This is a genomic window from Nocardioides jensenii JCM 1364 = NBRC 14755 (genome assembly GCF_001552535.1).
GTDB lineage: Bacteria > Actinomycetota > Actinomycetes > Propionibacteriales > Nocardioidaceae > Nocardioides > Nocardioides jensenii.
The window spans coordinates 1-56848 of the sequence record NZ_BCRJ01000085.1; the positions used below are offsets into that span (position 1 = coordinate 1).

Consider the following 56848-nt stretch of genomic DNA (forward strand, 5'->3'; position numbering starts at 1 on the left):
GCCCAGGCTCGCCTGCGAAACTGACCGCTCCCAGAAGACGTTCAGTGCACGCGCTGGGTGACCGCGGCCGACAGATCGCGCAGGGCGGTCTTCGCCTCGTCGCGCAGGGGAGCGGCGTCGAGGGCGTCCAGAGACAGCCGGGAGAGCTCGTCGATCATCGCCTCGACCTGACGGTCGGCACCGGAGTCGACGATCAGCGCACGCAGGTCCTGGACCTGCCCCGGTGAGAGGGCCGTGCCCAGGGCGCGGTCGAGTACGTCGGCCCGCTGCGAAGGTGAGCCGTCGAGGGCGAGGGCCACGAGCACGGTGCGTTTGCCCTCGACCAGATCGTCGCCCGCGGGCTTGCCGGTGACCGCGGGATCGCCGAAGACACCGAGCTGGTCGTCGCGCAGCTGGAAGGCCTCGCCCAGCGGCAGTCCGAAGCCGGTGAGTGCGGAGAGCGTCGCGGCATCGCCACCGGCCAGGGCGGCACCGACATGGAGCGGGCGCTCGATGGAGTACTTGGCCGACTTGTAGCGCAGAACGGTCATCGCGGTGTCGACGTCGGCCCGGCCCCGGGCCTGCACGGACACGTCGAGGAACTGGCCGGCCACGACCTCGGAACGGCAGATGTCGAAGACGTCCATCGCCGGGGAGACCCGCTCGAGGGGGAGTCCGCACCGGCGCAGCAGCTCGTCGGACCAGGTCAGCAGCAGGTCGCCGAGCAGGATCGCCGCCGCCGCGCCGTACTGCACGGGGTCACCGGCCCACGCGGCCTTGCGGTGCTCGGCCTCGAAGGCGCGGTGCGTGGCGGGCCGTCCGCGACGGGTGTCCGAGGCATCCATGAAGTCGTCATGCACCAACGCGCTTGCGTGGAGCAGCTCGAGGCTGGCGCAGGCACGCAAGAGGGCCTGTTCCTCGGCCGGATCGGGGCTGCTGACCGCGTGGAATCCCCAGTAGCAGAACGCGGCGCGGAAGCGCTTGCCGCCGGCGACCGCGAGGCGGGCCTCGGCGATCAACCGGGCTGCGTCGTCTCCCAGGGGTGCCAGCCGAATCGCCTGCTCGTCGAGGAAGTCGTCGATCACGGACTGGAGGCTGGCCCGGAAGGCCGCTTGGTCGGTCACGACGTCGAGCCTAGTCACCCGGTTCTGCAGGGTGGACATCACCCGTCGGGCCGACGGGCATCACTAGACTCCCGGTATGGAACAGGAGACCCCGCGCGGCATTGGGCAGATCATCCGTGAGGGTGAGCGCTCGTTCTCATTCGAGTTCTTCCCGCCCAAGGACGAGGCGGGCGAGGCGCAGCTGTGGCAGGCGATCCGCGAGCTCGAGCCCTATCGGCCGACGTTCGTGTCCGTGACCTACGGCGCCGGTGGGACGACCCGCGACACCACCGTGGCGATCACTGCCCGCATTGCGCGCGAGACCACGATGGTGCCGATGGCCCACCTCACCTGCGTCGGCCACACCGTCGACGACCTCCGCAGCGTGCTCACGTCGTTGACCGAGTCCGGCGTACGCAACGTCCTCGCGCTGCGCGGTGACCCGCCGGGTGGGCCCGGCACACCGTGGGAGCCGACCGAGGGCGGGGTCAACTACGCCTCCGAGCTGATCACCGTGATCAAGCAGAACGCCGATGTCAGCGTCGGCGTCGCGGCCTTCCCGGAGGGCCACGTCGACGCGGCCAGTCTCGACGACGACGTCGCGGTGCTGCGTGCCAAGCAGGACGCGGGCGCCGAGTTCGCGGTGACCGAGATGGTGCTTCGTGCCTCGGACTACTTCGGTCTGGTCGAACGCGCCCGGGCCAACGGCGTCGACATCCCGATCATCCCGGGCATCATGCCGATCCTGAACATCAACTCGATGCGCCGCATGGTCGAGCTCTCCCGCCGTGAGCTGCCCACCGAGGTCGTCGATCGGCTGCGTCCCCTCGAGGACGACAAGGCCGGCCTGCGCGCCGAGGGCATTCGCATCGCCACGGAGCTGTGCGACGCGATGCTGGACGGCGGCGCGCCGGGGCTGCACTTCTACACGCTCAACCGTTCGAAGGCGACCCGCGAGATCTTCGAAGGCCTGCGGATCACGGTCTGAGGCACTCACGGCTCCGGGTCCCTGGGAGGCCGAGGCTGTCGAGACCACTAACCTCATCCCCATGGATCGCACAGTCAGCGTCACCGGACAGGGCACGGCAGCGGCGGTGCCGGACAGTGCCGTCGTACGCGTTGCCGTCGTGCAGCGTGCCGACACGGTGTCCGAGGCCTTTGCCGGCGTCGCGTCGGGCGTCGATGACCTGTTCGGCAGTGCCGTCGAGTTCACCCACGAGCGCCGGATCGCCTCCCGCGACCTGAACGTCTGGCCGGCTCACGACAACCAGGGTGAGCGGTCCGGGTTCGAGGCGCGGCACGCCCTGGAGATCGGCTGCGCCGACCCGGACGCGGCCAGCGCCCTGCTCGAGGCCCTCGTGGAGGCCGTCGGCGATCGGCTCCAGGTCGAGAGCGTCTCCTTGGAGGTCTCCGACCAGACGGAGGCGGTGGTGGCTGCCCGCGCGGCGGCCTACGACGACGCGGTGGCGCGGGCCACCCACCTCGCCGGGCTGGCCGGTGCCCACCTCGGCCCGGTGGTGTCGGTGACCGAGGGCGGTGCCGGTGGTGCCCGTCCGACGGCGCTTCGAGCGGCCAAGGCCGACATGTCGTTCGCGCCGGGGGAGTCCACCACGCACGTGGCGCTGCAGGTCACCTGGCTGCTTGCGCCCTGATTCGGGCGCAACGCCCTGCGAACCGGTCAGGCCGGGCCGATCTCCTGGGCGACCAGTGCGGCCGACAGTCCGACGTACGGGATGCCCGCACCGGGATTGGTGTGCGCGCCCGCGGAGTAGACCCCCGGTACGGGGGTGGTGGAGGAGAGTCGCTCCTTGAGGGTGCTCCGGCCCTGCCACAGCACGCCCATCGGTGAGCCACCCCACTGCTCGACCTGGGTGCGCGGTGACCTGTCGACCCGGACCTCCACGAAGGGGCGCAGGTTGATGCCCTTGCGGACGAGCCCGAGCACGATGTCCTCGGCCAGCAGGCCGCGGCCGAAGATGGTCACCGCCTTGCCGCCGTCGGGAGCCGTGCCCCCGGTGCGTACGACGATCAGCGGATCGCCGTGGAAGACCGACTCCGCGGGCAGGTCGGGGACGTCACCGGTCAGCCCGAGGTGGCACACCACGGGTGGAATGGCCGGCATGGTGCGGCGTACGAACGGCGCCAGCGTCGGGATGCGACGCGGGTCGCCGGCACACACGACCACGTCGGCGTCGAGCTCGCCCGCACTCGTCGCGACGGCCGCGGCCCGCCCCGAGCGCACCACGATGTCGGAGACCGTCGTGTCGGTGAGCACGTTCACCTTGCGGGTGGCGAGTCGCTGCGCGAGTACGCCGGACAACCGCCCGAACCCACCCTCGATCGTCCAGGCGCCGAACCGCTGCTCGACGTAGGAGGCCATGCCCATCCAGGCCGGGACGTCGCGGGTGTCGTGACCCTCGAAGACGAAGGGGTGGGCGGCGAGCAGGCGCAGTCGGTCGTCCTTGAACGACTTCTTCACCCGCTTGGCCATCATCTCGCGGGTGAAGATGCGTGCCGAGGTCTCCTTGCTCGCGATCTCCGGGACCCACGGCCGCTCGAGATAGTCGCGTCGGATCGCCTCCCAGTCGTCGGCGAACCCCTCGACGTACGCCGCCCACTGGTCACCGAGGCCGGCACCGAGGCCGTCGAGGGCATCGATCTGCGCTGCCCGCGAGCCGCCGGGCAGGGCGACGGAGGTGTCGTCCTGGAAGTGGTGGGTGCGCATGATCGGCTGTTGCACCAGGTCGATCTCGCGTTCGAGCGGGCGACCGGTCTTGCGGAACAGGTCGCGCACGACGGCGGGGAGCAGAGTCGTCGACGGGCCGGCGTCCCAGGTGAACCCGTCCTGCTCGACGGTGCCCATCGCGCCACCGAGCTGGGGCATCTGCTCGACCAGGGTGACCTCGTGTCCCAACTTGGCCAACCGAGCGGCCGAGGCCATGCCTGCGAAGCCTCCACCGATCACCACGACGCGCCCCATGCGCTGAACCCTAGTGGTGTGCCCTGCAGGCCGACTCAGGCAGTCGGCCCCTGGGTGCGCACGTCGGCGACCTTGGCCATCGCGCCGCGAAGCTCGTCGAGCCAGTCCTGCTCGTGCTGTCCGACCAGGCGCACGCACCAGGCCAACGCATCGGCACGGGAGCGGGCCACGCCGGAGTCGACGAGGGTGTCGAGGACCAGCCGCTGTGGCTGCCTCAGTCGCGTCATCACCGGGACCGCGATGTGGGTCCACAGCTCGTCGTGCTCGCCGATCCGGACGCCCCACGCGACCTTGCGTTCGAAGCGGTGCTCGGCCTCGCGGGCGATCTTCATCCGTTGTTCGCGGGTCTCCTCGCGGAAAGCTGCGGCCCGGCCGGCGCGCGCCTCGGCGGTCTCGGCCTCCGACGGTGCGCCGTCGCCGAAGGCGGTCTCGATGTCGGGGATCGTGAGAACGACCGTGATCTCCTCGCGGTCGATCGTGGTGCTGGCGGGCTCGGCCTGCCACTCCTCGGGGAGACGCCCGGCGAACCAGCCGCGGACTCGCTCCCTGCTCTCGTCTGTAATCATGTAATCAAGATTACAGCCGCCCCCAAGAAGTCAGGCGTACGCCGGAGGTCGGGGTTCTCGACCCTTCCAACGCCGCCAGAACTTCCGGATCAGCCGGGCCGCGAAGTAGAGCACCACGAGGCCGAGCACGAGGAACACCGCGGCAATGGAGGCGGCCGCGACCGGATGCTCGATCGCGAACCACACCACGCCGAGCACGGCGAAGTCCTCGGCCACGCTGGCGGTGATGTTGGTGACCGGCTCGGGTGAGGAGTTGATCGCCATCCGTCCCCCCATCTTCACCGCGTGTGAGGCCAAGGCGCTGCCGCCGCCGACGACGCCGGCCAGGGCGCCGTTGAGCGAGTCGGCCTCGCCGGCGACGAGGACGCCGAGCACTGCCCCGACCGTCGGCCGGATCGCGGTGGAGATCGCGTCCCAGGTCGAGTCGATCAGCGGGATCTTGTCGGCCACGAACTCCATCGCATACATGAACCCGGCGATGCCGAGGACTTCCCAGCGACCCAGCACGTGCGGGATGCCGTCGGCGCCCAGGCGCTCACCGAGGCCCAGCACGAGCACCACCAGATAGCTGTTGATGCCACTGGCCCAGCCGTTCGAGAACACCAGCGCGAGTGATTCCACGGAGTGGACTCTAGTGCCCACGGCGCCAGGACGACGGCACCTCGTCGTCCGCTCGTGCAGTCACTGCGTCATGCGGAGCCGGTTCGGTTCGCACGACGCCGTGGCAAGCCTCAGGACCCGAGGACCCTGGACAGCGTCTCGTCGTCGCGGGCGACCACGGCGGTGCCGTCGTCGAGGGTGATGATCGGACGCTGGATCAGCTTGGGGTGCGCGGCCAGTGCGGCCACCCAGTCGCCGCGGTGGGCATCGTCCTTCGGCACGTCCTTGAGTTCGAGCTCCTTGGCGATCGGCTCGTTCATGCGGGCGATGTGCCACGGCTCGAGGCCCAGCCTGGCCAGCACGTCCTCGATCTCGTCGACGGTCGGCGGGTCGTCGAGGTAGCGACGCTGGGTGTAGTCGCCGCCGGCCTCGTCGAGCGCGCCCACCGCCGTACGACACTTCGAGCAGGCCGGGTTGATCCAGATCTCCATGTGGGACACGGTCTCACTCCACCTCGAGCTCGGTCGCGCCGGTCATCGTGACCAACTCGTCGTAGGTCGTGCTGAACACCGCCGCCGGGTGACCCGCCGCGGCCCACACGACGTCGTGCTTGCGCAGCCACGGGTCGATGTACGTCGGCACCGGTGCCGGGTGGGCGATGGGGGAGACCCCGCCGATCACCTGCCCGGTGTGGTGTCTGACGAAGTCGGGCTCGGCGCGCTTGAGCGGACCGGTCGTCGCCTCGACCTTGACTGTGTCGACCCGGTGGGCACCGCTGGTCAGGATCAGCACCGGGCTGCCCGCGGAGTCGAAGAGCAGGCTGTTCGCGATCGCGCCGACCTCGCAGCCGAGCGCCTCGGCGGCCAGTGCTGCGGTGTGCACCGAGTCGGGGAGCACGACGATCTCGCCGGTGCCGCCCTGCTCGGTCAGGACCGCACGGAACTTCTCGATCGAGGGGTGTTCTGCCATGGCGCAGACTCTAGCCATGGTCGTCGACACCCGTGGGACGAGTTGGCTCGAGGTGTGCGGCCCCCGAGCGTGGGAATGTTCTCAGCGGTGATCGGTCAGGAAGGGGGCGTCGTGAAGGGTGCGTTGGGGTGCCTCGGGGTGGTGGCTGTGTTGTTCGCTCTCCTGTTCGGTCTGCTCTGGTTCGTCGTGTCCGAGACCGATGACCAGAGTGACCTGGATCTCGAATGCTGGCTGGATGCCGGGTGAGCACGTGAGTGCGTGCGTCGATCCTGACCGGCCCGAACGGCACGTGCTTCGCACCGTGGGCACCGAGACCTGCGGTGACGAATTCATCGGATCCTCCGTCGAGACGGCGGAACCTGCCGACTGAGAGGGAGCGCTCTCGCCCGTTTCGAAGTCCGTCCGGCTTTCTCCGGACAGGGGTTGAGTCCTGTCCTTGCGGCGGTGTACCTTTGACTCGTTCGAACAAATGTTCGATCACCTCCCGGTGGAGGCGACCTCGACCCCCGCCTCCACCGGGATCACGCCTTCGCACACGACGGACGTGAGCACCGCAGCACCAGGGGCCGAAGGGGTCGAGGAGCAGGGGTCGAGAACAACACATCAGCAGGGGTCGAACCGTCACGAAGCTCTGGGGAAGGAGCAGGACATGCGTCGGTACGACGATCCCGTGGAAGTCCGTAGGGGAATGGTGGGTGAGCCCGGCCGTCAGGTCGAGGCCCCCGAGCAGTTCCTCTGGCGAGGCACGTTGTGGAAGGTGCGTGACGTCGTCGCGCACTGGGTGGAGACCGGGCCCTGGTGGCAGTCGGCCGATGCCCGGGCCCTGGTCGGAACCGACGGGGAGGAGACGCCCGGCAGGTCCGGAAGGCTCGGTGGCAGGGGACTGTCGGTGGCCAGTGCTGGACTGCTCTCGGAACGCGAGATGTGGCGGGTCGAGGCCGGCAACGGCATGACCAGCACAGGGGTCTTCGACCTCTCCTTCTCCTGGACCGACGGCAACTGGCAGCTTCTCGGCTGCGCGGACTGAACGGAGCGACGACGATGAACCCCTACTGCCTTCCCGCCACCACCCACTCCTACCTCGAGCGGGCGGCCGAGTCCCTGCGCGAGGCGATCACCGCGACCGAGGTGCCCACCCGCTACGCCTGCGCGCACGTCGCGGCGTTGCGGGCGGCCGCCGCGCTGATCGCGGCCAAGGCCGTGCCGACTCCCGTGACCGCACGCCGCCGGGCCCAGAAGAACGCCTGGGTGCTGCTCACCGAGGTGGCTCCCGAGCTCGGTGAGTGGGCGGCGTTCTTCGCCGCCGGTGCGTCCAAGCGGGCCGCGGCCGAGGCCGGGTCGACCCGGGCGGTCACCGAACGCGAGGCCGACGACCTGGTCCGTGAGTCCGACCGGTTCCTGGCCGTGATCGAGCAGTCGTTGGGCCTCTCGCCCCACGTGTCCTACGAGCGTCAGCTGCCCCTACGCGCCGGAGGCGCGCACTGGGGCGAGGGCAGGGGCGTCCTGAACGAGCGAGCTGGGAGAAGTGCCTGACCCCTTTGTCCATCTTCACGTGGCCTCCGGCTACTCGCTCCAGTACGGCGCAAGCCATCCCCACGTGCTGGTCGAGCGCGCCGTCGAACAGGAGATGGACACGCTCGCGTTGACCGATCGTGACGGCACCTACGGTGCGGTCCGGTTCGTCAGGGCCTGCCAGAGTGCGGGTGTCCGGCCGGTGTTGGGAGTGGACCTGGCGTATGCGGTCACGAACCCGACAACGTCATCCGGTGGGGTTGCCCGAGCGGCCGGCACGTATGACGTCCGTGCGGGGGCACGGCGCAATCCGGTGCGGGGCGGGGCGTTCCGCGAGCAGGGGCAGCGCCGGGCGGTGTTCCTGGCCTCCGGGAAGGCGGGGTGGGCGGCGATCTGCCGGCTCGTCTCGGCCACTCACCTGGCAGGCGTTCGGGGCCGACCGGTGACCACGCCCGAGCTGATCGCCGAGCACCTCGGCGACGACGTGCTCGTGCTGCTCGGCCCGTCCTCGACGCTGGGTGATGCGGCCACCGCGCGCCGTGACGACCACGCCCACGACGTTCTCGCCCGCTGGCGCGAGATCGTCCCGGCCGGCAACCTCCTCGTCGAGGTCACCTCCCACCGGCTTCCCGGCTCCGCCAACGGTTGGGGCCCGGGCACCTCGGCCCATGCCGCCCGCATGGCCGGGGTGGCCGGACAGGCCGGGCTGCCGGTGGTGCTCACCAACGCGGTTCGCTACGCCGACCGGCTCGACGCTCCCACCGTCGACGTCCTCGATGCCGCCCGCACCCTGGTGCCCCTCGGCTCGGCCGGGCTCGCCCGCATCGGGCCGGATGGGTTCCGTGGCAACGCCGAGGGCTTCCTCAAGTCCGGCAAGCAGATGCACGACGTGGCCGAGGAGATCTGCCGGTACGCCGGGCTGGGTGATCGTGAAGCGCGCGACCTGCTGGCCCGCACCCGCCAGGTTGCCGACCGGTGCGCACTCGATCCGAGGCGGGACCTCGGGTTGGGCGAGGTGCACTTCCCGGAGTTCGAGCTCGCGCGAGGCACGAGCCTGCTCGGGACGGATGACGCGTGTCGAGACCCGGACGCCGACGGGATGCTGCGGGCGCGGTGCGAGGCGGCGATCGGGCGCCGTTACGGGAACGCGCCACGGCAGCGCATCTGGAAGCGGCTCGACGACGAGCTCGAGGTGATCCGCGGGCTCGGCTATGCCTCCTACTTCCTCACCGTCGGCGACGTGGTCGACCTGATCCGCGAGATGGAGGTGCGGGTGGCGGCGCGGGGCTCGGGCGCCGGCAGCCTGGTCAACTACCTGCTCGGTGTCTCGGGGGTCGACCCGATCCGGCACGGCCTGCTGATGGAGCGGTTCCTCTCACCACTGCGCGAGGACCTGCCCGACATCGACGTCGACGTGGAGTCCGCACGCCGGCTCGAGGTCTACGACGCGATCCTCGACACCTACGGCGGCGAGCGGTGCGTGGCGGTCTCGATGATGGACACCTACCGGGTGCGTCATGCGGTGCGCGATGTCGGGGCGGCACTCGGCATGCCGCCCGGCGAGACCGACGCGATCGCCAAGGCCTTCCCGCACATCCGGGCCAGGGATGCCCGGATGGCGTTGAAGGACCTGCCCGAGCTGCGGGCCAGTGGGTTGGGCGAAGAACGCCTCGACCTGATGTTTCGTCTGGTCGAACGCCTCGACGGCCTGCCCCGCCACATCGCGATGCACCCGTGCGGTGTGCTGCTCTCCGACGCGACCCTGCTCGACCGCACCCCGGTGGAGGCCAGCTACGCCGGCTACCCGATGAGCCAGTTCGACAAGGACGACGTCGAGGAGCTCGGCCTGCTCAAGCTCGACGTGCTCGGCATCCGCATGCAGTCCGCGATGGCGCACGCGCTCACCGAGATCAAGCGGGTCGACGACGTCGAGATCGACCTCGACAGCGAGGCGGAGGTGCCCTTCGACGACGACCAGACCTTCGAGATGATCAGCGAGTCCAAGACGCTGGGAGTCTTCCAGATCGAGTCGCCCGGCCAACGCGAGCTGGTCGGCAAGTCCGGCATCGAGAGCTTCTCCGACATCATCACCGACATCTCCCTGTTCCGGCCCGGGCCGGTCAAGAGCGACATGATCACGCCCTACCTCAACGCCAAGCAGGGCTGGAAGATGCCGTCGTACCTCCACGACGACCTCAAGCCGATCCTGTCCCAGACCCACGGCGTGGTGGTCTTCCACGAGCAGGTCATCGAGATCATCGCCCAGTTCGCCGGGGTGACCCGGGCCGAGGCCGACGAGAAGCGCCGAGCGCTGGGCGACACCGAGGGCATGGCCGACACCAGACTCTGGTTCTTCCCGCGGTGCCTGGCCCTGGGCTACACCACCCGGGTCGCCGAGCAGATCTGGAAGATCCTCGAGGCCTTCGCGTCCTTCGGCTTCTGCAAGGCCCACGCGGCCGCGTTCGCGTTGCCGACCTACCAGTCGGCCTGGCTCAAGGCGCACTGGCCGGCGCACTTCCTCTCCGGCGTGCTCACCCACGACCCCGGCATGTATCCCAAGCGGCTGATCCTCGACGACGCCCGCCAGTTCGGCATCACCGTGCTCGGCCTCGACGTCAACCGCAGTGCGAAGGCGTACGTCGTGGAGAAGGTCGACGACGGCTACGGCATCCGGCTCGCGCTCGCGGAGGTGAAGGGGATCAGCGAGAGCGAGGTCGAGCGCATCATCACCGCCCGTGGCGGCCAGGGAGGCGAGTCGTCGGTGGCCTACCAGTCGTTGACCGACTTCTGGCACCGTGCCCACGTGTCCCGACCGGTGGTCGAACGGTTGGTGCTGGCCGGTGGCTTCGACGACCTCTACGGCATCGGGTCGCCCCACGACGTACGCCGTCGCGGCACGGTGACCCGTCGTGACCTGTTGCTCCAGGTCGCCGAGCTCGACCGGATCGCCCGGTCGGTGGCCCGGTCCTCGACCCGCGGGCGGGGCCTGTCCTCGAAGGGGCTGAGCCCCGCGGCGCGCACACCCGCGCAGGAGCGGGCCGACCAGGCCGCCGAACGCAGCAGCAGTGACCCACTGACCAGGGAGGAGGCCCCGGTCGCCGAACGGCATCCGCTGGCCTCGGCGGGAGTGTGGGCCAAGGCGGCCGCCCAGTCGCAGGCGACCCGGGCCCCACGCTCGGTCACCAGCGTCCAGCTCACCCTCGAGCTGGGCGACGAGCCGGGCGAGGAGGGCAGCGGTCTGCCCGAGATGAACGTCGAGGAGCGCATGAAGGCCGAGCTCGAGATCCTCGGCCTCGACGTCAGTGCCCATGTCGTCGACGACTACGCCGCCTTCCTCGACGAGCTCGGCGTGGTGCGCAGCAAGGCCCTCCTCTCACAGCGCAGCAGGTCCGACTTGCTGGTGGCCGGGGTCAAGGTGGCCACCCAGACCCCGCCGATCCGTTCCGGTCGCCGGGTCATCTTCCTGACCCTCGATGACTCCACCGGCCCGGTCGACGCCACCTTCTTCGAAGATGCGCAGGGCCCCTACGCCGCCACGGTGTTCCACTCCTGGCTGCTGGTGGTGCGGGGCGAGCTGCGCCGTACCGGCCGGCGAGGGGTCTCGGTGCGGGCCACCGGCTGCTGGGCGCTGCCCGAGCTGCACGCCGTGTGGCGGGCCGGGGGAGTCGAGGCGGTGCGCGAGGAGATGGCCCGGGTGCCCGGCGGATTCGAGAGCTCCGGCCCCAAGCGAGTGCTGGTGCACACCAGCGGGTTCCGGATGTCGCCCTACTCCGACATCAAGCCCGCCGGCGAGCAGACCCGCGAGGTGGCCCGCAAGCTGTGGCACCGCAGCCCCGGGAGCGCCGGATGATGACCTCCGCCGCCACGACACGCCAACCAGTGCAGCGCCCCCGGCCCCGACCACTAGTCTGGGAGCCATGTCTGCCAGTGAACGCCGAGGCGCCACCCGCACCGCTGTCGTCTGGGACTCCCTGCGCGACGTGCTCGCCACTCCCGGCGACGTGCTCGACATCGGAGGCGGCACGGGCGGGTTCGCGGTGCGCGTCGCCGAGCTCGGTCACCGGGTCTCCGTGGTCGACCCCAGCCCCGACGCCCTCGCCGCGCTCGGCAGGCGTGCCCAGGAGTTCGGCGTCGCCGACCGGGTCACCGGCCAGCAGGGTGAGCTCTCCGGACTCCTCGACGTGGTCGGCGAGGCCAGTGCCGATGTGGTGCTGTGCCACGGCGTCCTCGAGATCGTCGACGACCCGGCCGCCGCACTCGCCACCCTGGCCACGGTGCTCCGGCCCGGCGGCACCCTCAGCCTCCTCGTCGCCCAGCGCCACGCGGCCGTCGTGGCCCGGGCGATGGCCGGCCACTTCGCCCAGGCACGTGCCGTGCTGGCCGGCGACTCCACCGGCAAGGCCGGTCACCGGTTCACCAGCGATGAGCTCACCACGCTGCTCGACACCGCCGGCTTCAGCACCCGCTCCATCCACGGGATCCGGGTCTTCGCCGACCTGGTCCCGGGTTCGCTGCTCGACCTCGAGCCCGGTGCCACCCAGGCGCTGCTCGACCTGGAACAGGAGGTCGCGTCCCGCCCCGAGTACCTCCCGCTGGCCACCCAGGTGCACGTGCTCGCCACGCACTGACCCGGGTCGAGTGCTCAGGTGGTTGCCAGAGCGACCACCTGAGCACTCGACCTGGGGAGGGCGGTCGCGATGAGCGACCTCTCCGCAGGCTGCCACCTGCTCCACGTCGACATGGACGCGTTCTACGCGTCGGTGATGATTCGCGACCGGCCCGACCTGGCCGACGTCCCCGTGATCGTCGGTGGTGGGCACCGCGGCGTGGTGCTCTCGGCCAACTACCCGGCCCGGGTGCACGGGGTTCGCTCGGCGATGCCGATGACCCGGGCTCGGCGTGCCTGCCCGCAGGCAGTGGTGATCAGCCCCGACCACGATGCGTTCAGCACGGTTTCGTCCTCGGTGATGGAGACCTTCCGCCGGGTCACCCCGCTGGTCGAGGCGATGTCGCTCGACGAGGCGTTCCTCGACGTCAGCGGCGCCACCCGGCGACTGGGCTCGCCGCTGCAGATCGCGGAGATGCTCCGCGCCCGGGTGTACGACGAACAACGCGTCACCTGTTCGGTGGGCATCGCGAGCTCGGTCTCCGTCGCCAAGCTGGCCAGTCGCCGTGCCAAGCCCGACGGTGTCCTGGTCGTGCCCTCCGGGCAGGTGACCTCGTTCCTGCATCCGCTCGACGTCGGCGAGCTGTGGGGCGTGGGGGAGAAGACCTCCGAGATGCTCCACCGGCTCGGGCTGAACAGTGTCGGCGACGTGGCGCACACTCCGTTGCGCACCCTGCAACGCGCCGTGGGGGTGGCCCTGGGCAGCCAGCTGCACGACCTGGCCTGGGGCAGCGACCGGCGCACGATCACGCCGCGCCGACACACCGAGGACCCCGACAAGAGCATGGGCGCCGACGAGACCTTCGGTCGCGACACCGATGACCGTGAGCTGATCCTGCGGGAGGTGTTGCGGCTCTCGGCGAAGGTGGCCGGGCGCATGCGCACCGCCGGGGTGGCCGGTCGCACCATCACCCTGCGGGTCCGCTTCGCCGACTTCACCACGATCACCCGGTCCCGGACCCTGCCCGAGGCCACCGACGTGACCCAGGAGATCCACCGCACCGCCACCCGGTTGTACGACGCCCTCGGTCTGCAACGGGCCCGCGTGCGGCTGGTCGGCGTACGCGTCGAAGGGCTGGTGCCGCGGCACAGCGTCCACCGGCAGTTGGTGCTCGGGGAGCGCGAACACGGCTGGGCCGAGGCCGATCAGGCGGTTGACCGGGCCGCCAGGCGCTTCGGTTCCGCCGCGGTGCGACCGGCCAGCCTGATCGGGTGATCGAACAACTATCAACAATTTCGGCTACCGGGTACCACCTTTGCGAGACGCTGCCTAGACTTGTCCTAGAGGCCACAGGTCCAGCGTTGCGAACAAGGAGGAAACGTGCCGCTCTCGGAAGAGGAACTCCGACTGCTCGAGCAGATGGAGCGCGCCCTCGTCGAGGAGGACCCCAAGTTCGCGTCGACGTTGCGGGGCACCTCGTTCAAGCGAGCGGCCCGCCGTCGCGCGATCCTCGCCGGCGTCGTCTTCGTGCTCGGCATCGCCGTGCTCATGTCCGGCGCGATCTTCCGGCTCATCCCGGTCGGCGTGATCGGCTTCGTGGTCATGCTGATCTCGGCGACCTACGGCCTCACGGCCCTGCGCGGGAGGGCCACTCCGGCCAAGGAGGGCGAGGTCAAGGAGACCCGCCACCACGGGTTCGGCGTCGTCGACGGTGGGCGCACGCATCGCCCGAAGGCCCGCCGCGAGCGTTCCTCGGCCCCGTTCATGGAGCGCATGGAAGAGCGGTGGCGTCGCCGCCGCGACGACAACGGCGGTTTCTGAGCACGCCCGTCGTCAGGTGAACGGCCCCCAGGCCCGCACGGGCGATGACGGGGCGCGTGAGAGATCGGTGGCGAAGAGCACGGTTCGCCTGCCCCGTCAGGTGGCGTGCACCAGAATGACTCCGTGAACGAGCGACGCAACGAGCGTGAGCGCCGGGCCCGCGCCCGGGAGCTCGAGCGCCTGATGAAGCAGCTCGACGACGCCGACGCCCGACAGGGGCTGGGTGCCTGGCCCCCGGCCGACCGGAGCCGACGAACCCGCACGAACGCGGGGACCAAGACCCGCACGAACACCCGCACCACGACCTGGTTGCTCTCCGGCACCATCACGGTCCTGCTGCTCGGGATCATCATCGCGCTCCACCCGGGGCCGCAGGCCACCGCAGTTCGCCGGCTGCTGGGCTTCGGCGAGGGCCGGATCATGGCGGCACCCGAGGTGCCTGATGGGCCGGGCGACTACGCGTTCGTGGCCACGCAGCGTGACGGTCGTACGCCCGTGGGCTACGACCCGTGCCGGGTCATCGAGCTCGAGATCAACCCCGACGACGCCCCCGACGACTACCGCGACCTGGTCGACACCGCGACCCGCCACATCAGCGAGGCCACCGGTCTGGCCTTCAAGGTCGTCGGCACCACCGACACGCGGCCCTCGGGGCGACCGGACGATGCGAAGGGGCCGGCCCTGGTGGCCTGGGCCGACGAGGGCGAGGTGTCCGAGCTGGAGGGAGACGTGGCCGGCGTCGCCGGCAGTCGGGCGATGGGCATCGGCAACGGCCCGATGTTCTTCGTCAGTGGGGCGGTCACGCTCGACACCGAGGTCTTCTCCGACGACGATGTGCCCCGCGACCAGCTGCAGGCGATCGTCGACCACGAGTTCGGGCACCTCGTCGGCCTCGACCACGTCGACGATCCCCGCGAGCTGATGTACGCAGAGAGCGTCGGCGTCACCGAGTTCGGCCCGGGCGACCTGCGCGGGTTGGCCGAGATCGGGCGCATCGCCTGCCGGTGACTGCCGGCCCGTGGTCAGGAGATCTGGTCCACCGGGCCGGTCCGGTGCCGGCGTCCGCCGATCGATGACGGCATCGCTCGACGCCCCGGGCGGGTCGTCCCGGAGACCAGGGAGGGTGGCAGCCACTCGGCACGCCACCGCGCACGCTGGCCGACGCCGCCCCGGAGTGCGGCGATGCAGCGGTCCAGGTGGGCTCGTACGACGTCCGCACCGGCGCCCACGGGCGTGGCCGCATACCGTGACTGCTCAAGCGCCGCGACGAGAGCATCCAGAGAGACCACGGCCTCGGGGTTCACCTCGGCGCCGGTGCGCGGGACGACCGCGTGGTCGGCTCCGACGGCGGGCCCGAAGAAGGTCGCGATCTGGGCACCCGTGGCTCGTGGTGATCGGCCCTCCGGCCAGGCCCGACCGACGTCGACGGTCACGTCACGCAGCTCGGCCCAGGCGATCTCGGCGGGGTCGCCGCCGGCGTGCCAGCGCCGCGAGCTGCGTGCCCGGCGCACCGCGCGTGGCGTGAGGGCCAGCCCCGCCAGCAGCACCAGTGCTCCACCACCCCAGAGGAAGGGGACCACCGAGAAGCCGTCGTCCTGGTCCTTCTGCCCGTCCTCGTCCTGCTGGGGCGTCGTGGTGGGCTCGGCCGTGGTCGGCTTGGTGGTGGGCGCCGCGGAGCTGCTCGGGTCGGCGGAGTTCGAGGGGTCGTTGGCGTCATCGATGAGGTCGTCGGAGTAGGTCGGGACCAGGTCGATGTGCGTCGACGGGGTCGGTTCGAACTTCACCCAGCCGGCGCCCTTGAAGTAGATCTCCGGCCACGCGTGCAGGTCCTTCGAGCTGAACTCGAAGACGCCGGACTCGAGGCGGGTGGCCTCGAAGAAGCCGACCGCCACTCGAGCCGGGATGCCGATCGAGCGCGCCATCACGGCCATCGCCGAGGCGAACTGCTCGCAGTAGCCCTCCTTGTCCTCGAGGAACTGCAGCAGTGCGCTGTTGCCGTTGCCGGCCTCGACCCGGTCGGTGTTGTACTCGAACTGGCCCCCGCGGAAGTACTGCTGGAGCGCCTGCACCTTCTCGAACTCGGTCGGGTAGCCCTCGGTGATCTCCTTGGCCAGGTCCGTGACCTCTCGTGGGACGTCGGGGAGCGCGGCGTAGCGCGTCTCGATGTCGCCCGGGGGAGTGCCGGCCGCGGCGAGTTGCCGACCGGAGAAGTCGGGGATCAGCTCCGTCAGCGAGTAGTTGATGCCGGCAGTGTCCTTCTGCTTGTCATTGGTGTAGAAGTCGAGGATGTCGGCGTCGTAGCCCCAGTTCGGCCCGGCTTCGATGTCGGAGACGTACATCGGCGCGGGCAGCCACCAGGACTTCAGGTTGTCGGTGATCGTGACCTGCCAGTCGCGGGTCTCGGTCTCGTACTCGTCGGTGAGCCCGATCGGCCGGGGCACCTTGCCCTCGGTCGTCTGGTCACCGCGCAGGTCGCGGTTGCCGGGAGTCCAGGCCTCGCCGGTGAACGTGGTCAGCACCGAGAGACGCAGGTAGCGCGGGGTCGAACCGCGGGAGTCGACGAGCACCAGCGGGACGTCGTCTCCTTGCACGAGGTCGCGGCGCAGGTCGGTCATCGGGTTGGTGATGCGCACCTCACGGTCGCCGGACCCACCCGGGCCCTTTCCGCCGATCAGGTTCAGGTTGAACGTCGGGATCAGCAGCGGGACGAACAGGGCCAGGGCGGTGGCCGTGGCCCCGAGTGCGACCGGATGGCGTCGCGCGTCGCGGCCACCCCAGGAGACCAGCCTGTCCGCATCGCCGGGGGCACCGAACTGGCGCCCCCAACGGGCGATCCGTCCACCCTCCTGGACGGCGAGCATGATCAGGAAGCCGGTCACCGTGCACACGAAGATCAGCCAGCTGACCGACCGGTCGAGGATGCTGACCGGGAGGGTGTAGATGACCAGGAGAGGCAGCCCCGCGACCGGGACCCGACCCAGGGTGACCGCACAGAGGTCGACCAGGATGTGGCACAACATGCCGCCGAGCACCAGCACCGGTGCGACCTCTTTGACACCGCGGGGGATCGGGGCGGCGTACGTGCGCAGCGCCTCCATGCCGTTGGCGAACTCCTGGGCGGCCGCCGTGATCGAGCCGCCGGTGGGGAACAGCGAGGTGCCGTAGGCCGCGTTCGCGAACAACAGCAGCATGAGGAGCTGGCTGGCCACCACGATCAGGATCGGGAAGCGGGCCCAGCGAGTGAGCACCCCGACCGCACTGACCAACGGGATGCCCAGCATGAGCGGCAGCAGGTAGACGCCGGCGGTCTGGACGAAGCCACTCCAGGCCAACAGCGCCAACCACGAGGTGGCGGCCGTGGCCATCACCAGTGGCAGCGAGACCCCACCGTGCGCGCGCCCGGTCATGTCGCGCCAGCCCCGGTCGCGTCGACCGGGGCTCCGGCCGACGGGTGGGTCTCGAGCCGCACGTCGACGCCGGTGGCCGATCGACGCCCCAGCTCCTGCCACAGCGAGGGGAGGTTGGACGAAGGTCCGCAGGAGACCGCCCGCCAGCCGAGGGCGCTCAACCAGGCGGCCGTGGAGGTCGTACCGGTCGGCTCGCCCGCCTGCGACCCCCGCGACCACGCGTCGACGTCGAGTGCGATGGCCATGGGCGAGGTGCCGTGCAGGCGCATCCGGCGCAGAACCGTCTGGTCGTGGTTGTCGAGTGCACCCAGCACGCCGACCAGCAGGCTCGAATGGGTCGAGTCGCCGAGCCAGTCCGTGGCCAGATGCGTACGCCGGGTCGGCGCGATCACCGCCAGCGCCTCCAGCAGCGGGCCGGTGTTCTGCGCGGAGCTGCGGTCGTGCCACGCGGTGTTGGGGTCCTCACCCTCGGCCGTGACGAGACGGACCGTGAACCCGCGCTGGGTCAGGTGAACCGCGATGGACGCGGCCGTGGAGACCGCCGCCTCAAGCGAGGAGGCCACCCCCTGACCTCGATGGGCGGTCGCCCGGTTGTCGATGAAGATCGTCGCGCGCGACTGCCACGGCTGCTCCTCGCGGCGCACCATCAGCTCGCCGACGCGGGCGCTGCTGCGCCAGTGCACCCGGCGCAGGTCGTCGCCGCGACGGTATTCACGCACGGTCACGTCCTCGGCGCTGCCGGTGGCGAAGGCACGCGGTCGGTTGTCACCCGATCCGGTCCACGCCCCGGCGAGTGGAACGGCGGGGAGTCGCACGGTGCGTGGGGTCACCGTGACCGGCACGGTGGTCTGGAAGGCACGACCGAGCTCGACCAGGCCGAACGGGTCGGAGACGCGCACCGTCATCGGCCCGATCTCGAACCTGCCCCGCACGTCGGAGCGCACCTGGTAGGTGACCGTGCGGTGCACCTCGTGCCGGATGCCGTCGACGACGAAGCGCGGCCGGGTGCCGAGCACGAACGGCACCTGGTCCTCCAGGAGCAGAAGGCCGGTCGGCGTACGCCCCTGGTTGGTCAGCTCGAGGGAGACCTGCGCGGGTTGGCCGGCCGAGACCAGTTGGGGGCCGACGGTGCGGACCAGGGAGAGCTGGTAGCGGCTGCGGCCGATGAGGAACGCGGCCAGCAGCGGCAGCGCCACGAGCAGGACGCCGATCCGGGTCAGCGATCCCTGGTCGAGCAGCATGGCGCAGACCACGGCAGTCGTGCCCGCGGCGAGGAAGGCCCTGCCGCGGCTGGTGAGTCCGGCCAGTCCCGTGCGCATCGCGTCCCCCTCGTCCCGCTCCGCTCAGGCCGTCGTCGGCACGGGGACGGCGGCAACGATGGACTCGAGGATGGCACCGGTGCTCCGACTGCTCATCGCGGCCTCCACGCTCGGCAGCAGACGGTGCGCGAGCACCGGTCGAGCCATTGCGTGGACGTCGTCGGGCAGCACGTAGTTGCGGCCGTGCACCGCTGCGTAGGCCTTGGCGGCGCGGATCAGGTGGAGCGAGGCGCGCGGCGAGGCGCCGAGGTTGAGATCGGGGGTGTTGCGGGTCGCGGTGGTCAGCGAGACCGCGTAGCGCAGGACCGCGTCTGCGGTGTGGATGCCGTTGACGATGCCGATCAGCTTGCGGATCTCGCCGGCGTCGGTGACCGGCTCGAGGTCGTCGAGCGGGTTGTGGCTGGAGTGGGAGGCGAGCATCGCGATCTCGGCGGCATGCACCGGGTAGCCCATGGAGATGCGGGCCATGAAGCGGTCGCGCTGGGCCTCGGGGAGGGCGTAGGTGCCCTCCATCTCGATCGGGTTCTGGGTGGCGATCACCATGAACGGCGACTCGAGCTGCCAGGTGTTGCCGTCGACGGTGACCTGGTGCTCCTCCATGCACTCCAGCAGCGCGGACTGGGTCTTGGGGGAGGCGCGGTTGATCTCGTCGCCGACCACGATGTTGGCGAAGATGCCGCCGGGACGGAACTCGAACTGCCGGGTCTCCTGGTTGAAGATGCTGACCCCGGTCACGTCGGAGGGCAGCAGGTCAGGAGTGAACTGGATGCGGCGCACGGTCGAGTCGATCGACCTGGCCAGTGCCTTGCTGAGCATGGTCTTGCCGACCCCGGGGATGTCCTCGATGAGCAGGTGACCCTCGGCGAGGAGCACGGTCACGGCCGTGGTCACCACCTCGGTCTTGCCCTCGATCACCGAGTCGATGTTGTCGCGGACCTTCGCTGCCACTCTCGCGACGCTCTCCACGTCACCCGTCTCCACCGCCACCGGCGTGCCTCCACGTCCCTTGTCGTGGGCGCTCCCCGCAGCGGCGCCCTCGTTCCTCCGACCAGTCAACCGTACGTCTGGTCGTCCACCCATGGGACGCCCCCGGATCGGGATCGGTTCGTGACCTCCGGGGGTTTCCTGCTCGGACCCTCCACTTTTTCCTCCACTTCGCTCCACCTCCGGCTCGCTGCTCTCCTCCACCGGGGCACCACCTCGACCCCCGAAGTCGCGTGAAACCGGGTCTGACCTGCACGAACAGGCGCTCGGCCAGGCGTTCGTCGTACGCCGCACCGACCGGAAGCGGCGCGCAGCAAAACCGGAATCGGGCGCCGAAACACGCATGGAATGGTTGACGGTGGGTGGAAGTGGAGTAATGTGGGGCGAAGTGGAGGACAGTAGGACCTGACAGGGGAGGTGCCGGATGTTTTTCGGCACCTACACGCCCAAGCTCGACGACAAGGGCCGTCTGTTCCTCCCGGCGAAGTTCAGAGAGGAATTGGCCGAGGGACTCGTGGTCACCCGAGGGCAGGAGCGCTGCCTGACGGTCTGGTCCATGGAGGACTTCGGTCGGCTCACCGATCGACTCCGCGAGGCGCCGGTCACCAACAAGAACACCCGTGACTACGTCCGCATGCTGTTCGCGGCGGCGTCGCAGGAGGTTCCTGACAAGCAGGGCCGGATCGGCATTCCGTCGGTGCTGAGGGAGTACGCCTCCCTCCGCAAGGACGTGATGGTGATCGGGGCGATGAACCGGATCGAGATCTGGGACCCCGCCTCGTGGCAGGAGTACTCCGAGGAGCAGGAGCAGAAGTTCTCCGAGCTCAGCGACGAGGTCTTCCCCGGCATCTGAGCAGGGCCGCACCGGATCGCACCGGCACAACTCAACAGCTGGATCGCAGGACGAGGTCTCGAGCCCGCTCCCTGACTGTCATCTGGGGTCACTTCCCCGATTCCAGACGGCAACTTCCCCCTTCGAGGGGAGCGGGCAGGGACCTGGCTCTGCGATCCGGCAGCACCACCGATCCACCCACCAAATCCACGTCAGCCAGGGGTCGAAACCATGAGTCTGAGTGTCAGCGGCACGCCGCACACGACACAGCGCGTGCGCGACCAGGCTCGCGACGTGGTCGCCGTGATGGCCTTCTCGGCCACGGTCTCCGTCGCACTGACGGTCGTCCTCCTGCTGCTGATGACCTTGGGTCGGTAGGCGCGGATCCGATGAGCAACCCCCGCCACGTCCCGGTCCTGCTGGACCGGGTCGTCGCTCTCATGGCACCTTCCCTGGACCACCCCGGGTCGACGTACATCGACGCCACGCTCGGCCTCGGTGGTCACAGTGAGGCCGTTCTCGCGGCCTGTCCCCAGGCCCGTCTGATCGGTGTCGACCGCGACCCCAACGCCCTCGCGATGGCGGGGGAGCGGCTGGCGCCCTTCGGCGACCGGGTCACCCTGGTCCACGCGGTGTACGACGAGATTCCCCGCGTGCTCGATGACCTGGGTCTGGCCCGCGTCGACGTGGTGCTCTTCGACCTCGGCGTCTCCTCGATGCAGCTCGACGTCCGTGAGCGGGGCTTCGCCTACGCCCAGGACGCGCCACTCGACATGCGGATGGACGACACCGTTGGCCTCACCGCGGCGGACGTGCTCAACACCTACCCGGTGGAGGAGCTGACCCGCATCCTGCGCGACTACGGCGAGGAGAAGTTCGCCCGCCGCATCGCCCAGCACGTGGTCAGGGCCCGGGAGACAGAGCCGTTCACCTCGTCGGGTCGCCTGGTCGAGCTCTTGTACGACGCCATCCCCGCGCCCGCCCGGCGCACCGGGGGACACCCGGCCAAGCGCACTTTCCAGGGCCTTCGCATCGAGGTCAACGACGAGCTCAACGTGTTGCGGCGGGCGATCCCGGCGGCGATCGACGCGGTGGGGGTCGGCGGCCGCGTGGTCGTGGAGTCCTACCACTCGCTGGAGGACCGACTTGTCAAGCACGCGTTCACCGCGGCCACCAGCACCGACGTGCCCCCCGACATGCCGTTCGTCCCCGCCGGCCACGAGCCGACCTTCCGCGCCGTCACCCGCGGGGCCGAGAAGGCCCGCGAGCCGGAGCTCACCGACAACCCGCGGGCCGCATCGGTCCGCCTTCGCGCAGTAGAACGCCTTCGAGACACAGGAGCCTCCTCATGAGCAGCCCTCTTCCCCAGAGCCGGGTTCGTGTGCAGCGCATCGCCGAGGCCGCCGTCGAGCGGGCCCGCCTGCGCGTCGTGCCGCGGCTGAGCAGCCGCGCGCCCCGGGTGCCGTTCGTGACCTTGGTCAGCCTCCTGCTGGTCGCCGGTGTGGTGGGGCTCCTCATGTTCAACACCAACATGCAGCAGAACTCGTTCGCCGCCACCGAGCTCGAGCAACAGGCCAATGAGCTGACCTCTCGCGAGCAGACTCTGCAGATGGAGCTCGAGAAGCTGCGCGACCCGCAGCGCCTGGCCGAGAAGGCCCAGAGCATGGGCATGGTGCCGGCGGTCTACCCGGCGTTCGTGCGACTCTCCGACGGCAAGGTGCTCGGCGAGCCGACCGTGTCGACCGCCGAGAACGGCTTCGACGCCCGCCCGCCGGAGGCTCGCAAGCCCAAGGCTCTGGACCCACCGCCCATCGAGATCAAGGTTCCGGCGAAGACGAAGGCGCAGCGGCGTGCCGAGGCTCGCCAGCGCACGCGATCGGGTTCTAATGGCTCGACCAGCACCAACCAGGGAGACCGGAGCGAGCGTTGAGCCTTCGACACCAGACCACGCGGGCAACCGTCCGCGGGTCGGCGCCGTCTCGCAGCGCGGGGCTCTTCCGGCTGCGCTTCGGCTTCGTCGTGATCGCGATGGTGCTCTCCGTCTTCGGCGCCCGGCTGCTCCAGCTCCAGGGCCTCGACCCGCACGCCTACGCCGCGATGGCCGCCCGTGAGGGCGTGCAGAACGTCGTGCTGCCGGCCGAGCGGGGCGCCATCACCGACCGCAACGGGGTCGAGCTGGCCACCTCGGTCGACGGGCTGATGATCGTCGCCGACCCGCAGATGACCGAGGACGACGCCGGACCGATCGCGTCCTACCTCTCCCAAGAGCTCGAGATCGACTACTTCGCCACCCTCGCCAAGCTGCGCAAGGACGACACCCGCTTCCAGTACGTCGCCCGTCGGGTGCCCTCCACGGTGGCCCGTCGAGTGATCGACGCACTCGAGGAGAAGGGCTACAAGGGCCTGACCACGCGGCGTGACCCGATGCGCGACTATCCGGCCGACGACGTGGCCGCCAACCTGATCGGCTTCATCGGCGATGACGAGGACTTCGGCCCCCTCGCCGGGTTCGAGCGCACCTTCGACAAGCAGCTCTCCGGCGTCGACGGCAAGACGACCTATGAGGTCGGTGGCGGCAACCGCATCCCGCTCGGCACCAACAACACCGTCAAGCCGGTCAACGGCAAGGACCTCCAGCTCACCATCGAGCGCGACGTCCAGTGGTTCACCCAGCGGGTCCTGCGGGAGGCGGTGCGCGGGGCGAAGGCCGACTCCGGCACCGCAGTGGTGGTCAACACCGAGTCGGGCGAGATCCTCGCCGACGCCGACTACCCGACGTTCAACGCCAACGAGCCGTTGAAGTCGCCCGAGCGCAACCTCGGCTCACGGGCGACCAGTGACCCCTATGAGCCCGGCTCGGTGGAGAAGGCGCTGACCTTCTCGGCCCTGATCGACGCGGGCAAGATCACTCCGCGGACCCAGATCACCGTGCCCTCGGTGCTGGAGAGCCAGAACGCCGTGATCCACGACCACTGGGACCACGAGACGATCCACCTGACCGCCGCGGGCGCACTCGCGAAGTCCTCCAACATCGGCACCGCGCTCTCCGCGCGCGAGTTCACGCCCGACGAGTTGAACGGCTACCTCCGCGGCTTCGGCCTCGGGCAGCGCACCGACATCGGGGTCCGTGGCGAGAGCGCCGGCCGGATCCCCGACCCCTCCACCTGGGGTCAGCTGGGCCAGGACAACATCGCCTTCGGCCAGGGCCTGAGCGTCAACGCGGTCCAGATGGCTGCTGCGATCAACACCATCGCCAACGACGGCGTCTACATCGACCCCAGCCTGGTCAAGGGTGAGGCGGTCGCCGACAACGGAGTGAAGGTCGGCACGTCGACCACCCAGACCCGCCGCGTGATCAGCGAGGAGGCGGCGCGTCAGACCTCCGAGATGATGGAGCTGGTCACCGACCCGGTCGACGGCATCGCCCCGACGAGCGCGATCCCCGGCTACCGAGTGGCCGGCAAGACCGGAACCGCCCAGCGGGTCGGCAAGGAGTGCGGCTGCTACGACGGCACGTTCACGGTGTCCTTCGCCGGGTTCGCTCCGGCCGACGACCCCAAGTTCACCGTCTACGTCGTGATCCAGAACCCCCGCAACGGGATGGGTGGTGGCGCAGCGGCCGGCCCGGTCTTCCAGAAGGTGATGACCTACCTGCTCCGCAAGTACGGCGTCCCGCCCACCGGCGCCCGCCCCACCACGCTGCCGGTCGAGTGGTGACCCGCGACGGCGACGTCGCGGCCCCGGGACTCGTGCGCGATAGCCTCGCGCCGTGGTGAGCGACAAGGAACCGACGGCGGCCAGGCCCGCCGAGCCCCGACCGACCCCGCTGTCGGAGGTCGCCGGCTGGCTCGGGCTCGACGTCGAGGCCGAGGTCTCGGTCACCGGTGTGTCGCTCAGCTCGCACCGGGTGCTGCCCGGTGACCTGTACGCCGCCCTGCCCGGGGCGCGTGCCCACGGGGCGTCGTACGCCGCCAGTGCCGTCAGCGCCGGAGCCGTGGCGGTGCTGACCGACGCGGCCGGCGCCGAGCTGCTGCGAGACCTCGACGTGCCGGTGCTCGTGGTCGACGAGCCTCGGGCCCGTCTCGGGCGCCTGGCCGCTCGCCTGCACGGCAACCCTGCCGGGAGCATGCGGATGATCGCGGTGACCGGCACCCAGGGCAAGACCACGACCACCCGACTCGCGGAGGCCGCGCTCCAGGGCGCGGGCATCCACGCTGCGGTGATCGGCACGGTCGGCACGCGCGTGGACGGCCAGGACATCGAGACCTCGCTGACCACCCCCGAGGCACCCGACCTGCACGGCCTGTTCGCGATGATGCGCGAGCGCGGGGTCGAGGCGTGCGCCATGGAGGTCTCCAGCCACGCGTTGGTGATGGGACGCGTCGACGGGGTGGTCTTCGACGTCGCGGTCTTCACCAACCTCGGTCGTGACCACCTCGACTTCCACCATGACGTCGAGAGCTACTACGCGGCCAAGGCCTCCCTCTTCACCCCCGAACGGGCCCGGCTCGGCCTGGTCAACCTCGATGACGAGCACGGCCGCCGACTGCTCGCGGAGACCGAGATCGAGATGCGCAGCTTCGCGATCGAGGACCCGACCGCCGACTGGCGGGCCATCGACCTCGACCTGGCCCCCGACGGCTCCGCCTTCACCGTGGCCGGACCCGATGGGGTGCGCGTGCGCACCTCGGTGCCGATCCCCGGCGACTTCAACGTCGCCAACGCGCTGGCCGCGATCGCCGCGGCGGCCGAGGCCGGCTACGACGTCGAGACGGTTGCCCGCGCCCTGGCACTCGGCAACGGCGTGCCCGGACGCCTGGAGCGGGTCCCGGTCCCGCAGGGCTACAGCGTCGTGGTCGACTACGCCCACAAGCCCGACGCCGTCGAGGCCGCCCTGCGTACGCTGCGCCCCCTCACCGCCGGCAGGCTGATCATCGTGATCGGCGCCGGAGGCGACCGCGACACCGGCAAGCGTCCCGTGATGGGTGAGATCTCGGCCCGGCTGGCCGACCTGGTCATCGTCACCAACGACAACCCGCGCTCCGAGGAGCCGGCCGCGATCCGCGCCGAGGTGCTGGCCGGCACGGTCGGCGGCGCCGCCGAGGTGCTCGAGATCGGCAACCGCCGCGAGGCGATCCGCACCGCCCTGCAGCGCGCGGAGTTCGGCGACATCGTGCTGGTCGCCGGCAAGGGACACGAGACCGGACAGGAAGTCGCCGGGGTCGTGCACCCCTTCGACGACCGCGAGGTGGTCCGTGAGGAGGCTTCGCGATGATCCCGATGACGCTGGCCGAGATCGCTGAGGTGGTCGGTGGTGACGTTGTCGGCGATCCCGCCTTCGTCGTGACCGGCCCGGCCTTCGTCGACAGTCGGCAGGTGCAGGCGGGCGGGCTCTTCGTGGCCGTCGTCGGCGAGCGGGTCGACGGCCACGACTACGCGGCCGGTGCGGTGGCCGCCGGCGCGTCCGCCGTGCTCGGCTCCCGCGCCACCGAGGTGGCGACGGTCGTCGTACCCGACCCGGTGGCGGCCCTGGGGCTGCTGGCCCGGCACGTGCTCGACGCGCTGCCCGGCCTCGTCGTGGTGGCGATGACCGGCAGCCAGGGCAAGACCGGGACCAAGGACTACCTCGCCCAGGTGCTCGCCGCGGCCGGACCCACGGTCGCGACGCTGGGCAACCTGAACAACGAGCTGGGCGTGCCGTTGACCGTGCTGCGGGTCACCGAGGAGACCCGCTTCCTGGTCGTCGAGATGGGCGCTCGGGGCATCGGGCACATCACCTATCTGTGCGGCATCGCGCCGCCCTCCGTCGCGGCCGTGCTCAATGTCGGCACCGCGCACGTGGGGGAGTTCGGATCGCGCCAGGCGATCGCGGTCGCCAAGGGCGAGATCCTGGAGGCGCTGCCCGCCGACGGGGTGGCCGTGATCAACGACGACGACGCGCTGACCACGGTGATGGACGCACGCACCAACGCTCGCGTCGTGCGGTTCGGCCTCACCGACCGCCCCGACGTCACCTGGACAGGGGTGTCGTACGACGACCTCGACCGACCGTCCGGCGTGCTCCACGTGTTCGGCGAGCAGCGGCCGGTCACCCTGCGACAGTCGGGGGAGCACCAGCTCCTCAACGCCGGCGCCGCGGCCGCCCTGGCGCACGCTGCCGGGGTCGGCACCGACGACATCGCTGCCCGGTTGTCCGACGCGACCGGTCTCTCGGCGTGGCGGATGGAGCTGCACGAGGTGCCGGACGGGCCCGTGGTGATCAACGACGCCTACAACGCCAACCCGGCCTCGATGCGGGCCGCGATCTCGACACTGCGTGCCATCGCCGGACGCCGCGGTGCGCGCAGCATCGCGCTGTTGGGCGAGATGTTGGAGCTCGGCTCGGACGCCGACGACGACCACCGGGCCCTCGGTGCCCACGCCGTCGACGCCGGCGTCGACGTACTGCTCGTGGTGGGTGAGGCAGCCAGACCGATGCTCCAGGGAGCGGCGAACGTCACACCCGCACGCGGCACGGCGATGTTCGTCGCGGATCGGGCCGCGGCTCTGGCATGGTTGCGCGAGAACACCGACGCGAACGACGTCGTGCTCGTGAAGGCCTCCCGGGCCGCCGGGCTCGAATGGGTCGCCCACGGACTGACCGAGGGTGATCACGCATCAGCACAGGACGATGGGCCCCGGCCCGACCAGATGGAGGAGACGCAGGGATGAGAGCGATCCTGCTCAGTGGTGGGCTCTCGCTGCTGTTGTCGTTGATCGGCACCCGCTATGCGATCAAGGTGCTCTCGGCCAAGGGGTACGGCCAGGAGATCCGCGAGGACGGGCCGACCAGTCACCACGTCAAGCGGGGCACCCCCACCATGGGCGGCACCGTCATCATCTTCGCCAGCGTGATCGGCTACGCGTTCGCCAAGCTGATCACCCAGGACCTCCCGTCGGCGTCGGCGCTCCTGCTGCTGTTCCTCTTCGTCGGACTCGGACTGGTCGGCTTCCTCGACGACTTCATCAAGATCTACAAGCAGCGCAACCTCGGCCTGCGCAGCAAGGCCAAGATGGTCGGGCAGACCCTGATCGCGGTGGTCTTCGGTGCGCTGGCGCTGTCGCCGTGGCTCGAGGACGAGCGTGGACGCACCCCGGCGTCGACCCATCTCTCCTTCATCCGCGACAGCGGGTTCGTGCTGCCCTCGGTGCTGGTGGTCGCACTGATCTGGGTGATCGTGACCGGCACCAGCAACGCGGTCAACCTCACCGACGGTCTCGACGGGCTGGCCGCGGGCGCCTCGGTGATGGTCTTCGGTGCCTACACCCTGGTCAACATCTGGCAGAACAACCAGTGGTGCGGCCAGAACGACATCACCTACGGCCGCTGCTACGAGGTGCGTGACCCGCTCGACCTGGCCATCATCGCGGCGGCGATCACCGGCGCCTGCTTCGGGTTCCTGTGGTGGAACGCCTCCCCGGCCCAGATCTTCATGGGCGACACGGGCTCGCTGGCGCTGGGTGGTGCCCTGGCCGGCCTGGCCATCCTGACCCGCACCGAGCTGCTGCTGCTCATCCTCGGCGGGCTGTTCGTCGTGGTCACGCTGTCGGTGATCATCCAGGTCGGCGTCTTCAAGGCCAGCCGGGCCAGCGGACTGTTCCGGTCGGTGTTCCGGGTCAAGGCCGGGCACCGGGTCTTCCGCATCGCGCCGATCCACCACCACTTCGAGATGCTCGGCTGGGAGCAGGTGACCGTGGTCATCCGCTTCTGGATCATCACCGGACTGTGCGTGGCCACCGGCCTCGGGGTCTTCTACGCCGAGTGGGTGGCGGGCACGTGAGCGTCGATTCCCTGGGCAGGCACGACTCCTGGAAGGGCGTGCGGGCCGCGGTCGCCGGCTTCGGCGTCTCGGGGTTCGCCGCGGCCGACAACCTGCTCTTCCTGGGTGCGACCGTGGTCGCGATGGACGAGAGGGTCGACGGCAAGGAGGAACAGGCCGAGCTGCTGCGCAGCCTGGGTGCCGACATCCGCCTCGGACCGGGAGCCACGGGCACACTCCCCGACGACGTCGACGTGCTCGTCACGTCACCAGGCTGGCGTCCCGACGCTCCACTGCTGGCCCAGGCTCGCGAACGTGACGTCCCGATCTGGGGCGAGGTCGAGCTGGCCTGGCGGTTGCGCGATCCCGAGAACGCCGCCCCGTGGCTCGCGGTCACCGGCACCAACGGCAAGACCACCACCGTCCAGATGCTCGACTCCATCCTCCGAGCCGCCGGCCTGCGCAGTGTCGCGGTCGGAAACGTCGGGCTGCCGATCGTCGAGGCCGTCATGGACCCCGAGCCGTACGACGTCCTCGCCGTCGAGCTCTCCAGCTTCCAGCTGCACTACACCTCCTCGATGGCCGCCGAGTCGGCCGTAGTGCTCAACGTCGCCGAGGACCACCTCGACTGGTACCAGGGCGAGTCCGCGATGGCCGACTACGCGGCCGACAAGGGCCGCATCTTCGAGCACGCGCAACGCGCCTGCATCTACAACGTCGCCGAGCCGATCACCGAGGAGCTGGTCCGCGAGGCCGACGTGCAGGAGGGCGCCCGGGCGATCGGGTTCACCCTGGGCATGCCGGCCGTGGGCATGCTCGGCATCGTCGAGGACATGCTGGTCGACCGGGCGTTCATCGAGCAGCGCGAGAGCAGCGCGGCCGAGCTCTGCACGATCGCGGACCTCGCCTCCCCAGCCCCGCACTTCGTGGCCGACGCCCTCGCCGCCGCGGCGCTGGCTCGGGCCCACGGGGTCTCGCAGACCGCCGTGCGTGACGGGCTGCGCGCGTTCCGTCCCGACGGACACCGCATCGCCCTGGTCGCCGAGCACGCGGGCATCACCTGGGTCGACGACTCCAAGGCCACCAACCCGCATGCAGCCGCCTCCTCCCTGGGTGGCTACGAGAAGGTCGTCTGGGTGGCCGGCGGGCTGGCCAAGGGTGCGCGCTTCGACCAGCTCGTCGAAGCGATGCGCGAGAGGCTCCGGGCCGTCGTACTCCTCGGTGCCGACCGGCATGTGATCGCCGACGCCCTTTCGCGACACGCCCCGGATGTGCCGGTCATCGAGATCGGTGCCGGGGAGACTGGGGCCCAGGAATCACCCATGGACGAGGTGGTGGCGGCTGCTGGTGGCCTGGCCCGGGCGGGCGACACGGTGCTGCTGGCTCCGGGTTGCGCCTCCATGGACATGTTCGCCAACTACGGCGAGCGTGGAGACAGGTTTGCCGAAGCGGTCCGCCGCCACATCGAACGACAGGAATGACCGGAGGGGCACCAGGTGGCCAGTACGACGACCGAGCGTGAATCGGGTGTCGACTCGCCGAGCCGCCCCCGCGTCTCTTCGCGCTCCCGAGTCCCTTCTGGCCCGGCCAGGCTGCTGCACTCCTTGGCAGAGCGCGTCTCCGTCATTCGCAGGGCTCTCGACCGCCCGCTGACGTCGTACTACCTGCTGCTCGGGGCGTCCGCGCTGCTGCTGACCATCGGCCTGATCATGGTGATGTCGGCCTCGAGCGTCTACTCCTACCGTGAGAACGGCGACTCCTACGCCGTGGTCAAGCGCCAGCTGATGTGGGTGGTGATCGGGCTGCCGGTCGCCTGGACGGCGTCTCGGATGCCCCAGCGCGTGATCAGGAAGCTGGTCTGGCCGGCACTGGGCATGTCGATGCTCCTGCTCGCCCTGACCCGCACCCCACTGGGGTTGACCCGCAACGGCCAGACCAACTGGCTGGCGGTCGGTCCGATCGCGATCCAGCCCTCCGAGATCGCCAAGCTCGCGGTGATCCTGTGGGCCGCCCACGTCTACGCGAACAAGCACCGCCGCCTGGGCGAGCTGCACCACGTGCTGATGCCCGTCGTGCCGGGCATGGGACTGGTCGTCGCGCTCGTGCTGCTGCAGCGCGACCTCGGCACCGCGTTGGTGCTGATGGCGATCATGCTGGCCATGCTGTGGGTGGTCGGTGCGCCGGCCCGGCTCTTCGCACTCGCGATCTCGGTGCTGGGAGTGGGCGCGTTCTACCTGGCCACCACCAACGAGGAGCGTCGCGGGCGGCTGTTGAGCTTCGTCGATCCGTTCAAGGAGTACCACGACGCGGGCTGGCAGCCGGCCCACGGTCTCTACGCCCTGGCCACCGGCGGGTGGTTCGGGCAGGGCATCGGGGCCAGCCAGCAGAAATGGGGCGACCTGCCCGAGGCCCACACCGACTTCATCTTCGCCGTGCTCGGCGAAGAGCTCGGGCTGGTCGGCACCCTGCTGGTGCTGGCGCTGTTCCTGACCATCGCCTACGCGGCGATCCGCGTGGCCACCCACACCCGTGACCCGTTCGTGCGCTTCACGACGTTCGGCATCACCGTGTGGCTGCTCGGCCAGATGATCATCAACGTCGGCATGGTGCTGGCGCTGCTGCCGGTCGTCGGCATCCCGCTTCCCCTGGTCTCCTATGGTGGTTCCGCGCTGCTGCCCTCCCTGGTCGCCCTGGGGCTGCTGATCGGGTTCGCCCGCTCGGAGCCCGAGGCCGCCCGTGCGTTGGCGACGCGCAAGCGAAACCGTGCGGCCGGGTTGTCGGCCGGTTCAACTCGTCGAGGAAATTGATGCGCGTCCTTCTTGCCGGCGGTGGATCTGCCGGCCACACCTCACCCCTGCTCGCGACCGCCGATGCGCTGGTGCGACTCGACCCGGCCACCGAGATCACCTGCCTGGGCACGCGCGAGGGTCTCGAAGCCCGCCTGCTGCCGGAGGCCGGGCTGCCGCTGGAGTTCGTGCCCCGGGTGCCGCTCCCGCGCCGGCCCGGCAAGGCGCTGCTGCGCACTCCAGGACGGCTGCGTGCCGCCCGCGCGGCGGCCCTCGACGTGATCGACCGGTTCCGCCCCGACGTCGTGGTCGGCTTCGGCGGCTACGTGTCGGTTCCCGCCTATCTCGCCGCCCGCAAGCGGCACGTGCCGATCGTGGTGCACGAGGGCAACGCGCTGCCCGGCATCGCGAATCGGCTCGGTGCGCGGCTGACCACCCACGTGGCCACGTCGTTCCCCGACACCGAGCTGCGGAATGCGACCTGCACCGGCCTGCCGATCCGGAGGATGATCGCCACGCTCGACCGCGCCGCCCTCCGAGCCGAGGGGCGCAGCGCCTTCGGCCTCGACGCCGACCGTCCCACGCTGCTGGTCACCGGCGGCTCCCAGGGCGCGACCAGTCTCAACGAGTCGGTGGCTGCCGCCGCGCCCGCGTTCGCGGAGGCGGGGATTCAGGTGCTCCACGTGGTCGGGCCCAAGCACGCCCTCGAGGCCCCGGTCACCGGTACGCCGTACGTCGTCCTCAACTATGTCGACCGCATGGACCTCGCCTACGCGGCAGCAGACGCGGTGCTGTGCCGCTCGGGCAGCAACACGGTCACCGAGGTCTCCGGCGTCGGCCTGCCGGCGATCTACGTGCCGTTGCCGATCGGCAACGGCGAGCAGGCACTCAACGCCCGCCCGGTGGTGGACGCCGGGGGAGGCCTCCTGGTCAGCGACCAGGCGCTGACCCCGGAATGGATCGCCGCCACCGTCCCCGACCTGCTCACCGATGCCCCGCGACTGGCGCAGATGGGTGCCGCGGCTGCGCACGTGATCCCCCTGGACGCCGACGAGAAGCTGGCTCGGATGATCCTGGAGGCGGCACGATGAAGATCCCCGTTCCCGACGAGCTGTCGCCGGCCGACGAGCTCGGCCGGGTGCACTTCATCGGCATCGGTGGCGCCGCCCTCTCGGGCATCGCCAAGATCATGGCCCAGCGCGGGCTGCAGGTCACCGGCAGCGACGACAACGACACGCCGTTCCTGCCGGCGTTGCGTGAGCTCGGCGTGACCTGTCACCTGGGCTATGCCGCCGAGCACGTGGGCGGTGCCGACACCGTGGTCGTCACGACGGCCGCTCGCGAGGACAACCCCGAGGTGCTCGAGGCACAGCGACGTGGCCTGCGGATGCTGCCGCGCTCGGCCGGCCTGGCCTCGGTGATGGCCAGCAAGAGCGTGCTCGCCGTGGCCGGCACCCACGGCAAGACCACCACCACCTCGCTGCTGACAATGGCCCTGCTCGAGGCCGGCGCCGACCCGACGTACGCCATCGGTGCCGTGCTCGTGCAGACCGGCAGCAATGCCCACGACGGAGCCGGGGACCTGTTCGTCGCCGAGGCCGACGAGAGTGACGGCGCGTTCCTGGTCTACCGGCCGCATGCCGGAATCGTCACCAACGTCGAGGCCGACCACCTCGACGTGTGGGGCACCGAAGCGGCCTACCGTGCTGCCTTCGTCGAGTTCGTCGACACCCTCGACGACGACGGCGTGCTGGTGTGTTGCCTCGACGATGCCGGCGCCGCTGCGCTGGCCGACGTGGCTCGTGACCGGGGCCGCGAGGTGATCGGGGTGGGAGAGTCCGCCACCGCCGACCTGCGAGCGGTCGACCTCGCCTTCGAGGGGAGCAACTCGCGCTTCACCGTCGTGCGCGGTGACGCGGTGCTCGGCACCGTCGAGCTCCAGATCCCCGGTCGTCACTACGTCCTCGATGCCCTGGCCGCACTCGCGCTCGGCCTGCGACTCGGCTTCCCGTTCGACGCCCTGGCCCGGGGTCTGGCCGGATTCACCGGCTCCCGCCGGCGCATGGAGCACAAGGGTGAGGTCGCCGGCGTTCGTGTCTACGACAGCTATGCCCACCACCCGGTCGAGATCGCCGGTGACCTCCAGGCCGCGCGAGCCGTGGCCGGCGACGGACGCCTGGTCGTCTGCTACCAGCCGCACCTGGTCTCGCGCACCCGCATCTTCGGCACGGCGATGGGGGAGGCGCTCGGCGCGGCGGACGAAGTCGTCGTGCTCGACGTCTACGTCGCCCGCGAAGACCCCGACCCCGAGGTCACCGGTCGACTGATCGCCGATGCGGTCCCGTTGCCGCGCGCGCAGGTGCGGTTCGTCCCGGACCGTGGCGACGCGGCCGGCGTGCTCGTCGACATCGCGCGACCCGGTGACCTGGTGCTCACGCTGGGCGCCGGTGACGTGACCGAGGTCGGCCCCCACGTGCTGGCCCTGCTCGCGGCTCGGGAGGAGTCCGCAGGTGCTTGAGCGCTTCCACCGAGAACGGCCCGACGAGGAGGAGCTGAGCCGGCGGCGCTTCGCTCGCCGCCAGTGGGCCCGCCGCTGGCTGCACCTGCGTGTCGTCCTCATCGGCGCCGCCCTGTTCGTGGCCCTGGTCGTCGGCTGCTGGCTGGTGTTCTTCTCCTCCGTTCTCGCGGTCAAGGGTGTCGACGTCGAAGGCACCAAGCTGCTCACCGAGCAGCAGGTGCTGGTCGCGGCCGACGTACCCACCGGGGAGCCGTTGGCCCGCGCCGACATGGGAGAGATCCGCGACCGGATCGAGGCCCTGCCCGAAGTGGCCTCGGCCGACGTGTCACGGGAGTGGCCCGACCGCATCCTGGTGCGCGTCACCGAGCGCGTGGCAGTCGCCGTCGTGGAGCGCGGTGGCGCGCTGCGAGGCATCGACGCGACCGGTTTCGGGTTCCGTGACTACAAGGTGGCGCCCCCACGTCTGCCCCGCCTGAAGGTCGACGACGACACCGGGACCGAGGCGGTCGCCGAGGGTGCCAAGGTGCTGGCCAGCCTGCCCGCCACCATCGCCGGCAAAGTGGAGTACGTCGAGCTGCACACGGTCGACCAGATCTCCCTGAAGTTGCGCGACGGGCGCACCATCGAGTGGGGGAGCGCGGAGCGCTCCGAGGACAAGTCGAAGGTGATCGCGCTCCTCCTGCGCCAGAAGGCCGACGTGTACGACGTCACCGTGCCCGGGCAGCCCACCACCCGCTGACCTCTCCTCACCCCATGCGCGTGGTTCGTGACGAGATGGTCGTCGTCGTACGCCGGGTCGCACGACAGCTTCGTCGCGAACTATCTCGATTTTGTGGTGACCGTGGCGTGTCCGCCGTGAATCTCGGGTCCGGTCTGTCTACTGTCTTCGACAACGAGAGGTTGACATAACTATAACCCTCCACTTCAGGGTTAAGGTTTTCGGTCAGCTGATCGCAACTTCCCCGCCAGCAGGATCCGCCAGTCGAACCCGGCTGGCAGCACACAGACAACGCACAGGCAGGCCCGACATCTCACGAGGATGACGGGCGACACCGATCAGGAGAGGCACAGCCGCCGTGGCAGCAGCACAGAACTACCTGGCCATCATCAAGGTCGTAGGTATCGGTGGGGGTGGCGTCAACGCCGTCAACCGGATGATCGAGGTCGGGCTCAAGGGCGTCGAGTTCATCGCGATCAACACCGATGCCCAAGCGCTCCTGATGAGCGACGCAGACGTCAAGCTCGACATCGGCCGCGAGCTCACTCGCGGTCTCGGTGCCGGAGCCAACCCAGAGGTCGGCGGCAAGGCCGCCGAGGACCACGCCGACGAGATCGAAGAGGTCATCAAGGGCGCCGACATGGTCTTCGTGACCGCCGGCGAAGGCGGTGGCACCGGCACCGGTGGTGCTCCGGTCGTGGCGCGCATCGCGCGCTCGCTCGGCGCCCTGACCATCGGTGTGGTCACCCGCCCGTTCTCCTTCGAGGGCCGCCGTCGTGCGAACTCGGCCGAAGAGGGCATCGCCCAGCTGCGCGAAGAGGTCGACACCCTCATCGTGATCCCCAACGACCGCCTGCTCTCGATCAGCGACCGCAACGTGTCGATGCTCGACGCGTTCAAGCAGGCCGACCAGGTGCTGCTGCAGGGTGTCTCGGGCATCACCGACCTGATCACGACGCCCGGCCTGATCAACCTCGACTTCGCGGACGTGAAGTCCGTGATGGCCAACGCCGGCTCGGCCCTGATGGGCATCGGCTCGGCGCGCGGCGAGGACCGCTCGGTGGCTGCCGCCGAGATGGCTGTCTCGAGCCCCCTGCTCGAGGCCAGCATCGACGGCGCCCACGGGGTGCTGCTCTCCATCGCCGGTGGCTCCGACCTCGGCCTCTTCGAGATCAACGAGGCGGCCGCGCTGGTCGCGGAGTCGGTCCACCCCGAGGCCAACATCATCTTCGGTGCCACCATCGACGACGCGCTCGGCGACGAGGTGCGCGTGACGGTGATCGCTGCCGGGTTCGACGGCGGCATGCCGAAGCGACGTGACGAGGGCACCGTGCTGCGTCGCCAGGAGCCGCCGCAGCAGACCCAGCAGGAGACCCGCAACGCGGCGCAGGCCCTGGCCAACCAGCGCGCGGCCCAGCAGCCGGCGCAGCAGCCGGCCCAGCAGCCCGTGCAGCAGTCGGCCCCGCAGCAGCAGGGTGGGCAGCAGTCCGGTGCTCCGCAGCGTCGCCCGGCCGCCCAGCCAGCAGGTCAGCCTGGCCAGCGCTCGCCCCAGTCGGGTCAGCCGGCGTCGGGTCAGCCTGCGCAGCAGTCGGCTCCGCAGCGTCCCGCCCAGCAGGCGCCGCGTCAGGTGCAGTTCGACGATGACGACGACCTGGACATCCCCGACTTCCTGAAGTGAGCGCCGCACCACGTGTTCTCGTTCCAGGCCACGCGTGAGGGCGGGGTCGACGGTTCTGCCGTCGACCTCGCCTTCACCGATCGTCGCCACGACCTGGCGGTGGCTGCTGACCCCGAGAACCTGCGGCTGGTCACGCAGGCCTTCGTCCCCGACGCCGAGCAGCCGGCCGTGGTCGGCCTGCACCAGGTGCACGGAGCCGAGGTCGCGGTCGTGGACGAGTCGTACGACGGCCGCGAGCTGGTGGCCGACGCGTTGGTCACCACGGTGGCCGGGCCAGTGCTTCTGGTGCGTGCCGCGGACTGCGTTCCGGTGTTGCTCGCCGACACCGACAACCGGGTGATCGCGGCGGTGCACTCGGGGCGGTCCGGACTGGTCGCGGGCGTCGTGCCGGCGGCCGTGCAGGTGATGCGAGACCTCGGCGCGACCGACATCTCGGCCTGGATCGGACCCCACGTGTGCGGCCGGTGCTACGAGGTGCCCGATCAGATGCGCGCCGAGGTGGCCGCGCTGGTGCCCGAGTCGCATGCGGAGACCTCGTGGGGCACGCCGGCGCTCGACATCGGTGCCGGCGTGCGTGCCCAGCTGCGCGCGCACGGAGTCTCGTGCGAGGACGTCGCTCGCTGCACCCGCGAGGACGACGAGCTCTGGTCCTTCCGACGCGAGGGCGCCGGGGCCGGCCGGCTCGGCGGCCTGATCAGGATCCGGCCATGAGTGGGCCCGCGGTGGGGCGCGAGGACGAGCTGGCCGCGAACCTCGCGACGGTGGAGGCTCGCATCGCCGCGGCGTGTCACGCGGCCGGCCGGGCGCGCGAGGAGGTCACGCTGACCGTGGTCACCAAGTTCTTCCCTGCGTCCGACGTACGCCTGCTGGCGGCCCTCGGAGTCACCGACGTGGGGGAGAACCGTCACCAGGAGGCCGAGCAGAAGGCCGCCGAGTGCGGCGATCTCGACGTCCGCTGGCACTACATCGGTGGCCTGCAGTCCAACAAGGCGGCCGCGGTGGCCGGGTACGCCGACGTGGTCGAGTCCGTCGACCGGGCCAAGCTCGTCAGCCCGCTGGTCAAGGGCGCAGCGCAGCGAGACCGACCGCTCGACGTCCTGCTCCAGGTGAGTCTCGATCCACCGGAGCAGTCCGAGGGCAGGGCGGGTGTGCACCCCGACGACCTGGCCGCGTTGGCGCAGAAGGTGACCGGCACCGGCGAGCTGGAGCTGCGTGGCCTGATGGCCGTGGCGCCACTCGGTTCCGATCCCGGCGCGGCCTTCGCAAGACTGGCCCTCATCGTCGAGCGGTTCCGTGGTGAGCACCCTCGGGCCCAGGTCGTCTCGGCGGGCATGAGCGGTGACCTGGAAGCAGCCATCGCCCACGGCGCGACACACGTGCGGATTGGCCGTGCGGTGCTCGGTGAGCGCCCGAAGATCAAGTAGTGTCCCAACCACAACAGCGCTCCTACAGGAGTGCAGGAGTTCCGGAGGAATGACTCATGAGCGGCGCGATGCGCAAGATCGGTGAGTACCTCGGCCTGCTCGAGGACACCGGCCGGTACCCCGACGACGAGGCCTACGAAGAGTACGCCGACGAACCCACCCGCCCCGCGCGGGAGGAACCACGCCAGGCCACGGTGGCCAGCATTTCCGAGCGCCGTCGCCCACAGGCGGTTCCCACAGCAGGAGTTGTCGCAGAGTTGTCCCGGATCACCACGCTTCACCCGCGCACCTACAACGAGGCGCGCACGATCGGCGAGAACTTCCGCGACGGCGTGCCCGTGATCATGAACCTCTCCGAGATGGACGACAACGACGCCAAGCGTCTGGTCGACTTCGCCGCCGGACTGGTCTTCGCCACCCGAGGCACCATCGAACGGGTGACCAGCAAGGTGTTCCTTCTCTCACCGCCCAACGTCACCGTGGCGGCAGAGGACAAGGAGCGCATTGCTGAAGGCGGCTTCTTCAACCAGAGCTGAACCGACCCGGGAACTGATCTGAACACGTGCGCACCATCGGTTACATCTTCGAGGGAATCCTCTGGTTCTTCCTCGCCCTACTCTGGATCCGCTTCGTCTTCGACTGGGTGCAGGTCTTTGCCCGTTCGTGGTCGCCGCGCGGGCCCCTGCTGGTCTTCCTCGAGCTCGTCTACAGCATCACCGACCCCCCGATCAAGATGCTGCGCAGGTGGATCCCACCGCTTCGACTGGGCAGCGTCGCGCTGGACCTCAGTTTCCTGATCGTGCTGGTCGGCACGTACCTTCTTCTACGGCTCAACCAGGTGGTCTTCCTCTCGAGTTGAGGGCCGTTGAATTGTTGCCGTCGGGTAGCCGGTGCAGATTGGTCACCTAACTGAACTTGCGCCCCAGGCGCTATTGTTCGCAAGACAGACTTTCCGTTGACTAGAACGAATGGGTGAGAGCATGCCGCTGACGCCTGAGGACGTGAGCAACAAGCGCTTTACTCCTGTCCGGCTCCGCGAGGGCTACGACATGGGTGAAGTCGACCAGTTCCTCGACGAGGTGGAGGCCGAGCTCGCTCGCCTCACCAAGGAGAACGACGACCTCCGGTCGAAGCTCTCCGCGGCGCAGTCCGGTGCCCCCGTCGCAGCCGCTCCTGCGGCCCCGGCTCCGGTCGAGGAGAAGAAGCCGGAGCCCAAGCCCGAGCCGACTCCCGCGCCGGTCGCCGCTGCTGCTCCGGTGGCTCCCGCCGCGACCGCGGCCCCGGAGACGATCCGGGTCGAGACGGTGGCGCAGGCCTCCAACGCCGCGGCCCGTCTGCTCGAGATCGCCACGCGCAACGCGGACGAGCTCGTCGAGGACGCCAAGAACGAGGCCGACAAGATCGTGGGTGAGGCCCGCACCAAGGCCGAGCGCCTTGAGTCGGAGTCGAAGGTCAAGTCCGACCGTCTCGAGTCCGATGCTCGCAGCCGTTCTCAGATGCTCGACTCCGAGACCGCTGAGCGTCGCCAGCAGATGTTCGGCGACCTGGAGAAGGAGCGCGACAAGCTCAACTCCGAGGTGGAGAACCTGCGTTCGTTCGAGCGCGAGTACCGCTCCCGTCTCAAGAGCTACTTCACCCAGCAGCTGGAGTCGCTCGACGCGGCTCCGGAGGGTGGACAGCCTGCCGGCGAGACCCCCGCGCAGGCTCCGAAGCGGCTCCGCTCGATCCTCGGCGAGGACGAGGGCTGAGACCCGCAGAGCACGAATTCTCCAACGGCCGGATCCTTCGGGATCCGGCCGTTGGTGTCTCCTGTGCGTGGCAAGTTTGAGTAGTGCTCGTCGAGTGGACTAACCTCCCACCACTTGACTGTGGTTCCCGCCACATCGGCTAGGCCCTAGGAGGCCCGTTTCCCATGGCACGCAGGACGAGAAGATCGTTGGCCGGATCCGCTGCGGCTGCCGCGAAGAAGGTGATCTCGCGCAAGCCGAAATCGGGGGCAGTCAAGGCCGAGCCGGCTGCGAAGAAGGCGGCTCCCGCCAAGAAGGCGGCGGCCAAGAAGGCGGCGGCCAAGAAGGCGGCTCCCGCCAAGAAGGCCGCGGCCAAGAAGGCTGCCGCGACCAAGGCGCCGGCCACGAAGGCGCCGGCCACGAAGGCGTCGGCAACCAAGGCAGCACCTCCGAAGAAGACCTCAGCAAAGAAGACCGCCGCGACCACGACGGCTGCCGCGAAGAAGGCGCCGGCCACGAAGGCGTCGGCAACCAAGGCAGCACCCCCGAAGACGGCGGCGGCCAAGAAGGCCGCCGCGACCAAGGCAGCACCCCCGAAGAAGGCCCCAGCAAAGAAGGCTCCGGTGAAGAAGACTCCCACGACGAAGGTTGCCGCCACCTCGACGGCCTCGCCCGCCACGAAGACGAACGGCAAGACCACCACCGCGAAGGCGGTTCCGGCGAAGAAGACCACTGCCAAGAGGGGGGCTGCGAAGAAGGGGCGGGCCAATCTCGCGGTGCGCGACGACGAGACCGCCTGGACCAAGGGCGAGCTCGACGAGGTGCTCGCCGAGCTCAACGAGCACGCCGACCGGTTGCGGGTCGAGCTCGAGGAGCAGGAGGAAGAGCTCGCCGGGCTGATGCGGGACGCCGGTGACGGTGCCGGTCACGACCAGGCCGACATGGGTGCGACCAGCTTCGAGCGTGACCACGAGCTCACCGTGGTCAACAACGCGCGCGAGATGCTGGCCCAGATCGAACGCGCACTGGTGCGCATCGACGACGGCACCTACGGCATCTGCGAGTCCTGCGGGAACCCCATCGGCAAGATGCGGCTCATGGCCTTCCCCCGTGCGACACTGTGCATGTCATGCAAGCAGCGCGAGGAACGTCGCTGAACGCCAGCGATACACCAGAATCCGACCCGGACGGCTCGTCCAGTCGCATCCGTAGCCTTCAGATCTTCTGGGGGGTGGGCATCACCGGCTTCTTGGTGGACCTCCTCTCCAAGAACTGGGCCCTCGGTTCACTCGAGGGCCGTGGGCGCGTCGACGTACTGGGGGACCTCTTCGGCTTCCGGCTGACCCGCAACCCGGGCGCCGCTTTCAGCACCGGTACGGCGTTCACCGAGGCACTGACCGTCTTCGCGATGGTGGCCGTGTGCGTGGTGGTGTTCCTCTCGTTCCGGGTGCGCAACACCGGCTGGGCCATCGGCTTCGGGTTCCTGCTGGCAGGTGTCAGTGGCAATCTGGCCGACCGCTTGACCCGTGATCCCGGCGTCATGCGCGGCCATGTCATCGACTTCCTCGAGCTGCCGAACTGGCCGATCTTCAACGTGGCCGACATCCTGATCAACCTCGCCGCGGTCACGATCATCGTGATGGCGATCCGTGGCCGCCGCCTCGACGGAACGCTGCATGACTGAGCACCGCACCGTGCTGGTGCCCGAGGGCCTGGCCGGTGAACGCGTGGACACCGCCATTGCCCGGATGTTCGGCGTCTCGCGCACGCGTGCCGCCGAGCTGATCGTCGAGGGCAACGTGCAGGTCGACGGCGGCGAGGTCGGCAAGTCCGACCGGGTGCACCCCGGCGCGATGCTCGACGTCACGTTCCCGCTGCGCAACGACCCGCTGGCGATCAAGGCCGAGATCGTCGAGGGCATCAAGATCATCCACGACGACGACGCGATCGTCGTGGTCGACAAGCCCGTCGGCGTCGCCGTACACCCCAGCCCGGGCTGGTCCGGCCCCACCGTCGTCGGCCACCTGGCGGGTGCCGGCTACCGCATCGCCACCAGCGGCGCGTCCGAGCGACAGGGAATCGTGCAGCGTCTCGACGTCGGTACATCGGGGGTGATGGTGATCTGCAAGTCCGAGCATGCGTACTCGGTCCTGAAGAACGCATTCCGTCAGCGCACCGTCGACAAGACCTACCACGCACTCGTGCAGGGTCATCCCGATCCCTTGACCGGCACGATCGACGCGCCCATCGGCCGCCATCCGAAGTCGGACTGGAAGTTCGCGGTGATGGCCGACGGCAAGCACAGCATCACCCACTACGAGCTTCTCGAGGCGCATCGTTTCGCCAGCCTGATGGAGGTGCACCTCGAGACCGGCCGCACCCACCAGATCCGGGTGCACATGTCGGCGCTCAAGCACCCGTGCGTCGGCGACCTCACCTACGGTGCCGACCCGGTGCTGGCCAAGAGAGTCGGTTTGGAGCGCCAGTGGCTCCATGCCGTGAAGCTCGGCTTCGAGCATCCCGAGTCCGGCGACCACGTCACCTTCGAGTCGGAGTACCCAGCAGACCTCGCCGCCGCGCTCGAGATCATCCGCGAATCCCACTGAGCGTTTCGCCCATCGACGGGTGACCGGCCACCGGGGCGGTGACTGAGAGAATGCGGGCATGTCTTCCGAGCTCACCCTGAGACCGGCCGCGACCGACGATCTCCCGGGCATCGCCGCCCTCTACGAGCGAGTCCGAGCCGCCGCCGTACCCGTCATGCCTCCGGTGGTGCACAGCTCGCAGGAGATCCACGACCACGTCACCGGGTGGGATCTCGGCGCCGGGTTCGATCTCGGTGGGCGCCAGGTCTGGGTGGCCGAGACCGATCGACTGGTCGGGTTCGCGACGTTCACGCAGACCTGGCTCGACTCGTTGTACGTCGAGCCGGCCGCGCAGGGGGCCGGTGTCGGATCGGCGCTGCTCGAGCTGGTGCTCGGCATGCGCCCCGACGGCATCGCGTTGTGGGTCTTCGAGAGCAACGAGCCGGCCCGGTCGTTCTACCGCCGGCACGGCTTCGTCGAGCTCGAGCACACCGACGGCTCGGAGAACGAGGAACGCTCGCCCGACCTGCGGATGGCCTGGCCGGGGAAGCGGCCACTGGACTACCTGCGTGGCCAGATCGATCTGGTCGACCAGGCTCTGGGGCACCTGCTGGCTCGACGTACGGCACTCACCGCGGCGGTGCAGGAGCGCAAGCCCACCGGTGGACCAGCCGGCCGGGACCCCGCCCGGGAGCACGGGATCGCGCTCCGCATCGCGGCGCTGGCGCCGGCCCTGGGCGTCGACCGGGTGGCCCGGATCGTCGACGCGATCATCACCGAGTCACTCGACGCCTACGAGCATCCGCCGGAGTGAGGCGGTGCGTCGGTCGGCTGTCCGTGCGTCCTGTCAGGATGGCTCCGACCGGTCACGTAGTCTGGCGTTCTTCCCCTCGCCTGTGAACAAGCACTGCGAACAGGCACTGTGAAGAGGCGCTGTGTTCGGCGCCGGGCTGCCGCCTCGGCCCGTTTGACCCTGCCCGTTGCTCACTGTTGGGAGACGCTCCACCGATGACGTCCGACTCCTTCGTGCACCTGCACGTGCACACCGAGTACTCCATGCTTGACGGAGCCGCGCGACTCGGTGACATGGCGGAGCGCACGGCCGAGTTGGGCATGCCGGCCATCGCGATGACCGACCACGGCAACGTCTACGGCGCCTACGACTTCTACCGCAAGGCCAAGGCTGCCGGGGTCAAGCCGATCATCGGCACCGAGGCCTACTTCACGCCCAACATCTCCCGTTTCGAGCGCAAGGGCGTCAACTTCTACGACGGCGGCTCCGACGACGTCTCCGCACGCGGTGCCTACACCCACATGACGCTGCTCTCCGAGACCACCGAGGGCATGCACAACCTGTTCCGGCTCAACACGGGGGCGTGGCGAGACGGCTTCTTCAAGCAGCCGCGCATGGACCGTGAACTCCTCGCCAAGCACGGCAAGGGCATCATCGGCACCACCGGCTGTCCCTCGGGCGAGATCCAGGTCCACCTGCGCTACGGCAAGTACGACGAGGCCCGCAAGGTCGCGGGGGAGTTCCAGGACATCCTCGGCAAGGAGAACTACTTCCTCGAGCTGATGGACCACGGACTCTCCATCGAGAACCGCGTCCGTGACGGTCTGCTCAAGCTCAGCAAGGACCTCGGCATCCCGCCGATCGCCACCAACGACTCCCACTACGTCCGCAAGGAAGATGCGAAGAGCCAGGAGCACCTGCTCTGCATCAACTCCGGCTCCACGATGACGATCCCGGCCGGCGACGGCCCCGGACAGCGCTTCGCGTTCAGCGGTGACGGCTACTACATCAAGTCCCCGGCCGAGATGCGTGAGCTCTGGGAGGGCAAGTACCAACTCCGGGAGGCCTGCGACAACACCTTGCTGATCGCCGAGCGGTGCAATGTCGAGTTCACCGAGGGCAACGGCACCTTCATGCCACGTTTCCCCTGCCCGCCCGGCGAGAACGAGGACTCCTGGCTGATCAAGGAGGTCGAGACGGGCCTGCAGTTCCGCTACCCGAACGGCATCCCCGACGACGTCCGCAAGCAAGCCGAGTTCGAGCTCGGCGTGATCACCCAGATGGGGTTCCCCGGCTACTTCCTGGTCGTCGCCGACTTCATCAACTGGGCCAAGGACAACGGCATCCGGGTCGGCCCGGGTCGTGGCTCGGGGGCCGGGTCGATGGTCGCCTACGCGATGCGCATCACCGATCTCGACCCGCTCAAGCACGGGCTGATCTTCGAGCGCTTCCTCAACCCCGACCGCGTCTCGATGCCCGACTTCGACATCGACTTCGACGAACGTCGTCGCGGCGAGGTGATCAAGTACGTCACCGAGAAGTACGGCGACGACCGGGTCTCCTACATCATCACCTACGGCACCATCAAGGCGAAGCAGGCCGTCAAGGACTCCTCGCGCATCCTGGGCTATCCGTTCGCCATGGGTGACCGGATCACCAAGGCGATGCCGGCGGCAGTGATGGGCAAGGACGTCCCCCTCCAGGACATCTTCAAGCCCGACCACAAGCGCTACGGCGAGGGTGGCGAGTTCCGTGCCCTCTACGACGGCGACAACGACGTCAAGACCGTCGTCGACACCGCCATCGGCATCGAGGGCCTCAAGCGTCAGTGGGGCGTGCACGCGGCCGGTGTGATCATGTCGAGCGAGCCGCTGATCGACATCATCCCGATGCTCAAGCGCCCCGCCGACGGCGCCATGATCACCCAGTTCGACTACCCGACCTGCGAGGCGCTGGGCCTGATCAAGATGGACTTCCTGGGGTTGCGCAACCTCACGGTCCTCGACGACGCGGTCAAGAACATCAAGGCCAACCGTGGCGAGGACCTCGTCCTCGAGGAGCTGGAGCTCACTGATCCGGCCACCTACGGGCTCCTGCAGCGGGGGGAGACCCTCGGGGTCTTCCAGCTCGACGGCGGGCCGATGCGCGCCCTCCTGCGGTCCATGCGGCCCGACACCTTCGAGGACATCTCGGCCGTCGGCGCCCTCTATCGTCCGGGCCCGATGGGCGCCGACTCGCACAACAAGTACGCCCGCCGCAAGACCGGCCGTGAGCCGGTGGAGCCGATCCACCCCGAGCTCGCGGAGGCGCTCGAGGACGTCCTGGGTGAGACCTACGGCCTGATCGTCTATCAGGAGCAGGTGATGGCGATTGCCCAGAAGCTCGCCGGATACTCGCTCGGACAGGCCGACATCCTGCGCCGGGCGATGGGCAAGAAGAAGAAGGAAGAGCTCGACAAGCAGTTCATCGGGTTCTCCGGGGGCATGAAGGAGCGTGGCTACTCCGACGATGCGATCGACACGCTCTGGAAGATCCTGCTGCCGTTCTCCGACTACGCGTTCAACAAGGCGCACTCCGCGGCGTACGGCGTCGTGTCCTACTACACCGCCTTCCTCAAGGCCAACTACCCGGCCGAGTACATGGCCGGGCTCCTGACGTCCGTCAAGGACGACAAGGACAAGATGGCGATCTATCTCAACGAGTGCCGGCGCATGAAGATCCAGGTGCTGCCGCCCGACGTCAACGAGTCCGCCTCCAACTTCACCCCGGTCGGGAACGACATCCGTTTCGGGCTCACCGCCGTCCGCAACGTCGGCCACAACGTGGTCGAGGGCATCGTCGGCGCGCGCGAGGAGAAGGGCCGCTACACCGACTTCAACGACTTCATGGAGAAGGTTCCGGCGCTGGTCTGCAACAAGCGCGTGATCGAGTCCCTGGTCAAGGCCGGTGCCTTCGACGAGATGAAGCACAAGCGACGCGCCCTGGTCGCCATCCACGAGACCGCGGTCGACCAGTACGTCGACATCAAGCGCAACGAGGCGATCGGCCAGGACTCACTCTTCGGCGGCCTGGACGACGACGCCGGCGGTGGATTCGGCATCTCGGTGGCCATCCCCGACATCGAGGACTGGGACAAGATGACCCTCCTCGGGCACGAACGGGACATGCTGGGGCTCTACGTCTCCGACCACCCGCTCCTCGGTCTGGAGCACGTGCTCTCCCAGGGCACCGACTGCAGCATCGGCCAGTTGATGCTCGACGAGGACCGCCCGGACGGCTCCACCATCACCGTCTCCGGTCTGGTGACCTCGGTGCAGCGCAAGATCACCAAGCGCGGTGACACCTGGGCGATGGTCACCCTCGAGGACCTCGACGGCGCGATCGACGTCCTGCTCTTCCCCAGCTCCTACCAGCTGGCCGCGACCTACCTCACCGAAGACGCGATCCTCACGGTCAAGGGCCGGCTCTCCCGGCAGAAGGACCAGCCCGAGATCCACGGCCAGGAGGTCTCGCTTCCCGACCTCAGCGACGGACCCAGTGGTCCGGTCGTGATCAGCCTGCCGGCCACCCGCTGTACCGCGCCCGTGGTCGAACAGCTCAAGGAGGTGCTGGCCACCCACCCCGGCATGTCCGAGGTGCAGCTCAAGCTGCTGGCCCGTGCCTCCACGACCGTGATGCGGCTCGACGACCGACTGCGCGTGACGCCGAACTCGGCGCTCTTCGCCGACCTCAAGCAGCTCCTCGGGCCGGGTTGCCTTGCGCAGTGAACACAAGACCCTGATCAGGGACGTCCTGGTCGTGGTGGTCGCCTTCGTCATCGCGGGTGCCCTCGGCGGCTGGTTGTGGCACCACCTGTGGGCCCCGGCACCCGAGGGTGTGGTGGTCGAGCACGTCGCCCACTTCGATGACGACGCGGACTTCCGAGGCACCGGTCTCTATCTGCCGATCGCGGCCGGCATCGGTCTGCTCCTCGGGCTGGTGATCACCTGGGTCTTCGAGCGCGACGAGGTGGTCACCCTGCTGGCTGTGGCTGTGGGGTCCCTGCTGGGTGGGTTGGTCATGCTCTGGGTGGGCCACACCCTCGGTCCCGAGTCGGCCTCCGAGTTCGCGGAAGGTGCCAAGGACTGGGAGACGGTCACCGGCGACCTGCATGCCGCATGGCTGCCGGTCCTGCTCTCGTGTCCCGGCGGCGCCCTGCTCGGTTCGGTCATCGTTCTCTCATGTTTCACAAGCAGGCATGACAGGGAACCGATCGGGGTAGGGTCACCGTCTGACTCGACGTGATGTCAGCGACACAGATGGGGGAGACCCGTGACTTCTGAATTTCCACCGGGCGGTGCGCCGGACCCGAACCAGGGGCCCTACGGTCAGCCGGGCTTCGGAGCCCCGGGCCAACCGGCCCCCGGTCAGTCCGGTGCGGGCCAACCCGATCCCGGCCAGCCGCCGTACGGCCAACCGCAGTACGGTCAGCCGTCGTACCCGCCGACCTCAGGGCAGCCGAACTACGGTCCGGGCCCGCAGCAAGGCTCGGGTCCGGTTTACGAGCAGATGAGCACGGGCTCAGGTGCCCCGGTCCCACCGGGCTCCTCGGGGGGCAAGCGCGGGCGCAGGGGCCTGGTCATCGGTCTCGTTGCCGGTGCGGCGGTGCTCGCCGGCGGCGGGGTGTGGGCGTGGCAGGCGTTCTTCGCCCAAGGTCCGCAGCCCGCCGAGGCGTTGCCCGACAACACCCTCGCCTACGTCTCGGTCGACCTCGACCCCTCGGGTGAGCAGAAGATCGAGGCCCTCAAGACGCTGCGCAAGTTCCCGGCCTTCAAGGAGAACGTCGGCCTCGACACCGACGACGACGTCCGCAAGAAGATCTTCGACGAGATCCAGAACTCCGGCGCCTGCGAGGAGCTGAAGTACAAGGACGACATCGAGCCTTGGCTCGGCGACCGTGCCGCCATGGCGGTCGTCGATCAGGGCCACGAGTACCCCGACCCGGTGTTCGTCGTCCAGGTCAAGGACCAGGACGAGGCCAAGGACGGCCTCAACAAGCTGGTCAACTGCGGCAACGAGGCCACCGGTGAGAGCGAGGACATCGGGGGCTACGCCTTCAACGGTGACTGGGTGATCCTGGCCGAGACCGAGAAGATCGCCGAACAAGTGGTCTCCGACGCCAAGGACGCCAGCCTGGAGGACGACGGTGACTACAAGAAGTGGACCAAGGCCGCCGGCGATCCTGGTGTGCTGAACTTCTACGCCTCCCCGGAGGGCGGCGACGCACTGGCCGAGCACGCCGACGAGCTCTTCGGCGCCGGCGAGGCCATGGCCTCCTCTGACGACGGCACTGACTACTCCTCGTCCGAGCCCGAGATCCCGGCCGAGCTCACCGATGCCCTGAAGGACTTCGAGGGCGGCGCCGGCACGGTGCGTTTCGACGACGGCAACCTTGAGGTCGAGTTCGCGACCGGCCAGCTGAACACCTCGACCAGCAAGGTGATCAGTGGTGACCGTGGCGACGACACTCTCTCCACACTGCCCGACAGCACCGCGGTCGCCATCGGCGCCGGCTTCGAGGAAGGCTGGGCACAGGTCCTCCTCGACCAGTTGAAGCCGGTCATCGAAGAAGAGTCGGGGATGTCCTACGACGAGGCGATCGCCGAGGTCGAGTCCGAGACCGGACTGTCGATCCCCGACGACGTCGAGGCTCTCCTGGGCGAGTCGTTCGTGATCGCGCTGGACAGCAACTTCGACGCCTCACAGATCGAGTCGATGGGCCCGGCGGACTTCCCGGTCGGGGTGAAGATCAAGGGTGACGCCGACGAGATCGAGGCGGTCCTCGACAAGATTCGTGCGCAGATGGGCACCGACGCCGACGCGATCACCTCCACCAGCAAGGACGGCTACGTCGTGGTGAGCCCGAGCCAGGGCTACCTCGATGACCTGGCCGAGGGCGGCAACCTGGGTGACGACAAGACCTTCACCTCGGTCGTGCCCGAGGCCTCGGACGCCTCGGCGATCATCTACGCCAACTTCGATGCCGACAACTGGCTGGTCGACCTGGTCAAGGATCTCGGCGCCCCGGGCGAGGTGGTCGACAACGTCGAACCGCTCGAGGCCCTGGGCATGAGCTCCTGGACCGAGGGCGACGAGGTGCACACCCTGCTGACGGTGACCACGCAGTGACCTCCGTCCGCGAGCCGGCAGTCGTCGCAGGACGAGACGACTACCGGCTCGCGGTCAACGGGCGATGATCGCGACCCGGGCACCGATCAGGGCCACCAGGTCGACCGGCGCCACCTCGAGGTCGAGGCCGCGCCTGCCCCCGGAGACGAAGATGGTCTCGTGGCCCAGCGCGGACTCGTCGATCACCGTGGGGTGCGCCCGCTTCTGCCCGATCGGTGAGATGCCCCCGACCACGTAGCCGGTTGCCCGTTCGGCGGCGGCCTGGTCGGCCATGGTCGCCTTGCCGGCTCCGACGGTCTTGGCCAGCGCCTTCAGGTTCAGCTGGTGGGTCACCGGGACGATGCCGACGACCAGGGCCCCGTCGGCGGAGGCTAGGAGGGTCTTGAACACACGGCCGGGCTCGACGGCCAGCGCCTCGGCCGCCTCCAGCCCGTAGCTCGCGGCGCGGGGGTCGTGGACGTAGGGGTGGGCGGTGAAGTCGATGCCGGCCCGGTCGAGCGCGACCGTGGCCGGCGTACCACCGGCGGCCTTCTTGGCCATCAGTTGGGGGACCACCCGGTGCGCGCCACCTCGGTGGCGGGCAGTGAGGGCAGGACGGTCATGGCCGCGATCTCCTCACGCATCAGGTCGATCAGCATGGCCAGCCGGAGGGTGGTCGGCTCCGCCTCGAGCAGGAGCTGACGGTCGCGGAGGGTGAGCAGGCAGGTGCCGGCCAGGCTCCACGACAGGTACGCCGGATCGTGCGGGAGATCCCCGGTCAGCACCTGCTCGCCCCGGATGCTGGAGAGCACGTCGCGGTAGTTGTCGAACGTGGTGCGAGCCAGCTCGCTGATCGTCTCGTTGGCCGGATCGGGCGCATCGTCGGGGTCGTCGAGCAGGGCCACCTCACCGGCCAGGAACTCCCCGGTGGTCTGCAGCGCCTCCAACCGCAGCCTTCCGCGGCCGACCGCGACGATGTCGAAGGTGCCGTCGTCGTGAGACTGCACCTCGGTCAGCTGCAGCACACAGCCGATGCGGTGCAGGGACTGGCCGCCGCGCTCGCCCACTTCGTAGCCCTCGCGGATGGCCACCGAGCCGAACAGTCGCTCCGCCGGGTCGTCGATGCGCAACAGTTCGTGGACCAGAGCCCGGTAGCGCTCCTCGAAGACCCGCAACGGCACGGACAGACCGGGAAACAGCACCGTGTTCAGAGGGAACAACGGCATCGTCTCGGTCATCTCTCCACACTATCGGCTGCGGGTGGATGCGGGCAGGATGTGACCGACGAAGGGGGATCCGATGAAGCGTGTCCTTGCGGTGGCGGCCGGCTTCTGGCTGCTGGTCGACGTGTTGCGGGTCTGGGCGCCGTCGCTGATCACGATCTTCGGGCAGGCCGCCGCCACGCCGGCCGAGCTGATGGGAGCGTTCGCCCTGGCCGTGGTGGTGGCCGGGTTCCTACCGCTGCTGGTGGTCAGGTTCTCCCGGGTGGGTGAGGCCCGCATGCTGCGGTTGACCCTGGCCGGGGCCTTGCTCTGCCGCGTCGCCCTCCAGCTCGTCGGCGGTGGTGACCCCCAACTGTGGTGGTCGTCGGCAGGCGTGGCCTGCGCCGTCGCGTGGTGCTGCCTGGCCGCCAGCAGGTCCGGCCCCGACCTCGTCCGGGGCTACGCCGTCGGACTGGCCCTGGCGGCCACCACCCATGCTGCCCTGGGCACGTGGGGAGCCGTGTGGCGCGATGACGTCTGGGCGTGGCTGGTCCTGCTCGTCCAGAGCGGTCTCGTCGTTGCGGCGTTGGGGTGGCGGGTCGCCCGCGGGCCGGCACCGACCTCGTCCGCGCTGGCCTTCTGGCTCCTGCCGTCGTACCTGCTGGCCGGCACCTGGGCGGCCAACCCCGCGCGCGCCTCGTCACTCGCCGACACCTGGGGTCTGCTCGTGGTGGTGCTCGGGTGCGTGGCCGCCGTCGGGTTCGCCGGCCGCCGCGTTGGGCGGCGAGGAGCCACGGTGCTCGCCGGGCTGGTCCTGACCGCGGCCACCGCGGCCGTGATGCTGCCGGACTCGTCATCGCGATGGCAGCTGCTCGCCTTCGTGGTCGGTGTGCCGGCGCTGGTGGTCGTGCTGGAAGGGCTGGCCGGGGCACGGCCCAGCGGGGCTCCTCGGTTCGGTCCCGTCCCTTCCGCCGCCGTGGGGGCCGTGCTCTGGGTGCTGCTGCTCTTCGCCTACTACGCCGGCTACGACCTGGGCTACCGCGCCGATCTGGTTTTCGTCGCCCTGCCCGCCGCGATGACGCTCGTTGCCGCGCGCAGAGCGCCGACGGCAGCCGTGGACGGGGACCGGCTTCGTGAGGACCGGCAGCCCCGAGCAGCGAGTCAGCTCCCGAGGACCAGGGACCGACGCGCGGGAGACGGACCTATCGTGGCGGTCGGGATGCTCGCGCTCCTGCTGGCGGGGCTGGGGCCACCGCTCACCACTCCCGAGGTCGCCCCTCGGCCCGACGGTCCGTCCGATGGCCACGACGGACTGCGGGTGATGGCGTGGAACCTGCGGATGGGCTACGGCATGGACGGCACGTTCGAGCCTCAAGCGGTGGCGGAGCTGATCGCCGGCCAACAGCCAGACGTCGTGCTGCTCAGCGAGATCGACCGGGCCTGGTTGCTCAACGGAGGGCAGGACCAGCTGGCGATCCTGGCCAGGTTGCTCGGCATGGAGGCGCACTTCGGCCCGGCAGCGGACCCGGTGTGGGGCGATGCGATCCTCACCGATCTTCCGGTCAGCGACATCGATGCGCACCCGCTGAACTCCTACGACGCGGTGACCGGTGCGCAGGCGTTGGCGCTCACGGTCGAGCTCGACGGGACGGCGTACGACGTGGTCTCCACGCACGTGCAGCCTCACGGTGGGAGTGGTGACGGGTCGTTGGAGCAGGCCCGGGACCTGGCCCGATTCACCGCGGAGCGCGGCGCCTCGGGCCACCCGGTGGTCATGGGCGGCGACTTCAACCTGCAGCCTGGCGACGATTCCTGGAAGGCACTGATCCGGAGCGGTCTCTCCGACGCGCTGTCCGCGGCCCGGCCGCTGCCGACCTCGCCCGCCGACGATCCGGAGGAGCAGATCGACCACGTCTTCCTCGGCAGAGGTCTGGACGCGAGACTGGTTGCCACCACGCCGCACTCGGTGCCCTCCGAGCTGTCCGACCACCTGCCGGTGGTCGTGACCGTGCAGAACCGTGGGTGATCGACGCCGGCCCATGTCGCCCACCGAAACCGGCTGAGGGCCCGGGACGCAGCCAACTAGACTCGCGCCCATGATCAGACGCATCGACCTGAGGGGCGCCGGCGAGGCCGTCGACTACCGATCCGCGGTTCCGCGGGCGGGCTTCGACGTGGAGGCCGCGACCCATCAGGTGCGCCCGATCCTGGACGCCGTCCGCACGCGCGGGCTGGAGGCCGTCCTCGAGCTCACCGAACGGTTCGACGGCGTCCGGTTGGACGACATCCGGGTCCCCGCCGCGGCCACGGCCGCGGCGCTCGAGGGGCTCGACCCGGCCGTGCGCTCCGGCCTGGAGGAGTCGATCCGTCGCTTGCGCACCACGTGTGAGGCCGATCTCACCGACGACAAGGTCATCGAGGTGGCCCCCGGGGCCGTGGTCACCCACCGGTCCGTGCCCGTGGACCGAGTCGGGCTCTACGTGCCGGGCGGACTCGCCCCGTTGGTCTCGACGGTGGTCATGAACGTGGTGCCCGCCCAAGTTGCCGGGGTCGGGTCGATCGCCCTGGCCACCCCGCCCACACGGGAGTCGGGGCTGCCGGACCGATCCGTGCTGGCCGCCTGTGCGCTGCTCGGCGTCGACGAGGTGTACGCCGTCGGCGGCGCCCAGGCCGTCGCCATGCTCGCCCACGGTGCCGGGTCGTGTCGCCCGGTCGACATGGTGGTCGGGCCGGGCAATCTCTACGTCACCGCAGCCAAGCGGTTGCTGCGCGGCGTGGTGGGCATCGACTCCGAGGCAGGTCCCAGCGAGATCGCGATCCTGGCCGACGACAGCGCCGACCCGGCCTACGTCGCGGCCGACCTGTTGACCGAGGCCGAGCACGGCGGAACCTCCGCATCCCTGCTGGTCACCGACTCCGAGGTGCTCGCCGACCAGGTCACGGCCGAGCTCGACAGGCAGGTCGCGGCGACCCGGCACTCCGAGCGCGTGGCCGAGGCGCTCTCGGGTGAGCAGTCGGCCATCGTGCTCGTCGACGACGTCGAGCAGGGTCTGGCCGTGGTGAACGCCTACGCCTCCGAGCACCTCGAGATCCACACGCGCGACGCTTCCGTGATCGCTGGCCGGGTGCGCAATGCGGGCGCGGTCTTCGTCGGACCGTGGTCGCCGGTCGCCGTCGGTGACTACTGCGCGGGCAGCAACCACGTGCTGCCGACCGCCGGGTGTGCCTGCCACTCCTCCGGGCTGGGGGTCGGCTCGTTCCTCAAGCAGGTGCACGTCGTCGACTACACCCGTGAGGCACTTGCGGAGGTCGCCGACCACGTCGTCGCCCTTGCCGAGGCCGAGGACCTGCCCGGTCACGGCGCAGGTGTGACGACCCGCTTCGCGACCCAGCCCGACCAGTCGGCCGAGGAGGTCGCGCAGCGACCCTCTCGAATCCAGGGGTGACGCGCATGTCAGCGAGCGGGCCCACGAGCGCGCCATCGACCTGGCCCCCCTTGCGCGAGGAGCTGCGCGGGATCGCCCCCTACGGCGCACCCCAGCTCGACGTGCCGGTGCAGCTGAACGTCAACGAGAACCCCTACGGGCCCTCGGACGCGGTTGTCGCCGACGTCGCTGCCTCCGTGGCCGCGGCCACGTCGACGTTGAACCGCTATCCCGACCGGGAGTTCACCGAGCTGCGTACGGCGCTCGCGGCGTACCTGAACCGCGACGGTGGGCAGGGCGTCACACCCGACCAGGTGTGGGCGGCCAACGGATCGAACGAGGTGATGCTCCAGCTGCTCCAGGCCTTCGGTGGCCCGGGCCGCACGGCGCTCAGCTTCGCCCCGACGTACTCGATGTACCCCGAGTACGCCCGTGACGCGATGACCGGCTGGGTGGTGGGTCGCCGCGAGACCGACTTCTCCCTCGACCTCGACGCGGCTCGTGAGCTGATCCTTCAGCACCGGCCCCACGTCGTCCTTCTGCCGTCGCCGAACAACCCGACCGGAACCGCGCTGCCGCCGGACGCGGTGTCGATGCTCTGCGAGGCCGCCGGCGACGGCATCGTGGTGGTCGACGAGGCGTACGGCGAGTTCCGGCGCGAAGGGACGCCGAGCGCGCTGGAAGTCCTTCCCCACCACCGCAACCTGGTCGTGTCGCGCACCATGAGCAAGGCCTTCGCGTTGGCGGGGGCACGGCTGGGCTACTTCGCCGCGGCGAAGGAGATCTGCGACGCGGTCCGGGTGGTGCGGCTGCCCTACCACCTCTCCGCGGTCACCCAGGCCACCGCCCTGGCCGCGTTGCGGCATGCGCCGGAGCTGCTCGGCCGGGTCGACGATCTGCGTCGCGGACGCGATGAGACCGTAGGCTGGCTGCGCGAGCAGGGCTTCGAGGTGGCCGAGAGCGACGCGAACTTCGCGTTGTTCGGCCGTTTCGCGGACCGGCACGCGGTCTGGCAGCAGTTGCTGGACCGGGGGGTGCTGATCCGTGAGACCGGCCCCGAGGGTTGGCTCCGGGTCTCGATCGGCACCCCGGACGAGATGACGGCTTTCAAGAACGCACTGACCGAGGTCATGAAGGAGATCCAGGGATGAGCAGGACCGCGCGGATCGATCGCGAGACCAAGGAGTCCAAGATCCACGTCGAGATCGACCTCGACGGCAGTGGCACGACCCAGATCTCCACCGGTGTGGGGTTCTACGACCACATGCTCACCGCGTTCGCGCGGCACGCGCTGGTCGACCTCGTGGTGCACGCCACCGGTGACACCCACATCGACTCCCACCACACGGTCGAGGACACCGCGATCGTTCTCGGCCAGGCGATCCGTGAGGCCCTCGGTGACAAGGTCGGCATCCGTCGTTTCGGCGACGCCACCGTGCCGCTCGACGAGGCGCTGGTGCAGGCCGTCGTCGACGTGTCCGGGCGCCCCTACTGTGTGCACACCGGTGAGCCCGAGGGCCAGGAGCACGTGCTGATCGGCAACCCGGCCGGCAACTTCTTCCTCGGCTCGCTGACCCGCCACGTCTTCGAGTCGATCTCGTTCCACGCCCACATCGCCCTGCACGTGCGGGTGCTGGCCGGCCGCGAGCCGCACCACATCGTCGAGACCCAGTTCAAGGCGTTCGCCCGGGCCTTCCGCGACGCGATCGCGCTCGATCCGCGCGAGACCGGCGTCCCCTCCACCAAGGGCGCCCTCTGATCCATGAAGAATGTCGTCGTCCTTGACTACGGGTCGGGGAACCTCCGGTCGGCGGTGCGCGCACTCGAGCGCGCCGGTGCCTCCGTCACGCTGACCGCCGATCGCACGGCTGCCCAGGACGCCGACGGGCTGCTGGTGCCCGGCGTCGGTGCGTACGCCGCCTGCATGGCCGGCCTGCGGGCGGTCAAGGGGCACGAGGTGATCGGCCGACGGCTTGCCGGTGGCCGCCCCGTGCTCGGCATCTGCGTGGGCATGCAGATCCTGTTCTCCCGCGGCGTCGAGCACGGTGTCGAGACCGAGGGCTGCGACGAGTGGCCCGGCGTCGTCGAACGGCTGCACGCTCCCGTCGTACCGCACATGGGGTGGAACACCGTCGACGTCCCCGAGGAGTCGGAGCTGTTCGCCGGGGTCGAGGACGAGCGCTTCTACTTCGTGCATTCGTACGGCGTCCGCGACTGGACGCTGGTCACGAACAACCGCACGCGGGCGCCCAGGGTGACCTGGGCGGAGACTGGTTCGATCTCTGGGAGCGGCGACCGGTTCGTCGCCGCCGTCGAGAACGGCCCGTTGAGCGCCACCCAGTTCCATCCGGAGAAGTCCGGCGACGCCGGCGCGCAGCTGCTGCGCAACTGGGTGCAGTCACTCTGAGCCCGGGTCCACCGATCTCTCGGCTGCTGCGCGCCCCCGTTCTGGCGTGAGAGATCCCGAGCTGCCGGGCAGGAGGCACGGCGTCCCCCATACAGGGCAATTGTGATAAATCGCTTCTGCTTGGACCAGGTGGGCTCCTAGCGTGTTCGGCATGCCCGAGCTGAACATGAACGACATCATCCATGCCGCCGTACGTCGAGATCTGGGCCGCATCGAAGGCGCCTTGCGGACCTTCTCCGAGGGTGACCGGGCCCGGGCAGGTGCGCTCCAACGGGCCTGGGAGACGCTGTGGCGTCAACTCCACCACCACCATGTCGGTGAGGACAGCCATGTCTGGCCCTACCTGCGGAGCCTCGGAGTCCTCGACGAGCGCATGCTCGAGGAGATGGAGCACGAGCACGAGGCGATGGCCGCGGCGATGACCGCTGCCACAGCGGGGATGGCTGCCTTCGCCGACGCCCCGACGACGTCGAACGCAGTGCAGGCCGCTGACCTGGTGGCTCGGGCCCACGAGATCACCGAGCAACACCTCGTGCACGAAGAGACCGCGGTGATCCCGTTCATCGAGGAACGTTGGGACACCCCCGAATGGAAGGCGACCGAGAAGCAGCTGCGCAAGGGCTCGCCCTCCCACAACGGCGAGTTCTTCGCGTGGCTCCAGGACGGTGCCACGCCCGAGATCCTGGCCGGGCTGCGCGCCAACATTCCCGCGCCGGTCGTCTTCGTGCTGTCCAGGGTGTTCGGCCGCCGCTACGCGCGCGAGGTCGCCCCGGTCTGGCGGTGACTGATCCGGTGGGTGACCGGGGTGCGGTGCTGGCCGGCGTGGTCTCGCCATGGAGTACTGGGTGCAGCGTGGACGTGCCGGCTCACTAGGATCCTTGCCATGAGCGACTACCTCGAACTCCTGCCCGCCGTGGACGTCAAGGGCGGCCAGGCCGTCCAGCTGGTGCAGGGTGTCGA

General features: G+C 69.7%; 53 protein-coding genes (1 of these 53 cut by a window edge). 42 read left to right on the top strand and 11 right to left on the bottom strand.

Annotated elements, in window-relative coordinates; translation table 11 throughout:
• Nucleotides 1-41: 41 nt before the first annotated feature.
• Entirely contained in the window at nucleotides 42-1103 is a 1062-nt protein-coding gene (locus NJ4_RS18170; RefSeq protein ID WP_067438466.1) for a polyprenyl synthetase family protein, read from the bottom strand.
• 76 nt (nucleotides 1104-1179) lie between these two features.
• Here NJ4_RS18170 and metF point away from each other — a divergent pair, with 76 nt between their 5' ends.
• Complete coding sequence (gene metF / locus NJ4_RS18175; protein ID WP_067438310.1) at nucleotides 1180-2070, top strand: methylenetetrahydrofolate reductase [NAD(P)H]; 891 nt, start codon at nucleotides 1180-1182, stop codon at nucleotides 2068-2070.
• A gap of 61 nt (nucleotides 2071-2131) precedes the next feature.
• Nucleotides 2132-2734 (top strand): SIMPL domain-containing protein, encoded by a 603-nt coding sequence (locus tag NJ4_RS18180; protein ID WP_067438313.1) that lies wholly within the window; start codon nucleotides 2132-2134, stop codon nucleotides 2732-2734.
• A gap of 26 nt (nucleotides 2735-2760) precedes the next feature.
• Here NJ4_RS18180 and NJ4_RS18185 read toward each other — a convergent pair whose 3' ends face one another.
• The 5 genes from NJ4_RS18185 to NJ4_RS18205 form a co-directional block, all read right to left on the bottom strand.
• Complete coding sequence (locus NJ4_RS18185) at nucleotides 2761-4062, bottom strand: phytoene desaturase family protein (RefSeq protein ID WP_067438316.1); 1302 nt, start codon at nucleotides 4060-4062, stop codon at nucleotides 2761-2763.
• Between the two features lie 35 nt (nucleotides 4063-4097).
• The gene (locus NJ4_RS18190) at nucleotides 4098-4628 is read right to left on the bottom strand and encodes a hypothetical protein (RefSeq protein WP_067438319.1); all 531 of its coding nucleotides are present in this window, start codon (nucleotides 4626-4628) and stop codon (nucleotides 4098-4100) included.
• 30 nt (nucleotides 4629-4658) lie between these two features.
• Nucleotides 4659-5249, bottom strand: coding sequence for a DUF4126 domain-containing protein (locus NJ4_RS18195; RefSeq protein ID WP_067438321.1), 591 nt, complete (start codon nucleotides 5247-5249; stop codon nucleotides 4659-4661).
• A gap of 110 nt (nucleotides 5250-5359) precedes the next feature.
• Entirely contained in the window at nucleotides 5360-5719 is a 360-nt protein-coding gene (locus tag NJ4_RS18200) for an ArsC/Spx/MgsR family protein (RefSeq protein ID WP_067438324.1), read from the bottom strand.
• Between the two features lie 13 nt (nucleotides 5720-5732).
• Nucleotides 5733-6197: a YbaK/EbsC family protein gene (locus NJ4_RS18205; protein WP_067438327.1), complete on the bottom strand. Its 465-nt coding sequence runs from the start codon at nucleotides 6195-6197 to the stop codon at nucleotides 5733-5735.
• A gap of 649 nt (nucleotides 6198-6846) precedes the next feature.
• Between NJ4_RS18205 and NJ4_RS18210 the strand changes: the two genes are divergently transcribed.
• The 7 genes from NJ4_RS18210 (at nucleotide 6847) to NJ4_RS18240 (ending at nucleotide 15145) form a co-directional block, all read left to right on the top strand.
• Nucleotides 6847-7224, top strand: a complete 378-nt coding sequence (locus NJ4_RS18210; protein WP_082748852.1) for a DUF6504 family protein — start codon at nucleotides 6847-6849, stop codon at nucleotides 7222-7224.
• A 14-nt stretch (nucleotides 7225-7238) separates the two neighbouring features.
• On the top strand, nucleotides 7239-7730 hold the full coding sequence (locus NJ4_RS18215; RefSeq protein ID WP_169799291.1) for an SAV_6107 family HEPN domain-containing protein: 492 nt from the start codon (nucleotides 7239-7241) through the stop codon (nucleotides 7728-7730).
• Entirely contained in the window at nucleotides 7723-11559 is a 3837-nt protein-coding gene (locus tag NJ4_RS18220; RefSeq protein ID WP_067438333.1) for a DNA polymerase III subunit alpha, read from the top strand. Before NJ4_RS18215 ends, NJ4_RS18220 begins: the two co-directional genes overlap by 8 nt.
• A gap of 67 nt (nucleotides 11560-11626) precedes the next feature.
• Complete coding sequence (locus NJ4_RS18225) at nucleotides 11627-12337, top strand: methyltransferase domain-containing protein (protein ID WP_067438336.1); 711 nt, start codon at nucleotides 11627-11629, stop codon at nucleotides 12335-12337.
• Nucleotides 12338-12406: 69 nt separating this feature from the next.
• The gene (gene dinB / locus NJ4_RS18230) at nucleotides 12407-13591 is read left to right on the top strand and encodes a DNA polymerase IV (RefSeq protein ID WP_067438339.1); all 1185 of its coding nucleotides are present in this window, start codon (nucleotides 12407-12409) and stop codon (nucleotides 13589-13591) included.
• A gap of 105 nt (nucleotides 13592-13696) precedes the next feature.
• Nucleotides 13697-14137: a DUF3040 domain-containing protein gene (locus NJ4_RS18235; protein ID WP_067438340.1), complete on the top strand. Its 441-nt coding sequence runs from the start codon at nucleotides 13697-13699 to the stop codon at nucleotides 14135-14137.
• A gap of 123 nt (nucleotides 14138-14260) precedes the next feature.
• The gene (locus tag NJ4_RS18240) at nucleotides 14261-15145 is read left to right on the top strand and encodes a matrixin family metalloprotease (protein ID WP_157551214.1); all 885 of its coding nucleotides are present in this window, start codon (nucleotides 14261-14263) and stop codon (nucleotides 15143-15145) included.
• A gap of 14 nt (nucleotides 15146-15159) precedes the next feature.
• On the opposite strand, the gene NJ4_RS18245 is transcribed toward NJ4_RS18240, so the two are convergent.
• The 3 genes from NJ4_RS18245 to NJ4_RS18255 are packed head-to-tail and all read right to left on the bottom strand — an operon-like array spanning nucleotide 15160 to nucleotide 19811.
• On the bottom strand, nucleotides 15160-17544 hold the full coding sequence (locus NJ4_RS18245) for a transglutaminase family protein (protein WP_067438346.1): 2385 nt from the start codon (nucleotides 17542-17544) through the stop codon (nucleotides 15160-15162).
• Nucleotides 17541-18863: a DUF58 domain-containing protein gene (locus NJ4_RS18250; protein ID WP_067438350.1), complete on the bottom strand. Its 1323-nt coding sequence runs from the start codon at nucleotides 18861-18863 to the stop codon at nucleotides 17541-17543. The genes NJ4_RS18245 and NJ4_RS18250 overlap by 4 nt, the downstream gene beginning before the upstream one ends.
• Nucleotides 18864-18887: 24 nt before the next feature.
• A complete protein-coding gene (locus NJ4_RS18255; protein WP_245644617.1) occupies nucleotides 18888-19811 on the bottom strand; it encodes an AAA family ATPase in 924 nt (307 codons plus the stop codon).
• A gap of 460 nt (nucleotides 19812-20271) precedes the next feature.
• On the opposite strand from NJ4_RS18255, the gene mraZ reads away from it, so the two are divergent.
• The 26 genes from mraZ to NJ4_RS18385 all read left to right on the top strand — a co-directional run bounded on the left by mraZ (nucleotide 20272) and on the right by NJ4_RS18385 (nucleotide 48875).
• Nucleotides 20272-20700: a division/cell wall cluster transcriptional repressor MraZ gene (gene mraZ / locus NJ4_RS18260; protein WP_067438358.1), complete on the top strand. Its 429-nt coding sequence runs from the start codon at nucleotides 20272-20274 to the stop codon at nucleotides 20698-20700.
• Between the two features lie 210 nt (nucleotides 20701-20910).
• Nucleotides 20911-21057 carry a hypothetical protein gene (locus NJ4_RS25735; protein ID WP_157551215.1) on the top strand — a complete coding sequence of 49 codons (147 nt, stop codon included), beginning with the start codon at nucleotides 20911-20913 and terminating at the stop codon, nucleotides 21055-21057.
• Nucleotides 21058-21068: 11 nt separating this feature from the next.
• Nucleotides 21069-22031 (top strand): 16S rRNA (cytosine(1402)-N(4))-methyltransferase RsmH, encoded by a 963-nt coding sequence (gene rsmH / locus NJ4_RS18265; protein ID WP_067438361.1) that lies wholly within the window; start codon nucleotides 21069-21071, stop codon nucleotides 22029-22031.
• Nucleotides 22028-22609: a hypothetical protein gene (locus NJ4_RS18270; protein ID WP_157551216.1), complete on the top strand. Its 582-nt coding sequence runs from the start codon at nucleotides 22028-22030 to the stop codon at nucleotides 22607-22609. The genes rsmH and NJ4_RS18270 overlap by 4 nt, the downstream gene beginning before the upstream one ends.
• The gene (locus NJ4_RS18275) at nucleotides 22606-24396 is read left to right on the top strand and encodes a peptidoglycan D,D-transpeptidase FtsI family protein (RefSeq protein ID WP_245644618.1); all 1791 of its coding nucleotides are present in this window, start codon (nucleotides 22606-22608) and stop codon (nucleotides 24394-24396) included. The genes NJ4_RS18270 and NJ4_RS18275 overlap by 4 nt, the downstream gene beginning before the upstream one ends.
• A gap of 52 nt (nucleotides 24397-24448) precedes the next feature.
• A complete protein-coding gene (locus NJ4_RS18280) occupies nucleotides 24449-25954 on the top strand; it encodes a UDP-N-acetylmuramoyl-L-alanyl-D-glutamate--2,6-diaminopimelate ligase (RefSeq protein WP_067438367.1) in 1506 nt (501 codons plus the stop codon).
• Nucleotides 25951-27390: a UDP-N-acetylmuramoyl-tripeptide--D-alanyl-D-alanine ligase gene (locus NJ4_RS18285; protein WP_067438370.1), complete on the top strand. Its 1440-nt coding sequence runs from the start codon at nucleotides 25951-25953 to the stop codon at nucleotides 27388-27390. The genes NJ4_RS18280 and NJ4_RS18285 overlap by 4 nt, the downstream gene beginning before the upstream one ends.
• Complete coding sequence (gene mraY / locus NJ4_RS18290; RefSeq protein WP_067438373.1) at nucleotides 27387-28499, top strand: phospho-N-acetylmuramoyl-pentapeptide-transferase; 1113 nt, start codon at nucleotides 27387-27389, stop codon at nucleotides 28497-28499. Before NJ4_RS18285 ends, mraY begins: the two co-directional genes overlap by 4 nt.
• Complete coding sequence (gene murD / locus NJ4_RS18295) at nucleotides 28496-29959, top strand: UDP-N-acetylmuramoyl-L-alanine--D-glutamate ligase (protein ID WP_067438474.1); 1464 nt, start codon at nucleotides 28496-28498, stop codon at nucleotides 29957-29959. The genes mraY and murD overlap by 4 nt, the downstream gene beginning before the upstream one ends.
• Nucleotides 29960-30082: 123 nt before the next feature.
• Nucleotides 30083-31285, top strand: a complete 1203-nt coding sequence (ftsW, locus tag NJ4_RS18300; protein WP_245644619.1) for a putative lipid II flippase FtsW — start codon at nucleotides 30083-30085, stop codon at nucleotides 31283-31285.
• Entirely contained in the window at nucleotides 31285-32355 is a 1071-nt protein-coding gene (gene murG / locus NJ4_RS18305; RefSeq protein WP_067438376.1) for an undecaprenyldiphospho-muramoylpentapeptide beta-N-acetylglucosaminyltransferase, read from the top strand. The genes ftsW and murG overlap by 1 nt, the downstream gene beginning before the upstream one ends.
• Complete coding sequence (gene murC, locus NJ4_RS18310) at nucleotides 32352-33782, top strand: UDP-N-acetylmuramate--L-alanine ligase (protein WP_067438379.1); 1431 nt, start codon at nucleotides 32352-32354, stop codon at nucleotides 33780-33782. The genes murG and murC overlap by 4 nt, the downstream gene beginning before the upstream one ends.
• A complete protein-coding gene (locus NJ4_RS18315; RefSeq protein WP_067438382.1) occupies nucleotides 33775-34521 on the top strand; it encodes a cell division protein FtsQ/DivIB in 747 nt (248 codons plus the stop codon). The genes murC and NJ4_RS18315 overlap by 8 nt, the downstream gene beginning before the upstream one ends.
• A 337-nt stretch (nucleotides 34522-34858) precedes the next feature.
• Entirely contained in the window at nucleotides 34859-36178 is a 1320-nt protein-coding gene (gene ftsZ / locus NJ4_RS18320) for a cell division protein FtsZ (RefSeq protein WP_067438385.1), read from the top strand.
• A 12-nt stretch (nucleotides 36179-36190) separates the two neighbouring features.
• Nucleotides 36191-36889, top strand: a complete 699-nt coding sequence (locus NJ4_RS18325; protein WP_067438388.1) for a polyphenol oxidase family protein — start codon at nucleotides 36191-36193, stop codon at nucleotides 36887-36889.
• Entirely contained in the window at nucleotides 36886-37602 is a 717-nt protein-coding gene (locus tag NJ4_RS18330) for a YggS family pyridoxal phosphate-dependent enzyme (RefSeq protein ID WP_067438392.1), read from the top strand. The genes NJ4_RS18325 and NJ4_RS18330 overlap by 4 nt, the downstream gene beginning before the upstream one ends.
• A 56-nt stretch (nucleotides 37603-37658) precedes the next feature.
• The gene (locus NJ4_RS18335) at nucleotides 37659-38138 is read left to right on the top strand and encodes a cell division protein SepF (RefSeq protein WP_067438395.1); all 480 of its coding nucleotides are present in this window, start codon (nucleotides 37659-37661) and stop codon (nucleotides 38136-38138) included.
• A 26-nt stretch (nucleotides 38139-38164) separates the two neighbouring features.
• The gene (locus NJ4_RS18340) at nucleotides 38165-38461 is read left to right on the top strand and encodes a YggT family protein (RefSeq protein ID WP_067438398.1); all 297 of its coding nucleotides are present in this window, start codon (nucleotides 38165-38167) and stop codon (nucleotides 38459-38461) included.
• Between the two features lie 109 nt (nucleotides 38462-38570).
• Complete coding sequence (locus NJ4_RS18345; protein ID WP_067438402.1) at nucleotides 38571-39350, top strand: DivIVA domain-containing protein; 780 nt, start codon at nucleotides 38571-38573, stop codon at nucleotides 39348-39350.
• 164 nt (nucleotides 39351-39514) lie between these two features.
• Nucleotides 39515-40486, top strand: coding sequence for a TraR/DksA family transcriptional regulator (locus NJ4_RS27055; RefSeq protein WP_082748854.1), 972 nt, complete (start codon nucleotides 39515-39517; stop codon nucleotides 40484-40486).
• The gene (locus NJ4_RS18360) at nucleotides 40459-41013 is read left to right on the top strand and encodes a signal peptidase II (RefSeq protein WP_067438412.1); all 555 of its coding nucleotides are present in this window, start codon (nucleotides 40459-40461) and stop codon (nucleotides 41011-41013) included. The genes NJ4_RS27055 and NJ4_RS18360 overlap by 28 nt, the downstream gene beginning before the upstream one ends.
• Nucleotides 41006-41935 (top strand): RluA family pseudouridine synthase, encoded by a 930-nt coding sequence (locus NJ4_RS18365; protein ID WP_067438482.1) that lies wholly within the window; start codon nucleotides 41006-41008, stop codon nucleotides 41933-41935. Before NJ4_RS18360 ends, NJ4_RS18365 begins: the two co-directional genes overlap by 8 nt.
• Before the next feature lie 58 nt (nucleotides 41936-41993).
• Complete coding sequence (locus NJ4_RS18370; protein ID WP_067438415.1) at nucleotides 41994-42728, top strand: GNAT family N-acetyltransferase; 735 nt, start codon at nucleotides 41994-41996, stop codon at nucleotides 42726-42728.
• Nucleotides 42729-42922: 194 nt separating this feature from the next.
• Complete coding sequence (dnaE, locus tag NJ4_RS18375) at nucleotides 42923-46474, top strand: DNA polymerase III subunit alpha (protein WP_067438418.1); 3552 nt, start codon at nucleotides 42923-42925, stop codon at nucleotides 46472-46474.
• A complete protein-coding gene (locus NJ4_RS18380; protein ID WP_067438422.1) occupies nucleotides 46464-46991 on the top strand; it encodes a hypothetical protein in 528 nt (175 codons plus the stop codon). Before dnaE ends, NJ4_RS18380 begins: the two co-directional genes overlap by 11 nt.
• 264 nt (nucleotides 46992-47255) lie before the next feature.
• Nucleotides 47256-48875 carry a DUF3352 domain-containing protein gene (locus NJ4_RS18385; RefSeq protein WP_067438424.1) on the top strand — a complete coding sequence of 540 codons (1620 nt, stop codon included), beginning with the start codon at nucleotides 47256-47258 and terminating at the stop codon, nucleotides 48873-48875.
• A 54-nt stretch (nucleotides 48876-48929) separates the two neighbouring features.
• Here NJ4_RS18385 and ybaK read toward each other — a convergent pair whose 3' ends face one another.
• Nucleotides 48930-49415, bottom strand: coding sequence for a Cys-tRNA(Pro) deacylase (ybaK, locus tag NJ4_RS18390; protein ID WP_067438427.1), 486 nt, complete (start codon nucleotides 49413-49415; stop codon nucleotides 48930-48932).
• Nucleotides 49415-50092 carry an LON peptidase substrate-binding domain-containing protein gene (locus NJ4_RS18395; RefSeq protein WP_067438430.1) on the bottom strand — a complete coding sequence of 226 codons (678 nt, stop codon included), beginning with the start codon at nucleotides 50090-50092 and terminating at the stop codon, nucleotides 49415-49417. The genes ybaK and NJ4_RS18395 overlap by 1 nt, the downstream gene beginning before the upstream one ends.
• A 61-nt stretch (nucleotides 50093-50153) precedes the next feature.
• Here NJ4_RS18395 and NJ4_RS18400 point away from each other — a divergent pair, with 61 nt between their 5' ends.
• The 7 genes from NJ4_RS18400 to priA form a co-directional block, all read left to right on the top strand.
• On the top strand, nucleotides 50154-52082 hold the full coding sequence (locus NJ4_RS18400) for an endonuclease/exonuclease/phosphatase family protein (RefSeq protein WP_067438434.1): 1929 nt from the start codon (nucleotides 50154-50156) through the stop codon (nucleotides 52080-52082).
• A 70-nt stretch (nucleotides 52083-52152) separates the two neighbouring features.
• A complete protein-coding gene (gene hisD / locus NJ4_RS18405; protein ID WP_067438437.1) occupies nucleotides 52153-53502 on the top strand; it encodes a histidinol dehydrogenase in 1350 nt (449 codons plus the stop codon).
• 5 nt (nucleotides 53503-53507) lie between these two features.
• Nucleotides 53508-54632 (top strand): histidinol-phosphate transaminase, encoded by a 1125-nt coding sequence (locus NJ4_RS18410; protein ID WP_067438440.1) that lies wholly within the window; start codon nucleotides 53508-53510, stop codon nucleotides 54630-54632.
• The gene (gene hisB / locus NJ4_RS18415) at nucleotides 54629-55240 is read left to right on the top strand and encodes an imidazoleglycerol-phosphate dehydratase HisB (RefSeq protein WP_067438443.1); all 612 of its coding nucleotides are present in this window, start codon (nucleotides 54629-54631) and stop codon (nucleotides 55238-55240) included. The genes NJ4_RS18410 and hisB overlap by 4 nt, the downstream gene beginning before the upstream one ends.
• Before the next feature lie 3 nt (nucleotides 55241-55243).
• Nucleotides 55244-55888 carry an imidazole glycerol phosphate synthase subunit HisH gene (hisH, locus tag NJ4_RS18420; RefSeq protein ID WP_067438446.1) on the top strand — a complete coding sequence of 215 codons (645 nt, stop codon included), beginning with the start codon at nucleotides 55244-55246 and terminating at the stop codon, nucleotides 55886-55888.
• Nucleotides 55889-56039: 151 nt separating this feature from the next.
• Nucleotides 56040-56672 (top strand): hemerythrin domain-containing protein, encoded by a 633-nt coding sequence (locus tag NJ4_RS18425; protein WP_157551217.1) that lies wholly within the window; start codon nucleotides 56040-56042, stop codon nucleotides 56670-56672.
• A 99-nt stretch (nucleotides 56673-56771) separates the two neighbouring features.
• Nucleotides 56772-56848, top strand: the start of a protein-coding gene (gene priA, locus NJ4_RS18430) for a bifunctional 1-(5-phosphoribosyl)-5-((5-phosphoribosylamino)methylideneamino)imidazole-4-carboxamide isomerase/phosphoribosylanthranilate isomerase PriA (protein WP_067438453.1). The gene runs 667 nt beyond the window's last position; 77 of the gene's 744 nt are visible here — the first part of the coding sequence; it begins with the start codon at nucleotides 56772-56774; its stop codon lies off the right edge, out of view.

Excerpts from the sequence above, each read along its gene's own strand:
- metF (WP_067438310.1), top strand. The coding sequence starts at position 1,180 with ATGGAACAGGAGACCCCGCGCGGCATTGGGCAGATCATCCGTGAGGGT.
- NJ4_RS18180 (WP_067438313.1), top strand. The coding sequence starts at position 2,132 with ATGGATCGCACAGTCAGCGTCACCGGACAGGGCACGGCAGCGGCGGTG.
- NJ4_RS18185 (WP_067438316.1), bottom strand. The coding sequence starts at position 4,062 with ATGGGGCGCGTCGTGGTGATCGGTGGAGGCTTCGCAGGCATGGCCTCG.
- NJ4_RS18190 (WP_067438319.1), bottom strand. The coding sequence starts at position 4,628 with ATGATTACAGACGAGAGCAGGGAGCGAGTCCGCGGCTGGTTCGCCGGG.
- NJ4_RS18200 (WP_067438324.1), bottom strand. The coding sequence starts at position 5,719 with ATGGAGATCTGGATCAACCCGGCCTGCTCGAAGTGTCGTACGGCGGTG.
- NJ4_RS18205 (WP_067438327.1), bottom strand. The coding sequence starts at position 6,197 with ATGGCAGAACACCCCTCGATCGAGAAGTTCCGTGCGGTCCTGACCGAG.
- NJ4_RS18210 (WP_082748852.1), top strand. The coding sequence starts at position 6,847 with ATGCGTCGGTACGACGATCCCGTGGAAGTCCGTAGGGGAATGGTGGGT.
- NJ4_RS18215 (WP_169799291.1), top strand. The coding sequence starts at position 7,239 with ATGAACCCCTACTGCCTTCCCGCCACCACCCACTCCTACCTCGAGCGG.
- NJ4_RS18225 (WP_067438336.1), top strand. The coding sequence starts at position 11,627 with ATGTCTGCCAGTGAACGCCGAGGCGCCACCCGCACCGCTGTCGTCTGG.
- dinB (WP_067438339.1), top strand. The coding sequence starts at position 12,407 with ATGAGCGACCTCTCCGCAGGCTGCCACCTGCTCCACGTCGACATGGAC.
- NJ4_RS18245 (WP_067438346.1), bottom strand. The coding sequence starts at position 17,544 with ATGACCGGGCGCGCGCACGGTGGGGTCTCGCTGCCACTGGTGATGGCC.
- NJ4_RS18250 (WP_067438350.1), bottom strand. The coding sequence starts at position 18,863 with ATGCGCACGGGACTGGCCGGACTCACCAGCCGCGGCAGGGCCTTCCTC.
- mraZ (WP_067438358.1), top strand. The coding sequence starts at position 20,272 with ATGTTTTTCGGCACCTACACGCCCAAGCTCGACGACAAGGGCCGTCTG.
- NJ4_RS25735 (WP_157551215.1), top strand. The coding sequence starts at position 20,911 with ATGAGTCTGAGTGTCAGCGGCACGCCGCACACGACACAGCGCGTGCGC.
- rsmH (WP_067438361.1), top strand. The coding sequence starts at position 21,069 with ATGAGCAACCCCCGCCACGTCCCGGTCCTGCTGGACCGGGTCGTCGCT.
- NJ4_RS18270 (WP_157551216.1), top strand. The coding sequence starts at position 22,028 with ATGAGCAGCCCTCTTCCCCAGAGCCGGGTTCGTGTGCAGCGCATCGCC.
- NJ4_RS18285 (WP_067438370.1), top strand. The coding sequence starts at position 25,951 with ATGATCCCGATGACGCTGGCCGAGATCGCTGAGGTGGTCGGTGGTGAC.
- mraY (WP_067438373.1), top strand. The coding sequence starts at position 27,387 with ATGAGAGCGATCCTGCTCAGTGGTGGGCTCTCGCTGCTGTTGTCGTTG.
- murG (WP_067438376.1), top strand. The coding sequence starts at position 31,285 with ATGCGCGTCCTTCTTGCCGGCGGTGGATCTGCCGGCCACACCTCACCC.
- murC (WP_067438379.1), top strand. The coding sequence starts at position 32,352 with ATGAAGATCCCCGTTCCCGACGAGCTGTCGCCGGCCGACGAGCTCGGC.
- NJ4_RS18330 (WP_067438392.1), top strand. The coding sequence starts at position 36,886 with ATGAGTGGGCCCGCGGTGGGGCGCGAGGACGAGCTGGCCGCGAACCTC.
- NJ4_RS18335 (WP_067438395.1), top strand. The coding sequence starts at position 37,659 with ATGAGCGGCGCGATGCGCAAGATCGGTGAGTACCTCGGCCTGCTCGAG.
- NJ4_RS18345 (WP_067438402.1), top strand. The coding sequence starts at position 38,571 with ATGGGTGAGAGCATGCCGCTGACGCCTGAGGACGTGAGCAACAAGCGC.
- NJ4_RS27055 (WP_082748854.1), top strand. The coding sequence starts at position 39,515 with ATGGCACGCAGGACGAGAAGATCGTTGGCCGGATCCGCTGCGGCTGCC.
- NJ4_RS18360 (WP_067438412.1), top strand. The coding sequence starts at position 40,459 with ATGCAAGCAGCGCGAGGAACGTCGCTGAACGCCAGCGATACACCAGAA.
- NJ4_RS18365 (WP_067438482.1), top strand. The coding sequence starts at position 41,006 with ATGACTGAGCACCGCACCGTGCTGGTGCCCGAGGGCCTGGCCGGTGAA.
- NJ4_RS18370 (WP_067438415.1), top strand. The coding sequence starts at position 41,994 with ATGTCTTCCGAGCTCACCCTGAGACCGGCCGCGACCGACGATCTCCCG.
- dnaE (WP_067438418.1), top strand. The coding sequence starts at position 42,923 with ATGACGTCCGACTCCTTCGTGCACCTGCACGTGCACACCGAGTACTCC.
- NJ4_RS18385 (WP_067438424.1), top strand. The coding sequence starts at position 47,256 with ATGAGCACGGGCTCAGGTGCCCCGGTCCCACCGGGCTCCTCGGGGGGC.
- ybaK (WP_067438427.1), bottom strand. The coding sequence starts at position 49,415 with ATGGCCAAGAAGGCCGCCGGTGGTACGCCGGCCACGGTCGCGCTCGAC.
- NJ4_RS18395 (WP_067438430.1), bottom strand. The coding sequence starts at position 50,092 with ATGACCGAGACGATGCCGTTGTTCCCTCTGAACACGGTGCTGTTTCCC.
- NJ4_RS18400 (WP_067438434.1), top strand. The coding sequence starts at position 50,154 with ATGAAGCGTGTCCTTGCGGTGGCGGCCGGCTTCTGGCTGCTGGTCGAC.
- hisD (WP_067438437.1), top strand. The coding sequence starts at position 52,153 with ATGATCAGACGCATCGACCTGAGGGGCGCCGGCGAGGCCGTCGACTAC.
- NJ4_RS18410 (WP_067438440.1), top strand. The coding sequence starts at position 53,508 with ATGTCAGCGAGCGGGCCCACGAGCGCGCCATCGACCTGGCCCCCCTTG.
- hisB (WP_067438443.1), top strand. The coding sequence starts at position 54,629 with ATGAGCAGGACCGCGCGGATCGATCGCGAGACCAAGGAGTCCAAGATC.
- hisH (WP_067438446.1), top strand. The coding sequence starts at position 55,244 with ATGAAGAATGTCGTCGTCCTTGACTACGGGTCGGGGAACCTCCGGTCG.
- NJ4_RS18425 (WP_157551217.1), top strand. The coding sequence starts at position 56,040 with ATGCCCGAGCTGAACATGAACGACATCATCCATGCCGCCGTACGTCGA.